Annotated in this window: 56 protein-coding genes, 2 tRNA genes and 1 other RNA gene (2 of these 59 cut by a window edge); 17 read left to right on the top strand and 42 right to left on the bottom strand. The window is 63.8% G+C overall.

Annotated elements, in window-relative coordinates:
• The 3 genes from rnd to WAB17_RS13855 form a co-directional block, all read left to right on the top strand.
• Nucleotides 1-850 carry the 3' portion of a ribonuclease D gene (gene rnd / locus WAB17_RS13845; RefSeq protein ID WP_435417926.1) on the top strand. 347 nt of this gene lie to the left of the window's left edge, so 850 of the gene's 1,197 nt are visible here — the last part of the coding sequence; its start codon lies beyond the left edge, outside the window; the stop codon is at nt 848-850.
• Nucleotides 851-859: 9 nt separating this feature from the next.
• On the top strand, nt 860-1,756 hold the full coding sequence (locus WAB17_RS13850) for a hydrogen peroxide-inducible genes activator (RefSeq protein WP_435417927.1): 897 nt from the start codon (nt 860-862) through the stop codon (nt 1,754-1,756).
• A gap of 100 nt (nt 1,757-1,856) precedes the next feature.
• The gene (locus WAB17_RS13855; protein ID WP_435417928.1) at nt 1,857-2,192 is read left to right on the top strand and encodes a PilZ domain-containing protein; all 336 of its coding nucleotides are present in this window, start codon (nt 1,857-1,859) and stop codon (nt 2,190-2,192) included.
• Nucleotides 2,193-2,196: 4 nt separating this feature from the next.
• On the opposite strand, the gene pgsA is transcribed toward WAB17_RS13855, so the two are convergent.
• Nucleotides 2,197-2,805: a CDP-diacylglycerol--glycerol-3-phosphate 3-phosphatidyltransferase gene (gene pgsA, locus WAB17_RS13860; protein WP_435417929.1), complete on the bottom strand. Its 609-nt coding sequence runs from the start codon at nt 2,803-2,805 to the stop codon at nt 2,197-2,199.
• 119 nt (nt 2,806-2,924) lie between these two features.
• On the opposite strand from pgsA, the gene WAB17_RS13865 reads away from it, so the two are divergent.
• Nucleotides 2,925-4,229, top strand: a complete 1,305-nt coding sequence (locus tag WAB17_RS13865) for an MFS transporter (protein WP_435417930.1) — start codon at nt 2,925-2,927, stop codon at nt 4,227-4,229.
• On the opposite strand, the gene WAB17_RS13870 is transcribed toward WAB17_RS13865, so the two are convergent.
• On the bottom strand, nt 4,226-4,444 hold the full coding sequence (locus tag WAB17_RS13870) for a hypothetical protein (protein WP_435417931.1): 219 nt from the start codon (nt 4,442-4,444) through the stop codon (nt 4,226-4,228). The two genes, WAB17_RS13865 and WAB17_RS13870, sit on opposite strands and share 4 nt — an antisense overlap.
• 149 nt (nt 4,445-4,593) lie before the next feature.
• On the opposite strand from WAB17_RS13870, the gene WAB17_RS13875 reads away from it, so the two are divergent.
• Nucleotides 4,594-6,255: a thiamine pyrophosphate-binding protein gene (locus tag WAB17_RS13875; protein WP_435417932.1), complete on the top strand. Its 1,662-nt coding sequence runs from the start codon at nt 4,594-4,596 to the stop codon at nt 6,253-6,255.
• A 12-nt stretch (nt 6,256-6,267) separates the two neighbouring features.
• On the opposite strand, the gene WAB17_RS13880 is transcribed toward WAB17_RS13875, so the two are convergent.
• A complete protein-coding gene (locus WAB17_RS13880) occupies nt 6,268-6,687 on the bottom strand; it encodes an EVE domain-containing protein (protein WP_435417933.1) in 420 nt (139 codons plus the stop codon).
• A 158-nt stretch (nt 6,688-6,845) separates the two neighbouring features.
• On the opposite strand from WAB17_RS13880, the gene WAB17_RS13885 reads away from it, so the two are divergent.
• The 5 genes from WAB17_RS13885 to WAB17_RS13905 are packed head-to-tail and all read left to right on the top strand — an operon-like array spanning nt 6,846 to nt 12,316.
• Entirely contained in the window at nt 6,846-8,516 is a 1,671-nt protein-coding gene (locus WAB17_RS13885) for a putative bifunctional diguanylate cyclase/phosphodiesterase (protein WP_435417934.1), read from the top strand.
• Nucleotides 8,517-8,569: 53 nt separating this feature from the next.
• A complete protein-coding gene (gene dapF / locus WAB17_RS13890; protein ID WP_435417935.1) occupies nt 8,570-9,379 on the top strand; it encodes a diaminopimelate epimerase in 810 nt (269 codons plus the stop codon).
• Nucleotides 9,376-10,563 carry a MiaB/RimO family radical SAM methylthiotransferase gene (locus tag WAB17_RS13895; protein ID WP_435417936.1) on the top strand — a complete coding sequence of 396 codons (1,188 nt, stop codon included), beginning with the start codon at nt 9,376-9,378 and terminating at the stop codon, nt 10,561-10,563. Before dapF ends, WAB17_RS13895 begins: the two co-directional genes overlap by 4 nt.
• Nucleotides 10,560-11,660, top strand: coding sequence for a signal recognition particle-docking protein FtsY (gene ftsY, locus WAB17_RS13900; protein WP_435417937.1), 1,101 nt, complete (start codon nt 10,560-10,562; stop codon nt 11,658-11,660). Before WAB17_RS13895 ends, ftsY begins: the two co-directional genes overlap by 4 nt.
• Nucleotides 11,657-12,316, top strand: coding sequence for an inner membrane-spanning protein YciB (locus WAB17_RS13905; RefSeq protein ID WP_435417938.1), 660 nt, complete (start codon nt 11,657-11,659; stop codon nt 12,314-12,316). The genes ftsY and WAB17_RS13905 overlap by 4 nt, the downstream gene beginning before the upstream one ends.
• On the opposite strand, the gene WAB17_RS13910 is transcribed toward WAB17_RS13905, so the two are convergent.
• The 10 genes from WAB17_RS13910 to WAB17_RS13955 all read right to left on the bottom strand — a co-directional run bounded on the left by WAB17_RS13910 (nt 12,313) and on the right by WAB17_RS13955 (nt 20,513).
• Nucleotides 12,313-14,250, bottom strand: a complete 1,938-nt coding sequence (locus tag WAB17_RS13910) for a potassium transporter Kup (RefSeq protein ID WP_435417939.1) — start codon at nt 14,248-14,250, stop codon at nt 12,313-12,315. The two genes, WAB17_RS13905 and WAB17_RS13910, sit on opposite strands and share 4 nt — an antisense overlap.
• 117 nt (nt 14,251-14,367) lie before the next feature.
• Nucleotides 14,368-15,042: a tetratricopeptide repeat protein gene (locus tag WAB17_RS13915; RefSeq protein ID WP_435417940.1), complete on the bottom strand. Its 675-nt coding sequence runs from the start codon at nt 15,040-15,042 to the stop codon at nt 14,368-14,370.
• Entirely contained in the window at nt 15,039-15,452 is a 414-nt protein-coding gene (locus WAB17_RS13920; RefSeq protein WP_435417941.1) for a cytochrome c-type biogenesis protein, read from the bottom strand. The genes WAB17_RS13915 and WAB17_RS13920 overlap by 4 nt, the downstream gene beginning before the upstream one ends.
• The gene (locus WAB17_RS13925; RefSeq protein WP_435417942.1) at nt 15,449-15,970 is read right to left on the bottom strand and encodes a DsbE family thiol:disulfide interchange protein; all 522 of its coding nucleotides are present in this window, start codon (nt 15,968-15,970) and stop codon (nt 15,449-15,451) included. The genes WAB17_RS13920 and WAB17_RS13925 overlap by 4 nt, the downstream gene beginning before the upstream one ends.
• On the bottom strand, nt 15,967-17,913 hold the full coding sequence (locus tag WAB17_RS13930) for a heme lyase CcmF/NrfE family subunit (RefSeq protein WP_435417943.1): 1,947 nt from the start codon (nt 17,911-17,913) through the stop codon (nt 15,967-15,969). The genes WAB17_RS13925 and WAB17_RS13930 overlap by 4 nt, the downstream gene beginning before the upstream one ends.
• The gene (ccmE, locus tag WAB17_RS13935) at nt 17,910-18,371 is read right to left on the bottom strand and encodes a cytochrome c maturation protein CcmE (protein ID WP_435417944.1); all 462 of its coding nucleotides are present in this window, start codon (nt 18,369-18,371) and stop codon (nt 17,910-17,912) included. The genes WAB17_RS13930 and ccmE overlap by 4 nt, the downstream gene beginning before the upstream one ends.
• Nucleotides 18,368-18,523, bottom strand: coding sequence for a hypothetical protein (locus WAB17_RS13940; RefSeq protein WP_435417945.1), 156 nt, complete (start codon nt 18,521-18,523; stop codon nt 18,368-18,370). The genes ccmE and WAB17_RS13940 overlap by 4 nt, the downstream gene beginning before the upstream one ends.
• Nucleotides 18,520-19,242 (bottom strand): heme ABC transporter permease CcmC, encoded by a 723-nt coding sequence (ccmC, locus tag WAB17_RS13945; protein ID WP_435417946.1) that lies wholly within the window; start codon nt 19,240-19,242, stop codon nt 18,520-18,522. The genes WAB17_RS13940 and ccmC overlap by 4 nt, the downstream gene beginning before the upstream one ends.
• Before the next feature lie 69 nt (nt 19,243-19,311).
• Nucleotides 19,312-20,376: a Leu/Phe/Val dehydrogenase gene (locus tag WAB17_RS13950; RefSeq protein ID WP_435419396.1), complete on the bottom strand. Its 1,065-nt coding sequence runs from the start codon at nt 20,374-20,376 to the stop codon at nt 19,312-19,314.
• Nucleotides 20,377-20,436: 60 nt separating this feature from the next.
• Nucleotides 20,437-20,513: transfer RNA gene (locus tag WAB17_RS13955), tRNA-His, on the bottom strand.
• 193 nt (nt 20,514-20,706) lie between these two features.
• On the opposite strand from WAB17_RS13955, the gene WAB17_RS13960 reads away from it, so the two are divergent.
• Together WAB17_RS13960 and WAB17_RS13965 are read left to right on the top strand one after the other, a co-directional pair.
• Nucleotides 20,707-21,354: a prolyl hydroxylase family protein gene (locus WAB17_RS13960; protein ID WP_435417947.1), complete on the top strand. Its 648-nt coding sequence runs from the start codon at nt 20,707-20,709 to the stop codon at nt 21,352-21,354.
• A 77-nt stretch (nt 21,355-21,431) separates the two neighbouring features.
• Nucleotides 21,432-21,896 (top strand): MOSC domain-containing protein, encoded by a 465-nt coding sequence (locus WAB17_RS13965; protein ID WP_435417948.1) that lies wholly within the window; start codon nt 21,432-21,434, stop codon nt 21,894-21,896.
• Nucleotides 21,897-21,962: 66 nt separating this feature from the next.
• Here WAB17_RS13965 and rpmE read toward each other — a convergent pair whose 3' ends face one another.
• The 10 genes from rpmE to pyrH form a co-directional block, all read right to left on the bottom strand.
• A complete protein-coding gene (gene rpmE, locus WAB17_RS13970; RefSeq protein ID WP_435417949.1) occupies nt 21,963-22,187 on the bottom strand; it encodes a 50S ribosomal protein L31 in 225 nt (74 codons plus the stop codon).
• 103 nt (nt 22,188-22,290) lie between these two features.
• The gene (gene fabZ, locus WAB17_RS13975; RefSeq protein WP_435417950.1) at nt 22,291-22,746 is read right to left on the bottom strand and encodes a 3-hydroxyacyl-ACP dehydratase FabZ; all 456 of its coding nucleotides are present in this window, start codon (nt 22,744-22,746) and stop codon (nt 22,291-22,293) included.
• A gap of 26 nt (nt 22,747-22,772) precedes the next feature.
• The gene (locus WAB17_RS13980) at nt 22,773-23,462 is read right to left on the bottom strand and encodes an OmpH family outer membrane protein (RefSeq protein WP_435417951.1); all 690 of its coding nucleotides are present in this window, start codon (nt 23,460-23,462) and stop codon (nt 22,773-22,775) included.
• Nucleotides 23,462-26,233: an outer membrane protein assembly factor BamA gene (bamA, locus tag WAB17_RS13985; protein ID WP_435417952.1), complete on the bottom strand. Its 2,772-nt coding sequence runs from the start codon at nt 26,231-26,233 to the stop codon at nt 23,462-23,464. Before bamA ends, WAB17_RS13980 begins: the two co-directional genes overlap by 1 nt.
• A gap of 166 nt (nt 26,234-26,399) precedes the next feature.
• Nucleotides 26,400-27,536: an RIP metalloprotease RseP gene (gene rseP, locus WAB17_RS13990; RefSeq protein WP_435417953.1), complete on the bottom strand. Its 1,137-nt coding sequence runs from the start codon at nt 27,534-27,536 to the stop codon at nt 26,400-26,402.
• A gap of 1 nt (nt 27,537) precedes the next feature.
• Nucleotides 27,538-28,692, bottom strand: coding sequence for a 1-deoxy-D-xylulose-5-phosphate reductoisomerase (gene dxr, locus WAB17_RS13995; protein WP_435417954.1), 1,155 nt, complete (start codon nt 28,690-28,692; stop codon nt 27,538-27,540).
• A gap of 1 nt (nt 28,693) precedes the next feature.
• Entirely contained in the window at nt 28,694-29,440 is a 747-nt protein-coding gene (locus WAB17_RS14000) for a phosphatidate cytidylyltransferase (RefSeq protein WP_435417955.1), read from the bottom strand.
• Nucleotides 29,427-30,068, bottom strand: coding sequence for a polyprenyl diphosphate synthase (uppS, locus tag WAB17_RS14005; protein WP_435419397.1), 642 nt, complete (start codon nt 30,066-30,068; stop codon nt 29,427-29,429). Before uppS ends, WAB17_RS14000 begins: the two co-directional genes overlap by 14 nt.
• 67 nt (nt 30,069-30,135) lie before the next feature.
• Entirely contained in the window at nt 30,136-30,693 is a 558-nt protein-coding gene (gene frr, locus WAB17_RS14010) for a ribosome recycling factor (RefSeq protein WP_435417956.1), read from the bottom strand.
• 3 nt (nt 30,694-30,696) lie between these two features.
• Nucleotides 30,697-31,419: a UMP kinase gene (gene pyrH / locus WAB17_RS14015; RefSeq protein WP_435417957.1), complete on the bottom strand. Its 723-nt coding sequence runs from the start codon at nt 31,417-31,419 to the stop codon at nt 30,697-30,699.
• Between the two features lie 113 nt (nt 31,420-31,532).
• On the opposite strand from pyrH, the gene WAB17_RS14020 reads away from it, so the two are divergent.
• Entirely contained in the window at nt 31,533-32,600 is a 1,068-nt protein-coding gene (locus tag WAB17_RS14020; RefSeq protein ID WP_435417958.1) for an MBL fold metallo-hydrolase, read from the top strand.
• Between the two features lie 73 nt (nt 32,601-32,673).
• Here WAB17_RS14020 and tsf read toward each other — a convergent pair whose 3' ends face one another.
• The 5 genes from tsf to WAB17_RS14045 all read right to left on the bottom strand — a co-directional run bounded on the left by tsf (nt 32,674) and on the right by WAB17_RS14045 (nt 37,726).
• Nucleotides 32,674-33,609: a translation elongation factor Ts gene (gene tsf / locus WAB17_RS14025; RefSeq protein ID WP_435417959.1), complete on the bottom strand. Its 936-nt coding sequence runs from the start codon at nt 33,607-33,609 to the stop codon at nt 32,674-32,676.
• Between the two features lie 107 nt (nt 33,610-33,716).
• Nucleotides 33,717-34,457 (bottom strand): 30S ribosomal protein S2, encoded by a 741-nt coding sequence (gene rpsB, locus WAB17_RS14030; RefSeq protein ID WP_435417960.1) that lies wholly within the window; start codon nt 34,455-34,457, stop codon nt 33,717-33,719.
• Between the two features lie 537 nt (nt 34,458-34,994).
• Nucleotides 34,995-35,810 carry a CDP-alcohol phosphatidyltransferase family protein gene (locus WAB17_RS14035; protein ID WP_435417961.1) on the bottom strand — a complete coding sequence of 272 codons (816 nt, stop codon included), beginning with the start codon at nt 35,808-35,810 and terminating at the stop codon, nt 34,995-34,997.
• Nucleotides 35,807-36,556, bottom strand: a complete 750-nt coding sequence (locus tag WAB17_RS14040; RefSeq protein WP_435417962.1) for a phosphatidylserine decarboxylase — start codon at nt 36,554-36,556, stop codon at nt 35,807-35,809. Before WAB17_RS14040 ends, WAB17_RS14035 begins: the two co-directional genes overlap by 4 nt.
• Nucleotides 36,557-36,595: 39 nt before the next feature.
• Nucleotides 36,596-37,726, bottom strand: coding sequence for a beta-ketoacyl-ACP synthase III (locus WAB17_RS14045; protein WP_435417963.1), 1,131 nt, complete (start codon nt 37,724-37,726; stop codon nt 36,596-36,598).
• Nucleotides 37,727-37,827: 101 nt separating this feature from the next.
• Between WAB17_RS14045 and WAB17_RS14050 the strand changes: the two genes are divergently transcribed.
• Nucleotides 37,828-39,726 carry a beta-galactosidase gene (locus WAB17_RS14050; RefSeq protein WP_435417964.1) on the top strand — a complete coding sequence of 633 codons (1,899 nt, stop codon included), beginning with the start codon at nt 37,828-37,830 and terminating at the stop codon, nt 39,724-39,726.
• An 8-nt stretch (nt 39,727-39,734) separates the two neighbouring features.
• Here WAB17_RS14050 and WAB17_RS14055 read toward each other — a convergent pair.
• Nucleotides 39,735-39,820, bottom strand: a tRNA-Tyr gene (locus WAB17_RS14055).
• A 142-nt stretch (nt 39,821-39,962) separates the two neighbouring features.
• On the opposite strand from WAB17_RS14055, the gene rlmB reads away from it, so the two are divergent.
• Nucleotides 39,963-40,745 carry a 23S rRNA (guanosine(2251)-2'-O)-methyltransferase RlmB gene (gene rlmB / locus WAB17_RS14060; protein ID WP_435417965.1) on the top strand — a complete coding sequence of 261 codons (783 nt, stop codon included), beginning with the start codon at nt 39,963-39,965 and terminating at the stop codon, nt 40,743-40,745.
• 115 nt (nt 40,746-40,860) lie between these two features.
• Here rlmB and WAB17_RS14065 read toward each other — a convergent pair whose 3' ends face one another.
• From WAB17_RS14065 to WAB17_RS14105, 9 genes are all read right to left on the bottom strand, one after another.
• Nucleotides 40,861-41,133 (bottom strand): HU family DNA-binding protein, encoded by a 273-nt coding sequence (locus WAB17_RS14065; protein ID WP_435417966.1) that lies wholly within the window; start codon nt 41,131-41,133, stop codon nt 40,861-40,863.
• A gap of 160 nt (nt 41,134-41,293) precedes the next feature.
• Nucleotides 41,294-43,690, bottom strand: coding sequence for an endopeptidase La (gene lon / locus WAB17_RS14070; RefSeq protein WP_435417967.1), 2,397 nt, complete (start codon nt 43,688-43,690; stop codon nt 41,294-41,296).
• 105 nt (nt 43,691-43,795) lie between these two features.
• The gene (locus WAB17_RS14075) at nt 43,796-44,137 is read right to left on the bottom strand and encodes a YbaB/EbfC family nucleoid-associated protein (RefSeq protein ID WP_435417968.1); all 342 of its coding nucleotides are present in this window, start codon (nt 44,135-44,137) and stop codon (nt 43,796-43,798) included.
• Nucleotides 44,134-45,930: a DNA polymerase III subunit gamma/tau gene (locus WAB17_RS14080; protein WP_435417969.1), complete on the bottom strand. Its 1,797-nt coding sequence runs from the start codon at nt 45,928-45,930 to the stop codon at nt 44,134-44,136. The genes WAB17_RS14075 and WAB17_RS14080 overlap by 4 nt, the downstream gene beginning before the upstream one ends.
• 55 nt (nt 45,931-45,985) lie before the next feature.
• Nucleotides 45,986-46,080: signal recognition particle sRNA small type (gene ffs / locus WAB17_RS14085), an RNA gene on the bottom strand.
• A gap of 46 nt (nt 46,081-46,126) precedes the next feature.
• Nucleotides 46,127-47,272: a hypothetical protein gene (locus WAB17_RS14090; protein WP_435417970.1), complete on the bottom strand. Its 1,146-nt coding sequence runs from the start codon at nt 47,270-47,272 to the stop codon at nt 46,127-46,129.
• Nucleotides 47,273-47,314: 42 nt separating this feature from the next.
• Nucleotides 47,315-47,593 carry an NADH dehydrogenase ubiquinone Fe-S protein 4 gene (locus WAB17_RS14095; protein WP_435417971.1) on the bottom strand — a complete coding sequence of 93 codons (279 nt, stop codon included), beginning with the start codon at nt 47,591-47,593 and terminating at the stop codon, nt 47,315-47,317.
• Between the two features lie 15 nt (nt 47,594-47,608).
• The gene (gene hrpB / locus WAB17_RS14100) at nt 47,609-50,038 is read right to left on the bottom strand and encodes an ATP-dependent helicase HrpB (RefSeq protein ID WP_435417972.1); all 2,430 of its coding nucleotides are present in this window, start codon (nt 50,036-50,038) and stop codon (nt 47,609-47,611) included.
• Nucleotides 50,039-50,049: 11 nt separating this feature from the next.
• On the bottom strand, nt 50,050-51,072 hold the full coding sequence (locus WAB17_RS14105; RefSeq protein ID WP_435417973.1) for a polyprenyl synthetase family protein: 1,023 nt from the start codon (nt 51,070-51,072) through the stop codon (nt 50,050-50,052).
• Between the two features lie 106 nt (nt 51,073-51,178).
• On the opposite strand from WAB17_RS14105, the gene WAB17_RS14110 reads away from it, so the two are divergent.
• Nucleotides 51,179-51,463, top strand: a complete 285-nt coding sequence (locus WAB17_RS14110; RefSeq protein WP_435419398.1) for a chorismate mutase — start codon at nt 51,179-51,181, stop codon at nt 51,461-51,463.
• A gap of 52 nt (nt 51,464-51,515) precedes the next feature.
• Here the strand turns inward: WAB17_RS14110 and WAB17_RS14115 are convergent, their stop codons facing one another.
• The 4 genes from WAB17_RS14115 to WAB17_RS14130 form a co-directional block, all read right to left on the bottom strand.
• Nucleotides 51,516-52,835, bottom strand: coding sequence for an ATP-binding protein (locus WAB17_RS14115; protein ID WP_435419399.1), 1,320 nt, complete (start codon nt 52,833-52,835; stop codon nt 51,516-51,518).
• Between the two features lie 91 nt (nt 52,836-52,926).
• Nucleotides 52,927-53,604 carry a response regulator transcription factor gene (locus WAB17_RS14120; protein WP_435417974.1) on the bottom strand — a complete coding sequence of 226 codons (678 nt, stop codon included), beginning with the start codon at nt 53,602-53,604 and terminating at the stop codon, nt 52,927-52,929.
• 94 nt (nt 53,605-53,698) lie between these two features.
• Nucleotides 53,699-53,998, bottom strand: coding sequence for a PepSY domain-containing protein (locus WAB17_RS14125; RefSeq protein WP_435419400.1), 300 nt, complete (start codon nt 53,996-53,998; stop codon nt 53,699-53,701).
• Nucleotides 53,999-54,078: 80 nt separating this feature from the next.
• A complete protein-coding gene (locus WAB17_RS14130; RefSeq protein WP_435417975.1) occupies nt 54,079-54,819 on the bottom strand; it encodes an SIMPL domain-containing protein in 741 nt (246 codons plus the stop codon).
• Between the two features lie 128 nt (nt 54,820-54,947).
• On the opposite strand from WAB17_RS14130, the gene WAB17_RS14135 reads away from it, so the two are divergent.
• On the top strand, nt 54,948-55,595 hold the beginning of the coding sequence (locus WAB17_RS14135; protein WP_435417976.1) for an amidohydrolase family protein. 918 nt of this gene lie beyond the right edge of the window; 648 of the gene's 1,566 nt are visible here — the first part of the coding sequence; its start codon is at nt 54,948-54,950; the stop codon falls past the right edge of the window.

Genomic DNA, 55,595 nt, shown 5'->3' on the forward strand with positions numbered 1-55,595 from the left:
CGAACAGATCGGCTATGCCAACTTGGTCGAAACCTGGATGGGGCTGACGATCGACAAGGGTGCGCGCTTCACCGACTGGAGCCGCCGCCCGCTGACGGATCGGCAGATCGAATACGCCATCGGCGATGTCACCCACCTCGCCACGATTTTCCCGCGTATCCTCAAGAAGCTCATCAAGACCAAGCGCGGCGGCTGGCTCGATGCCGAAATGGAAAAGCTGGCCGATCCGGCCAATTATGCGAATAATGCCGACCTCGCCTGGCGCCGCATTCGTTCGCCCGGACGCAACCCGCAGGTGCTCGGTCGCCTCAAGGCACTCGCCGCGTGGCGCGAGGCCGAGGCGCAGCACAAGAACATCCCGCGCGGCCGTATCGTGCGCGACGAGACGCTGGCCGACATCGCCAGCCACCCGCCCAAGTCCCAGGCCGATCTCGCCAAGGTCCGCGGGCTCAGCCAGGCTTGGCGCGACAACGACATCGGCAAGCGGCTGATGAAGTGCCTCGAAAAGGCCGAGCCGCTGCCCAAGGAGGAAATGCCGGAGAAGACCGGGCACGGCGCGCCGCTCGGCAAGGAAGGCGCGCTGGTGGCCGACCTCCTGAAGCTGCTGCTCAAGATCCGCGCCCGCGAAATCGACATCGCTGCCCGCCTCCTTACCCGCGCCGACGAGATGGAGGCGCTAGCCGCCGGCGTGCGCGACCTGCCGATCCTGCAAGGCTGGCGCTACGAGATATTCGGCAAGGACGCTCTCGACCTGGTCGAAGGCAAGCTGGCCTTTGCGGTGAAGAATGGCCGGCTGACCATGACCCATGTCGATGATGTCGTCGATGACCTGAAACAGGCAGCGGAATAAGCCGTTACGGTGTCCACCTACCTCCCCACGATCAAGCAGTTGCAGTACCTCGTCGCGTTGCATGAGCATGGGCATTTCGGGCGTGCGGCCGAGGCGAGCTTCGTATCGCAGTCGACCCTCTCGGCGGGCATCCGCGAACTCGAATCCCTTCTTGGCGTAACGCTGGTCGAACGCAGTCGCCGGGTCGTCAGGTTTACGCCGCTGGGCAATCAGGTGGTGGAGAAGGCCCATCGGCTGCTGCGTGAGGCAGAAGAGCTGTCGGACCTGGTCCAGGCCGCGGGCAAGCCGCTTTCGGGTACCGTCCGCATGAGCGTTATTCCGACCATCGCCCCCTTCCTCTTGCCGCGCATTCTGCCGCGGCTGCGCAAGGAGCGGCCGGAACTGAAGCTGTTCCTGCGCGAGGAGACCAGTCACGACGCCGTGGAATCGCTCCATCACGGGCGTGTCGATTGCGTGCTGCTCGCCCTGCCCTTCGCCACCGGCGAGGTCGAGATGGAGCATATTGCCGACGACGCTCTCTTCGTCGCCTTCCCCAAGGATGATCCGCGCGACCCGCCGGAGATCGTCAAACCGAGCATGATCGATGAGGGACGACTTCTGCTCCTCGAGGACGGGCACTGCCTGAAGGAACACGCCCTTGCCGCCTGCAACCGGCCCGAGCTGCGCGGCAGCGCAACGATGATCGGCACCTCGCTCCACACACTGGTGCAGATGGTCGACAACGGGCTCGGCCTGACCATGCTGCCGCAGATGGCGCTGGACGCAGGAATTCTCGCCAATACGGACGTGGTCGCCCGGCCATTGAAATCCAACGCCGCCATGCGCGAGATTGCCCTGATCTGGCGGAGGAATTCCCCGAGGTCGGAGGAGTTTCGCTTGCTCGCGGCTGAGATACGCAAAGGTTGAGGGGTAGTGGCAAGGACCGCCTCATCGCATTCATCAAATATTGGGATTTTTGTAACATTGTTGCCGGGCTTAGGGTCTCAACAATGGAAAGTCGCCAATCATGCGCTCTTTCAATCGTTTCTCGACTGACGAGGAAATCGCCGTCTTCATCGAAGGCGAGCGCGATGTCGCAACACTCTACAACCTGTCATGCGGCGGTTGCATGATCGAATTGCGCAACCCTGCGGCCCGCGAGGGCGCGGCGGTCGAAGTCAATTTGCGCGACATGGTGACCGCGACTGGCCACGTTATGTGGCGGATCGACGACAAGGCAGGCATCAAGTTCGGCACGCCGGTGCATCAGAAGATCGTCCAGATGCTCGGATATACTTCGATGCTCGAAGGGTTTGACGCGGATGATCCGCGCGACCGGTTCGGACTCCCGCTCTACGGTTGACTGGTCAGTCCATGTGCTTGAGGCCGACGCGAAGGTAATCCCAGCCGGTCACAAGCGTAAGGACAGCCGCCGCCCAAAGGCTGGCAAGGCCGACGAGATGGATCCACTGGCTGGAAAGCGTCCCGCAGTCCTGTGCCACCGAATGGCATGGCACGCCATGCACCGCCCCGCCGAGTATCAGGGCGCCGAGGCTGAGCAGCTGGAATGTCGTCTTCCATTTGGCGAGGCGCGACACCGGAACCGAAACGCGCAGCGGGCCGAGAAACTCCCGCAATCCCGAAACGGCGATTTCCCGCACCAGGATGACCAGCCCGGCAATGACGTGCAAGTCCCCTACATAGGGGCCGCGCATGAAGCCCTGGGCCGTCAGCACCAGGATGATCGCCGCGACCATGATCTTGTCTGCGATCGGGTCGAGAAACTGGCCGAGCTTGGATACCGTCCCCTGCGCGCGGGCGAGGTAGCCGTCGAGGTAATCGGTAAACCCGATAAGGCTGTAGAGGACGAAGCCGATCGCATAGCCCACTTGCCAGTCCGGCCACCAGAGGAAGAAGGCGAGCAACGGCACCGCCAGGATGCGCGACAGGGTCAGGAGGTTGGGCAAGGTCAGCATCGGCCCGGCTTTAGCGCAGTGCTTTGCCGGGAAAAAGCGTTCGCAAGATACTATCCCTCGCCGCGAACAGTCTCTAGTGAGTGGCCAGCCGCGGCGTGCCGCGTCGCCAAGGGGTTTCCATGACGTCGCTCGACCTGTTGCGCAGCCGCAAGTTCCTGCCGCTGTTCGTGACCCAGTTGCTGAATGCCTTCAACGACAACCTCTACAAGAACGCGATGGTGCTGTTCGTCGTTTACAGCATCTACAATTCCGAAAGTGCCGAAGGTGCCTTCAGCGGCATCGCATCGGGCGTCTTCATCCTCCCGTTCTTCATCCTTTCGGCGCTCGCGGGACAGCTTGCCGACATGCGCGACAAGGCGAAGATCATTCGCATCATCAAGTTCTGCGAAATACTGATCATGCTGGTCGGGGCCGCGGGGCTTGTCATGGCATGGGAAGGCATCGCTGTCGAAAGCTTCGCCATCCCTCTCCTGCTTGTCGCCTTGCTGGCCATGGGGATCCACTCGACATTCTTCGGCCCCATCAAGTACGCCATTTTGCCGCAACACCTCCCGCGCGAGGCGGTCCTGTCCGGCACCGGATGGGTCGAGGCCGGAACCTATATCGCGATCCTCGCCGGCACGATCATCGCCGGGTGGATTTCGGTGGAGGCTGCCGCTGTCGGCATCGTCCTGACCGCGATCGTCGGCTGGCTGGTAAGCCTCAGCGTGCCCAGCGCTCCACCGCAGGGCGAAGTCGAACCGCTCGACTGGCACATCCTGCGCGCCTCGGTGAAGCTCGTGCGGGAAACGATGAAGATCCGGCAGGTTTTCCTGGCCATCCTGGCAATCAGTTTCTTCTGGTCGATCGGCACCGTGCTGTTCGTGCAGTTCTTCCCGCTGGCGAAAAACGTGATCGTCGCCAGCAAGGAAGTGGCGAGCCTCTTCCTGGTGGTCTTCTCCATCGGGGTGGCGATCGGTTCGATCGTGGTCAACCGGCTGCTGAAAGGCGTCGTTTCGGCACGGTATTCGCCGGTTTCGGTGATCGTCATGGGCGGTTTCGTCGTGGCATTCTACGCCGTGTGCAAGCTGTGGCAACTCGACCCGCCCGCCGAATTGCTGACCGTGGGCGAGTTCATCGCTTGGCCGATGGCAAGCGTGCTGCTGCTGTGCCTGCTCGGGATTGCCATTTCGGGCGGCATGTTCGTGGTGCCGCTCTATGCCTTCCTGACCACACGGGTCGCCCCCGACAAGACGTCGCGGACGATAGCGGCCAACAACATCGTCAATTCAGGCGCGATGGTCCTGGGATCGCTGATCGTGATGGGCATGAGTTTCGCCGGCATACCGGTGACCGAACAGCTGCTTTTCACAGGTTCGATGTGCCTTGTGTCGGCCTGGCTGGGGCGCTTGCTGCACCGTGCCGAGATAGCGGAAAGCGCTTAGATGATGAACACCAGCACGGCTGCGAGACTGGCGAAGTAGGCGCTCGCAAAGCCGCGAATATCCTCTCGCGTCAGGTTCCATGCTGCCCGGAGCGGCGCCGCCGGCTGGCTTGCGCGCACATGCGGCGGCAGGCTGGCGCGAAACGGATGGCGGGCCCCCTCGTCCGTGAGGACGAGCGAACGACGCGATGATCTGGCAGCGGTTATCGTGTTCATGATGCAGGTGTTAACGAATTGCTAACCATCGCGCTCCTGCCGATTTCCCGCTGTTGCAGCGCGGGACATTAAGGGTGATTGTTCACGACGGACGGTGGATAACTACGCTGGCGTTGTCGCCTCGCGGCTTGGTCGCTAGAGGCGCTGGTATGAGCGATACTCCGACACCCGACGCCGCCCGCCTGCTGGTCGAATGCCTTGTCGAACAGGGCTGTGACCGCATCTTCACGGTGCCGGGAGAAAGCTTCCTGCAAGTGCTCGACGGTTTGCACGGCCAGGCCGATATCGACGTGATTACGTGCCGGCAGGAAGGCGGAGTCAGCTTCATGGCCTGCGCCGATGGCGCCATGACCGGTCGGCCTGGCGTGGCCTTCGTCACCCGCGGGCCCGGCGCGACGAATGCGACGATCGGCGTGCACGTGGCGTTCCAGGACTCCCAGCCGATGGTCCTGTTCGTGGGCGATGTCGCGCGCGACATGAAGGATCGCGAGGGGTTCCAGGAAATCGACTTCCCGGCCTTCTTCGGGCCGATCGCCAAATGGGCGGCAAAGATCGACAATGCCGACCGGATTCCCGAATATGTCGCGCGTGCCTGGTCCGTCGCCATGTCCGGGCGTCCCGGACCGGTCGTGCTGGCCTTGCCGGAAGACATGCTGTCGGACACCACTACGGCAAAGGCGCGGCCGCAGGTGGTGCGCCCGGCCCAGCCGCCCTGCCCCGATGCCCTTCAGGCCATGCTGGCATTGTTGGCCGATGCCGCTGCACCGGTTGCGATCATCGGCGGCGCGGGCTGGAACGCCAAGGCACGCGCGCATTTCCAGTCCTTCGCCGAACGGATCGGCCTGCCGGTCGCCACCGCTTTCCGCCGTCAGGATGCTATTTCGCCGCAGTCTCCGGTTTACGCCGGCAATCTGGGTTATGGCCCAAATCCGAAACTGGTCGAGCGGATCAGGCAGGCAGATCTAATCCTTGCAGTCGGTGCGCGTCTCGGCGAAGCGACGACGGACGGTTATTCGATCGTCACCCCCGACCATCCGGCGCAGCTGCTCATTCACGTCCACCCCGATCCCAACGAGCTCGGCCGCGTCTTCCGGACCGACTTGCCGATTTGCGCCGACATGGCCGAGTTCGCCGAAGCCGCCGATTTATTGGAGGACAGCGACATCATCCCGTTCGATGCGGGCGCCGAGGCTCATGCCGATTGGCTCGCATGGTCCACCGCCCAACCCGGTGACTGGTCGCTCGATCTGGCAAGCTGCGTCGCATTCATGAGGGAAACGCTGCCAGCCGACACGATGATCTGCAACGGAGCGGGCAATTTCGGCGGCTGGTGGCATAGGTACTGGCATTACGACGGTTACCCGACCCAGCTCGCCCCGACCTGCGGTGCCATGGGGTACGGTGTTCCCGCCGCCATCGCTGCGGCGCGGCGTTTCCCCGACCGGACCGTGGTCGCCGTCGCGGGAGACGGCGATTTCATGATGAACGGCCAGGAACTTGCGACCGCCGTTCAATATGACGTCGACCTGCTCGTCATCATCGTCGACAACGGGGCCTACGGCACGATCCGCATGCATCAGGAACGCGAATTCCCCGCCCGCATTTCCGCTACGGAGCTCAAGAACCCCGACTTCGCGGCACTGGCGAAGGCCTATGGCGGCTGGTCGGCCCGGGCAGAGACCACCGATCAGTTCAAGGCGGCGCTGTTGGAAGCCAGGGATGCGAAGGGGCTCAGGCTGATACACTGCCTGATCGACGTGGAGCAGCTTGCTGCCAGCGGAGCGACCGTCAGCGGCCTCCGCAACCGCTAGCTTGTCGATCCATCACGCGCGGGCCTCACCCGCCATCTCGAGCACGATCTGCCATTCTTCCGGCCTGATTTCGGCCACCGAAAGGCGCGACAGCTTTATCAGTTCGATCTCGGACAACCGGGGTTCGGCCTTTATCTCTTTCAGGCTCACAGCCCGCTTCAGCAGCCTTACCGGCTTGACCTTGACTGCTGCCCACTTTCCTTCCGGATCGGTCGGGTCGGTAATTCCGGCTACGCTCACCTCGCAGATGCCGACAATCTCCAGCCCCTCGCGCGAGTGATAGAAAAAGGCTTGGTCACCCACCTCCATCGCGGCCAGATTGTTGCGCGCACGGTAATTGCGAACACCGTCCCAGGTGCCTTCCTTTTCCGCCACGAGATCGTCCCAACTGTACTTGAAGGGTTCCGATTTCATCAGCCAATATCGCGCCATCGTGGGCAGTCTCCGTCAATCTATCGCTATGCGGGTCGAGGTGCCGCGGGTGTCATAAGGTAAGCGATAGGTAAACCGGCGATTTACCCATTTTTCAATCAGACCGGTCATAAGCAGGCTGCATATTCCCCTGTCGGGGGCAAGAAGACCGGGGGAACATGACCAGACTTCGGGGCAGGCGCAAGGACGGGCTGGAAAATACCCGTCGCGACATGCTGGCACTTGGCATCGCCATTGCCGCAATCATCCTTTTCGTCGGCACCGGCAGCGCCGTGCTGCCCGATATCGTGCGGCAATGGATCGACGGCACCGCCGACGGGCCCAATGTCGTCCTCACCAATGCGCTTCTGCTCAACATCGCATTGATCGTTTTCGGCTGGCGCCGCTATCGCGAACTTCGTGTCGAAATCGACACAAGGCGTGAAGCGGAAGAGCGGGCCCGCGAACTGGCCGAGATAGACCCGCTCACTGCCTGCCACAACCGCCGCAGTGCCACTCACGAAACGGACCGCGCGATCGCGCGTGCCCAGCGCGAGGGGAAAGCGGTCGCATTCATCATGGTCGACCTCGACAACTTCAAGCAGGTCAACGACCTGAACGGTCACCAGGCGGGGGACGATGTCCTTGTCCGGGCAGCAGAGCGCATGAAAGCCCTGCTGCCGCGCGACGCCCTGCTGGCACGTCTGGGTGGAGACGAGTTTGCGGTGGTCTACCCTTACGATCGCCACTCGCCCGATCATGTCGAACAATTCGTCTCGCGGCTGATCGACAGCGTGTCTGCGCCGATGGCAATCCAGGGCCAGCAGATCGAGACTACGACCTCCGTCGGCGTCGCTTCCGGCCTGTCCGGACGGCATGGCGAACGCAGCGAGATCGATGCGCAGGTGCTGATGCACCAGGCCGACATCGCGATGTATCACGCCAAGCGCCAGGGCAAGAACCGCTTCTACTGGTTCGAGGAAACGATGGAAAACGAACTGCGCTTCCGCAACCAGCTCGAAACGGGTATCCGCCAGGGCGTAGAGCGCGGCGAATTCGTGCCCCATTACGAACAGCAGGTCGATATCGCCACCGGGCGCCTGATGGGCTTCGAGATGCTCGCCCGCTGGCAATCGCCCGACCTCGGCACGGTCGGTCCGGAGATATTCATTCCCGTGGCCGAGGAGATCGGCGTCATCGCCGAACTTTCCGAAGGGTTGATGCGCCAGGCCTTCATCGATGCCCGCGAGTGGGACCCGTCCCTCACCATCTCGGTCAATATCTCGCCGGTGCAGCTGCGCGACCCGTGGTTTTCTCAGAAACTGCTCAAGCTGCTGCTCGAATGCAATTTCCCGCCGCAGCGGCTCGATATCGAAGTCACCGAAAGTTGCCTGCACGAGAATATCGGCGTCGTGCGCTCGATGATAACGAGCCTCAAGAACCAGGGCGTCAAGATCAGCCTCGACGATTTCGGCACAGGCTATTCCTCGCTCGCACAGCTTCGATCGCTGCCGTTCGACCGGATCAAGATCGACCGCAGCTTCGTCAGCGAACTGCGGGACGAGGATGCCAATTCGCAAATCGTCGCGGCCATCATTGCCTTGGGCGCCGGACTCGACATGCCGATCACGGCAGAGGGCATCGAAGACAGCAAGATCCTGGAAACGCTCAAATCCATGGGCGAGATGAAGGGCCAGGGGTATCACTACGGCCGGCCGGAACCCGCATCGGAAGTCCGGAAGCGCCTGGCGAAAGAAGGCCTGCTGGCCCCGGCGCACGAAGCTGGCGGCGTCGATCCGAGCGCCGATGCGCAGGATGTGACACCGGATGAACGTCGCCGCAGCGCCTGAGCTGACGACCCTGCCCCTTTACCCGGGGCGCTCTGCACCATAGATGCGCAGCGATGCGCGTCAGCTTCACCAAGATGCATGGCCTGGGCAACGACTTCATCGTGCTCGATGCCCGGACCGATCGGCTTCCGCCGATGAGCGAGGCCATGGTGCGGGCCTTGGCCGATCGCACGACGGGTATCGGTTGCGACCAGCTTATCCGGCTGGAACCTGCCGACAGTGCGGATTTCCGCATGCGCATCTTCAATGCCGACGGTGGCGAGGTCGAAGCCTGCGGCAATGCCAGCCGCGCCGTCGCCATCCTGCATGGAACGGCCGCGCGGGTCGAGACGACCGGGGGGACCATCGACATCGCTCCTGCCGATGGCGGCGCGCGTGTCGATATGGGCAAGCCGCGCTTCGAGTGGGACGCCATTCCCCTCGCCTACCCGATGGACACGCTGACCATGCCCGTCGGTTGGGGAGAACTCGAAAGCCCGTCAGCGGTAAATGTCGGCAATCCGCACGTGGTGTTCTTCGTGGCCGACACGCAGGCGGTTCCTCTCGACATGATGGGGCCGGGGATCGAGACCGACCCGCTCTTTCCCGAACGGATCAATGTGAATGTCGCGACGGTGACCGGGCCCGATGCCATTGCGCTGCGGGTATGGGAACGCGGTGTGGGCCTGACCCGCGCCTGCGGCACGGGAGCCTGTGCCACGGCCGTTGCAGCGATGCGCAGAAGGCTCACGGGACGCAAAGTGAAGGTCACCTTGCCCGGCGGTACGCTGGGAATCGAATGGGATGCCGGCGACCGCATCATCATGACCGGTCCGGCGACCGAAAGCTTCCGGGGCAGTTTCGACTGGGGCGACTACGCGTGAAGGCACCTCAAGGCGCTGATGTCATTTCCCTTGGGTGTCGGCTGAACATCGCCGAAAGCGAGCAAATTCGCGCCCTTCTGGCGGACGAAAGTGACGTCGTCGTCGTCAACAGCTGCGCCGTTACCAGCGCCGCCGTGCGCCAGACGCGACAGGCGATCCGGCAGGCGCGCAAGGCCAGGCCCGACGCAAGGTTGCTTGTCACAGGTTGCGCGGCCGACATCGAGCGCGATGCATTCGCCGCCATGGCCGAGGTCGATGGCCTGGTGGCAAACATCGCCAAGCTCGATCCGCGCGCCTGGAATGTTCCACCAAAGCCCCTGTCGATACGCAGCGAGAAGCACACCCGCGCCTTTATCGCAGTGCAGAACGGCTGCGACCATGCGTGCACCTTCTGCGTGATCCCGCAAGGTCGCGGAGCCAGCCGGTCGCTCAACGTCGCGCAAGTCCTGCGCAAGGTTGAAGACCATCTCGCCCTCGGAGCGCAGGAAGTGGTCCTGACGGGAGTCGACGTGACCAGCTGGGGGCATGACCTGCCGGGCTCGCCCAAGCTCGGCGAGCTTGTCAGGCGGGTACTCGACACCTTCCCTCATCTTGCCCGCCTGCGGATGTCCTCCCTCGACGGGATCGAGGTCGATGGCGAACTGTTCGATCTATTCGCCCAGCACCCGCGCGTGATGCCGCACATTCACCTGTCGTTGCAGCACGGCGATGATCTGATCTTGAAGCGGATGAAGCGCCGTCACAGCCGCGCGGACGCTGTCGAACTGGTCACCCGCCTCAAAGCATTCCGAGCGGAGATCGCCATCGGAGCCGATCTGATAGCAGGCTTCCCGACCGAAACATGCGAGCACCATGCCGCCAACCTATCGATCATCGAGGATCTCGAGATCGTCCACGGCCACATTTTCCCCTATTCGCCCCGCCCCGGTACGCCTGCAGCACGGATGCCACAGGTGGATGGTGCGACGATCCGCGCCCGCGCGGCCGAATTGCGCGCTTCCGTCGCCTCGGTCCGTAATCGCTGGCTCCAACAACAGGTGAGCAAGCCGCAAGTGATCCTCGCAGAAGCCGACGGTTGCGGCTATTCGGCAAGCTACGCCCGTGTCGCTGCACCTGCGGGCACGCCAACAGGAAGCATTGTGACCGTTATTCCCACAAAACTCGAACAAGGTCTGCTGGCATGAGCTGGAATGAGCGCCTGTTTGGCGGCTTCAAGAAGACCTCGGATCGGCTGAGCGAGAACCTTGCCGCTGCGGTCAAATCTGCCGAGCCGGTTCCCGTAGACGAACCTGCACCCGAGCCTGACCAGCGGGCTGAATTCGCCGGTGAGCCCGATCAGGTTGCCGTCCCACCCGCTCCGGCGCCCGCTCCAACCACGGCTCCGCTCCCGTCGGCAACACCCGAACCCGCACCTTCGATCGTGGCCAAAGTCGCAACCACGATGCGCACCACCCGGCTTGACGATGCCACGCTCGACCATGTCGAGGATGCGCTGATCATGTCGGACCTTGGCCCTGCCGCCGCCGCCCGCATCCGAACGAAGCTCACGGACAAGCGCTTCGGTCTGCAGATCAGCGAGCGCGAATTGAAGGAAGCGGTGGCGGAAGAGATCGCCGCTATCCTGCGCCCAGTGGCGAAGCCGCTGGAAATCACCGCTTTCCCCCGCCCGCAGGTGATCCTGGTCATCGGGGTCAATGGCAGCGGCAAGACGACGACCATCGCCAAGCTGGCGCACTGGTTGAAAGAAGACGACTACGCCGTGATGCTGGCGGCCGGCGATACTTTCCGAGCCGCCGCCATTGCCCAGCTCGCGACATGGGCGGACCGGCTAGACGTGCCGATCGTCAAGGGGCCGCAGGGAGGCGATCCGGCCAGCATCGTGTTCGACGGGGTCAAGGCCGGGACCGATCGCGGCACCGACGCCCTGATCGTGGACACCGCCGGTCGCCTGCAGAACAAGCGCGAGCTGATGGACGAGCTGGCCAAGGTCCGCAAAGTTCTCGGCCGCCTTAACCCCGAGGCACCGCATGATGTAATTTTGGTGCTCGATGCAACCAATGGTCAGAACGCACTGAGCCAGATCGACGTTTTCAAGGAGGTCGCGGGAGTTACCGGGCTGATCATGACCAAGCTCGACGGAACAGCTCGCGGCGGCGTGCTGGTGGCGGCGGCCGAGCAATACGGCCTGCCGATCCATGCCATCGGCGTAGGCGAGAAGATCGACGATCTGCGGCCGTTCGATCCGGACCTCGTCGCCAAAGTTATCGCGGGGATTGCATGAGTACCGAAAGCGAAAGCGAAACCGCCAAGAAACCCTCCGGATGGCTCAATGTAGCGGTCGATTACGGCCCGCTGCTGGTCTTCTTCCTGACTTACAGATACTTCTCGCCGACCGAGAGCGAGGCGATCGGCGAGGTTGCCGCGATCATCAAGAGCACGCTGGCCTTCATGGTGGCCTCTGTGGCCGCGCTGATGTTCTCGAAGTACAAGCTCGGCAAGGTGTCGCCGATGCTGTGGTTCTCTACCGCGCTGATTATCGGCTTCGGAGCCTTGACGGTGTTTTTCGGCGACGAAACCTTCGTGCAGATCAAGCCGACGATCATCTACGCCGTGATGGGTGCGGCGCTGCTCCTCGGTTACTGGCGTGGCAAGTCCCTGCTCAAGCTGTTGCTCGACGCGGCCTTCGAAGGGTTGAGCGATGAAGGCTGGCTCAAGCTCAGCCGCAACTGGGGCGTGTTCTTCTTCGTCCTGGCCGGACTGAACGAGTTCCTGCGCTGGTATCTCGACTTCGGCGACTGGCTTGCGGCCAAGCTCTGGGTGTTCCTGCCGCTCACCTTCCTGTTTACCTTCACGCAAATCCCTATGCTGCTGAAGCACGGCCTTTCGCTCGATAGCACCGACGATGTGGTCAAGGACGAACCGCCGACGGCGGGCTAGATCTTCAGCTGGCTGCCCAGTTCGACAACCCGGTTGGTGGGCAGGTTGAAGAATTCCATCGCCGTCGCCGCGTTGCGCAACATCCAGGCGAACACCTTCTCGCGCCAGATCGGCATGCCGGGCTCGTCGCTCGGCAACAGGGTCTGGCGGCTCAGGAAGAAGCTGGTGTGCATCATGTCGAACTTGCCGCCGCAGCGTTCCATCTGCTTGAGACCTTCGGGCACGTTGGTTTCTTCCATGAAGCCGTAATGCAGCACGGCACGGTAGATACCCTGACCGACCTCGTGGATTTCGCAGCGCTTCTCGGGATCGACATAGGGTATCTCGGCGATATCGACTGTCAGGATCACGACGCGCTCGTGCAGCACCTTGTTGTGCTTGATGTTGTGGAGCAGCGCCGACGGCACCCCGGCCGTGCTCGATGCCATGAAGATCGCCGTTCCGGGCACCCGCACCGCGCTGTTGTTGGCGCTCTTGGCGAAGATCTCGATCGGCAGGGCGACTTCGCTCATCCGCTCGCGCATGAGCTTGCGTCCACGTGCCCATGTCGTCAGCAAGGTGAAGATCACCAGGCCGACCAGCAAGGGGAACCAGCCCCCATCCGGCACCTTGATCAGGTTGGCGCCGAGATAGGCCATGTCGACAATGAAGAAAGCGGCGACCAGCGGCAGCGCCTTCCACAGCGGCCAGCGCCAGAGCGATATCAGCACGGCAGCAAGAAGGATGGTGTCGATGAACATCGCACCCGTCACGGCAATGCCGTAGGCGGCGGCAAGATTGCTGGACGACTGGAACATCAGCACCAGCGCAATAACCATGATCATCAGACCCCAGTTGATGACAGGGATGTAGATCTGGCCGGCAGTCGAGGCGCTGGTGTGCTTTATCCGCATCCGCGGGATGAAGCCGAGCTGGATCGCTTGCTGGGTTAGCGAGAACGCGCCGGAAATGACGGCTTGGCTGGCGATGATCGTCGCCGCTAGCGCCAGGAATACTACCGGGATGCGCACTGCGTCGGGGATCATCAGGAAGAACGGATCCTTGATCAGGGCCGCCGCGTCTGTATCGGGCGCAAGGACCATGGCGCCCTGCCCCATGTAATTGAGCATGAGGCACGGCAACACCAGCGCGACCCAGCTGATGCCGATCGGCTTGCGCCCGAAATGGCCCATATCGGCGTAGAGAGCTTCTGCCCCGGTCACCGCCAGCACCACGCTGCCCATGGCGACGAAAGCGCGGAACCCGTCGGTCATGAAGAAAGTCAGGGCATTGAGCGGATTGAGCGTTTCCAGGATGATGCCCGGCATCTCCACGATGTACATGGTGCCCAGCACGGCAAGGGTGACGAAATACAACAGCATGATCGGCCCAAACAGGCCGCCGACCTTTTCCGTCCCGCGCGATTGCATCGCGAACAAGGCGAACAGGATCGCGACGGCCAGCGGCACGATGTAGGGCTTGATACCCGGGCTGACGTATTGAAGGCCCTCTGTCGCAGACAAGACCGACATGGCGGGGGTAATCATCGAATCGCCATAGAAAAGCGCGGTGGCGAAAACCCCCAGAAGCACGAAGGGCGCAGTCCACTGGGCCCCACGCGAGCGCCGGTTGATCAGCGCCAGCAGTGCCAGGCTGCCACCTTCGCCGCGGTTGTCCGCCCGCATGATGGTCAAGACGTATTTGAACGTCACGACCATCATCATCGACCAGAACACGAGACTCAGCACCCCGTGGATGTGGACCGGATCGACCTGGATCCCAGGGACGTCGCCATGCGAGGCGAAGGTTTCGCGGAAAGCGTATAGCGGGCTTGTGCCGATATCGCCGAAAACCACCCCGATGGCGCCCAGCGCCAGCTTGGCGACGCCGTTCTTGTGATGGGATGCCCCCGCAGAATGCGGCACGTATTCTGCGGTGGGGGAAGCGTCGCTCATGAATTCGGTGGTCCCGACCCTACGGCAGATCGCGCAATCTGCGGCCCTTGTTGCTGGCTGTTGCCTCGCCAGGCGCGACGCGGGCGATTAGCAGGGCCTATGGCCGTGCGCAACACGTCACTCTTGCGGCGCCGGTGCGGATGGAGCTTGCCCTTGCTGCTGCCGCGCCATGGCGGCGAAAAGCTGGTCCAGGGCCAACACCCGCTCGGCCACGAACTCGCGGCCCTCGGCTTCGGGGGTGGACGCTTGCAGGCCGGCGACCCATTGCCTGCGCGCTTCGGGCGCGTTCCCGGCCCGCAAGGCGTTCACGCCGCTAAAGAACGCCGGGCCCGGATTGCCGGGCAGTTTTGCGCGAGCCTGCTCCAGCGCAAACGCGGCAGGCTTGGTGACGACGCCATCGGCATGCTCGACCAGCGCCACGCCCAGCGCCAGCCAGGCTTCGCCATCCTCAGGGTTTTTCGCCACGACGCCTTGGAGGATGCGGGCCGCCCGACCGAAATCGCCCTTCCGGGCAAAGCCGTCGGCGAAGACCACGAAGTTGTCGGGCAGGTCGGACGGCGAGAAGAATTCGCGCCGGGCATCGACAAGGCCGGTATTGCCGCCGCCCGATTGAGCGCTCCGTGCCGCCGGCGCCGATGCATAGCCGGGCGAACCCTGCCACGCATATCCGGCAAGCCCGAAGACGATGACCGCAGCCAACAACGTCCACAGGCTACGCTGGGCGCGTAGCAGCAGGGCGCCGGCTGCCAGCGCACACATGCCGATAATGATAGCTCCGATCCAGCCTGTCATGTCCGGCGCATCCGGTGGAAGAAGAGGCCAAGGGCTGCCAGCAGCAGCAGGGCAGGAACGGCAAAGAGCGGCCACGTCGACGCCGACACGGTCGGTTCGTAACTGATGTAGTCGCCGTAGCGCTCGATCATCCAGGCGCGGATCGCTTCGGGATCTTCACCTGCCGCGATCCGGCTGCGCACCTGGTGCCTCATGTCGCCGGCAATGGCTGCGTTGCTGTCGTGGATGGATTGGGATTGGCAGGTCAGGCAGCGCAGGGTCGCCATCAGATCGAGGGCGGCCGCTTCCTTTGCCGGGTCGTCGAGCTGGACATTGGCGTAAGGCGCCTGCGGCATCTGGTCCTGCGCCAAAACCGGAGCCGCAGCCGGGGCTGCAATCGAAAACAGGAACCACAGGAAGAAGCGCATCATGCCGCCTTCTCCAGTTCCTGCAACAGCACATCGATATCGCGGTCGGTTACCGGCCCGATCAACTGGTAACGGATGACCCCCTGCCCGTCGACAACGAAGGTTTCCGGAACCCCGCTGGCACCGATCGCAACGTGGAGCTGCGAATAATCGTCGCGAACGATGGTGCTGTAGGGATTGCCATGCTGCGCCAGGAAGCGCTCCATGTTCTCCGGCTTGTCCTTCAGCGCGACGCCGACGATCGTCGCACCCCGTGCCTCGAGCATCTCGAGCATGGGCGCCTCTGCAATGCAGGGCGCGCACCAGCTCGCCCAGATGTTGAGCAATTTGGGCTTGCCGTCTTGGAACACCGCCTGGGTCACCGTTTTGCCGTCAGCGCCTTGCAAGGAGAAGGCAGGCACCGGTTTGCCGATCATGGCACTCCGCACGTTCTCGTCGCGGGGCTGCGTCAATTGGTAGGCGGCGATGCCGACAAAGAACAGGAACAGCGCGAGCGGCACCCAGAGCAGCAGCTTCTTCATGCGACGCCTTCCTCTCCGCGCCGGATCGCAATCTGGCGCAGCAGCTCGCGGCGACGCAGGTGACCGGCAATATGGCCAACCATCCCCAGCAGGCCGCCGAGCGCAATCAGCAGGCCACCGTACCAGATCAGGGTAACGAATGGCTTCCACCACAGGCGTAGCTGCCACCGCCCATCGCCGGTCGCATCGCCCAGCACGGCATAAAGCTGTCCGTCCCAGCGCGTTTCGAGCGCACTTTCGGTCGTTTCCTGAACCGGTTGGGTAAAGGTGCGCGCCTGCGGGCGGAGAACATGGGTCGCACCGCCGGACGTGACGGAAAGCCCTGCTTCGAGAGCCGTCCAGTTGGGACCGGCAGTCGGCGTGACGCTGTCCAGCGTGACGATCCAGGGCCCAACCACGGTCTTTTCACCGGGGCTGAGCGCGGCAAGTTTCTCGCGCGTGAAAGCGGCTTCGCTGGCCATGCCGAACAGCGCGACAGCGATGCCGAAGTGGGCGACAACCATTCCCCATGTCGGCAGCGGCACCCGCAGGAGCTTGCGACCCCATAACGGCTGGAGGCTGGCGACGGCCAGCGTCGCAGACAGTGCAAGGCCAAGGGTCGCGAGTATGCCGTGCCCGGCCAGCACGGTCGCCAGCAGCAATGCTGCGGCCAGGACCGCCGCCGACAGGGCCACCGGCCGGCTGATCCGCGCGGCCCGGTCCTGCCGCCAGCGGAGCAGCGGGCCGGCGCAGAGGACAATCAGCAAGGGGATGAAAAACACGGCGCTGACCGGGTTGAAGTATGGCGGACCGACCGACACCCGCGTGCCCATGGCTTCGGTCAGCAAGGGATAGAGGGTACCGAGCAGAACCACCCCGAGGATGGCGGAGAGCATCACGTTGTTGAACACCAGCGCGCTTTCCCGGCTCACCGGGGCGAAGCGTTCCCCTTCGGAGATAGCGCCGGACCGCAGGGCAAACAGCACCAGCGCCCCGCCGATGTATATCCCGAGTAGCACAAGGATGAAGAAACCCCGCTCCGGATCGACGGCAAAGGCATGAACGCTCGTCAGTACGCCTGATCGGACCAGGAACGTGCCCAGCATGCTCATCGAGAAAGCCACCACTCCAAGCATGACGGTCCACGTCCGCAAGGCGTCGCGATTGGCGAGGACGCTGACCGAGTGCAGCAGGGCGGTAGCGGCAAGCCAGGGCATTAGGGATGCATTTTCCACCGGGTCCCAGAACCAGTATCCGCCCCAGCCGAGTTCGTAATAGGCCCAGTACGATCCGGCCGTGATCCCGATGGTCAGGAACACCCAGGCGGCCAATACCCATACCCGCATGGCCCGGGCGAAATCCGGGGTTACCTGCCGCGTCACCAGCGCACCGACGACGAAGCTGAAGGCGACCGAGAGCCCGACGTAACCGATGTAGAGCGTCGGCGGATGGAACGCGAGGCCGATGTCCTGCAGCAGCGGATTCAGCCCCGCCCCGGCCAGCGCCGGCGACGGAAGTCTCTCGAACGGGTTGGACGAAAACAGCAGGAACGCAAAGAAACCGAGCGCAACGAAGCCCTGTGCCGCCAGTGTGGCCTGCATCGTGCGCTCGGGCAGGCGCTTCTCCAGCCATGCGATCGCAGCGCCGGCCAGGGCCATGACAGTGACCCACAACAGCATGGAGCCTTCATGGTTGCCCCATGTTCCGCTGAGCTTGTACACCATCGGCTTGTCGACATGGGAATTGCTGGCGACAAGTTTCACCGACAGGTCGGTGATTGCGAACAGCCACAACAGGCACGCGAAAGCGATTGCCAGCATCAGGCCCTGCAAGATGGCGACCGGTCGCGTCAGCATACCGATATCGGCGCCCTGTTCGCGCAGGGCGAGAGCGCCGCACAAGAGCTGCGCCAGGCTGAGCGCGGCAGCGATCCAGAGAGCGGCAAGGCCGGTTTCGGCTATCACGGGGCCGACGTTTCCTCGAGGGTCGCGGGCGTCTTGTGCCCTTCCATGTCCTGCAACTCGCGCGGTACGTAATTCTCGTCGTGCTTGGCGAGCAGGTTGTCGGCCACGAAAGTGCCGTTGGCCTGGTACTTCCCTTCCGCCACGACACCCGACCCCTCGACAAACAGGTCCGGCAGGATGCCGGCATAGCGCACCGGCACGGTAGCTTCGCCATCCCCGACAACGAAAGCGACGGTGATCCCATCCGGCTCGGTTTTCAGGGAGCCCTGCTGCACCATCCCGCCGAGCCGCACGGCCTGGGAAGGCCCGGGTTTCTCGACGGCGATCTGGCTTGGCGTGTAGAAATAGCTGGCCTGGTTGCGAAGGGCCCAGGCCGCCAACAAGCCGGCGCCAACCAGTGCGACGAGCGCGATCACGATCAGCACGAGCCGCTGGTGCTTGGCCTTGACAGCGGTCATGTTCCCCTCGTCCCGTTACGGGCCGCGTCGCGGCGACTTTCGGCACGGGTCATGGCGATCCAACTCCACGCCACGGTCGCCAAGGTCCCGGCGGTCCCTAGCGCATAGGCGGCAATGACGAAATCCCACTGGTCCAGCGCTTCGCGCATCATGCCGCCTCCATCGCCCGGCGGCGCAGTCGCGCTTCGGTCTGGATATCCGCCAGCAGCGTGCGCATGCGCGCCAGCACGACGCCGCCGAAAATCAGCGAGAAACCGATCGTCGCCGCCAGCAGCGGCCACAGGAACTCGGGCGCGATGGCGCTCTTGCCCATGGTGATCGAAGGCGGCTGGTGAAGCGAGTTCCACCACACCACACTACGGTTGATGATCGGGATGTTTATCGCCCCGACGAGGCCGAAAATCGCCGGAATGCGCTGCGATGCGCCCTCCCGCTCGCTCGCCTGCGCCAGCGCCAGGTAGGCGGCGTAGAGGAACAGGAGCACCAGCATGCTGGTGAGCCGTCCGTCCCACACCCACCACGTTCCCCAGGTCGGCCTGCCCCAGATCGATCCCGTGGCAAGGCAGATCGCGGTAAACACCATTCCCGGCACGGCTGCGGCCCGCGCGGCGAGCGCTGCCAGCGGATGGCGCCAGGCCAGGAAGACAAGGCTGGAGACGGCTATCGCGCTCCACCCCCCCATACCGAGCCAGGCGGCAGGGACATGGATGTAAAGGATGCGCACGGTCTCGCCCATGAGCCTGTCGGGCGGCACCTGGGTCAAGCCCCACCAGAGCGATCCGGCGGTGACGACAAGTCCGCTCGCCAGCAGTAACGGCGTCAGCCAGCTGGCAAGCGACAGGAACCGTTTGGGATTGGCAAATGCGTGCATCGGGTTGGGCCTGACGCGGCCTCTAGCCCGCGTGATGGCTGCCCGCAAGCAGGACCGGAGGCCGTATCGTCAACGACCGATCAGCTTTTGCGCCATGCGGTCCGCAACCACGTCGGACGACACGCCGCTGCGCTCGCTTTCCTGCCAGATCTGCAACAATCGTTCAGGAATCTGGGCGATGCGCTTGCGGACTTCGTTGATGCCGCCGGCACTGCCTGACTGACGGTCGAGATATTCCTGCGCCACGCTGATGATGCCGCCGGCATTGATGACGTAGTCGGGCGCATAGAGGATACCGCGGGCGGCGAGCATTTCGCCATGCTTGGCGCGGGCAAGCTGGTTGTTGGCCCCGCCCGCCACGATAGGGCAGTCGAGCCGTGCAATTCCGTCGTCGTCGAGGATCGCGCCGAGCGCGTTGGGGCTGAAAACGTCGCAAGCGACACTCATGATCGCGTCGGGCGCGACGGACGTGCCACCCAGTTCCTGCGCCAGCATCGCCGCGCGCTCCTGGTTGATGTCCGACAGGGTGAGTTTGGCCCCGTCCTTGGCCAGGAGGCGGGCGACGCCGCTGCCGACGCTTCCGGTGCCTTGCAACGCGACATGCACGCCCGAAACGCTGTCCCTGCCCAGCTTGTGCTGCACGGCTGCCTTGATGCCGAGATAGATGCCCATCGCCGTGAAGGGGCCCGGGTCGCCGCCCGCTGCGCCTTCGCCCTCCACCGGGAGCCCGGAGACATGGCTGGTGCGCTGCGATACCGCCACCATGTCGGCTTCGCTGATGCCGACGTCTTCCGCCGTGACGTAGCGCCCGCCCAGTGCCTCGACAGCATCGCCGAACGCGGCGAGCATTTCGGGCGACTTGGTCTTGTTCGCATCGGCGAGGATTACCGCCTTGCCGCCGCCCATCGGCAGGCCGGCCATGGCATTCTTGTAGCTCATCCCGCGGCTGAGGCGCAGCGCGTCGCGCATCGCAGCCTTGGGGTCCTCGTAATGCCAGAAGCGCGTGCCCCCGGCGCCCGGGCCCAGATGGGTCGAATGCAAGGCGATAATCGCGGTCAGGCCACTGCTGCGGTCGTGCACGAGCTGGACCAGCTCGTGATCGTCATAATCCGCTTCGGTCCAGAAAGCCGTCATCGCGTTCATAGTCCCCTGCCCCTGGTTTCGGGTGGATAAGCAGGACAGGACGGGGAGAAATGGGGCGATCGAGGGGTCTCGAACCCCCGACCTCCGGTACCACAAACCGGCGCTCTAACCAACTGAGCTACGATCGCCACAAGCCCCGAACAAGCCGTGTAAGGCGGGGCTGTTACGCCGATCCGGGCACCCGTCAAGGCCGCCCGAACGCGGGGGCGAGCCTGTTGCACAGAGCGCCTGCCATGTGAAGCGAAAAGTGAATTTGCATGGCAACGGCGCAAGATTGTTACGCAGGCTTGCAGGCAACATCGGACCGGCTACAGAAAACCCATGCTTCCCGCTGGCGAATCCTCGGCTGAACGCCTGGCGCAATATGGCGACGTCCAGCGGCTGCCGTTCGAGAAACTTGAATTGTTCCAGCGAAAGGGCTTCCTGCCGCCCGATCTGTGCGCGCAACTGATCGCGCTGATCGAGGCGGGGCGTCGTCCCTCGACGCTGGCCGATCACAACGGCGACCAGTATTTCCGCACGAGCGAGACCTGCGACCTCGACCCCGCCGAACCGGCCGTGCAGCGGCTGGAGGAGATGCTCTATGCCCTGAACGGGATCGACCCGGCCCATGGCGAGCCGGTCCAAGGCCAGCGCTATGACGTCGGGCAGGAGTTCAAGCCCCATGTCGACTGGTTCAACCCGCAAGGCCAGGATTGGGAGAAGTACTGTGCCGTCGCCGGCCAGCGGACCTGGACCTTCATGATCTACCTCAACGATGTCGAGGCAGGAGGCGCGACGCGGTTCAAGGTGCCGAAGAAGAACTTCCAGCCCGAAACCGGCAAGTTGCTGGGCTGGAACAATCGGCGACCCGACGCGAGCGGCACGCTGGTCGGGAACGTCAGTACCATGCACCACGGAATGAAGGTGCGCAAAGGCATCAAGTACGTGATCACCAAATGGTATCGGGAAAGGCCATGGGGTTGGTGAGCGAGTGCTCCACGGTCCTGGCAGTGTGTCGTTCAGACGCGCACCGTTTCTCCAAGCTGGCGTGCACGGAGATCGAATTGATCGCTGGCCTGGGAGTCGAAGGCGATGCACATGCGGGCGTTACGGTACAGCACCTCTCTCGCGTCCGTGCCGACCCGAGCCAGCCCAACCTTCGCCAGGTGCACCTTATCCATAAGGAACTGTTCGACGAGTTGGCGATCAAGGGTTTCTACATCCGCCCCGGCGACCTGGGCGATAACCTCACGACTGAGCATATCGACCTGCTCGGCCTGTCACGTGACACCTTGCTGCGCATCGGTGAGGATGTCGTGCTGCGCGTGACGGGTTTGCGCAACCCTTGCGCGCAGATCGACGCCTTCGCCCCCGGGCTCCTCAAGGAAGTGGCTGTGAAGACGCCGGGAGGGATCATGCGCAAGGCCGGAATCATGGCAGTGGTGGAACACGGCGGGACTGTGCGCCCGGGCGATCGGATCGAGATCGAAGCGCCCTCGGGCCCGCCTATTCCCCTCGACCGGGTCTGAAACGAAAAAGGCGGCCCCGTCGGACCGCCCTTCCCTCGCAGCTTTCGCTGCAAACTGGTGAAGCGTTTACTTCTTCAGGCTGAGCCCGCCGAAGCGCTTGTTGAAGGCTGCGACGCGGCCGCCCTCGGCAATCTGCTGCTTGCCGCCGGTCCAGGCCGGGTGGCTGGTCGGATCGATTTCGAGCGCCAGCGTGTCGCCTTCCTTGCCCCAGGTCGAACGGGTCTGGAATTCGGTGCCATCGGTCATCTTGACCGTGATGGTGTGATAATCGGGGTGCCCTTCGGCCTTCATGATCTTGGTCCTTCGTAGCTTGTGCCCGGTACCGACCGGGCGCGCTGTGTTCGGAAAGGCGCGCCCTTAGAGGGACGTCGCGGAAATATCAAGCGCCGTGTGCCTAGGCGGGCGGGTCGGCGATCATCGCCGTGAATTCCGCCTCGCTCGTCACGGCGCCTTCGACACTGGCCGTACCCTTGAACTTGTACACCCGGCTGCGCTTCTGGGTGAACTCGACCTCGAGGTCGAGCAGGCAGCCTGGCGTGACCGGCTTGCGGAACTTGGCGTTCTCGATGCCCATGAAGAACACGAGCTTGCCGGTCCCCGCGAGTTCCAGCGTCTCGATACCGAGAATCGCCGCAGCCTGGGCCATGGCTTCGATCTGCAAGACCCCCGGCATGATGGGCGCGCCCGGGAAATGCCCCTGGAAGAACTCTTCATTCATCGTCACGCCCTTCACGGCACGGATGCGTTCCCCCAGGGTCATCGACTTCACCCGGTCGACCAGGAGCAGCGGATAGCGATGCGGCAGCGCCTTCAGTATCCGCTGGATGTCGTAAGCCGTATCGCCGGTCATTCCATGTGCCCCCCGGTACCGAAGACCTAGCGGCCGGAGGGCTGTTCGCCGGCCGGCGCAGGCTGGCCCTGCTGCTGGCGGGCGGCAGCCTGCTGTGCGGCGACCAGGATCAGCTGCTGGATCGTCTGGTGGATTTCCACCGTATCGCGGCGCGGCTGGTATCCGGCCGGCGGCGTGGTGGCGACCGAAGGAACCAGGGTGTTAAGTGCGGTAAGAATATCCTTGGTCACATCGACCTGATCGGCGGCATACTGGAACGCTTCCGGCGTCAGCATGACCTGGATCTTCTTCGACTGGATCACCTGCGACTGTGCTTCGCCATAGCGGGCCAGCAGCTGTTCGATGACATAGTACTGCGAGAGCACGATCGGCAGCGAGAGCTGGTCAAGCTGCTGTTCCTTTGCCTGGTACTGCTGCCACACGGCGGGCTGGGCATCGGCTTCGGCCTGCGTCAGGTTGCGGTCGCCATTGGTATCCATGCCCTGCTGCAGGGTCGTGATCTCGCCCCGCAGCGTGTTGATCTGCTGGATCTGGGTGGCATTGGCGGTGTTGATGGCGTTGTACGCGGCAATCCGCGCCTGCGACTGCAGCAATACGGCTTCCGGGCTGCTGGTGGCGATACCCGCCACCTGGGCCTGCGCCGGTACAGCCACGGGACCGACGGTGGCAGCGGCCAGCGCAACTGCGGCGAGCGAGTTCTTGAGTACGGATTTCATCAGAATTGCGTTCCTACGTTGAAGCTGAAGAGTTTGGTGTCGTCGCCTTCCACTTTCTTGAGGGCATAGGCGAAATCGATCCGGAACGGGCCGAAGGGCGAATTCCAGTCCACCCCGATGCCCACGGAAATGCGCGGCGTCGGCGTATCGCCTAGGAAGACTTCCTGGAACGGTGCGATATTGCTGACCAGCGCATCGTTGTTGGCCGTTCCGAGGCAGGATGGCGGATTGGGGTTGATGGGGTTGGTCACAGTTGAGATATCGCCCGGAGCCGTGCCGGGGGTACACACCGCCGCACCGCCACCCGGTGGCGTGATCAGCGTCGCCACGTTGATCTGGGTAAAGAGCGCATTGCCGCTGGCATCGCGGATCGGGATATCGATCCCGTCGGGGAACGGGCTGTTGTTGAGCACCGGCCGGGTAACGTTGAACAGCGCGCCGACATCCATGAAGATCGAAGGGCGCAGGCCGAGGTCGGCAGCCCCGCTTCCCAGCGGAATCTGCAGTTCGGCCCGTCCGAGATAGTAGGCATTGCCGCCCAGCGCATCGTCGGAAATCCGGTTGCGATCGGTGACGATCTGGGGATTGCCGTTGCCGTCGTCGATGATCGGCTGACGCAGCACACGCGGGCCGACACCGCGGATGTCGAAGCCGCGGATCTGGGGTTCGCCAAGGAAGAACCGGTCGTTCAAGCGGACATCGTCGACGCCGACGCCCCCGCGGTCCGACAGGCCCTTGATGTAGCCACCTTCCGCGGAGACCGAGAAGATGAAGTCGCCGAATACCTGCCAGAACTTGCGCGCGCTCGCCCGGGCCTTGACGTATTTCACGTCCCCGCCCAGTCCGGCGAAGTCCAGGCCAAGGGTGAACTGGTCGCCGCGCGTCGGGCGATAGCGGCTGTTCAGCGTATCGTAGACGAAATTCGCGCCAAGGATCGAGCTGGTGCGCTTGCCGATGACATCGCACAGGTACCGTCCGGCCAGCAACGGCTCGCAGCTGCGTACGCCGTCACCGTCGAAGTCGGCGAAGTAGGTGTTCTCGTCGAGCGTGATGTCGTCAAAATTGAGCGTGTAACTGCCGACGACCGACAGGTATTCGCTGAGCGGCACGCCGAGCCGGATCGAAGCCCCCGTCTGGGTCTGCTCGAAAGTGGTGTTGCGTTCCTGCCCGGTGAAATTGAAGCTGTTGAAGTCGCGCCGGTAGATGTCCGCACCGAGCGAGATGTTCCGATCGAACACATAGGGTTCGACGAAGCTGATGTTGGCGGAACGCGAATAGCGCGACCACTGCACGCTGGCGCCGACAGTCTGCCCGCGACCGCGGAAGTTGCGCTGGCGGATCGATGCGGCGAGCAGGAAGCTTTCGATGGACGAGAAGCCCGCCGAAAGCTGCAGTTCGCCGGTGGGCTGCTCCTCGACGTTCGCTTCGAGGATGATGCGGTCGGGATCGGCCGTTTCCTTCTGCTCGATCTCGAAACCTTCTTGGAAGAAGCCGAGCGAATTGATGCGGTTGGTCGACCGCTTGACCGCCAGGCTGTTGAAGGCGTCGCCTTCGGCGATGCGCATTTCGCGGCGGATCACCTTGTCCTGCGTCAGCGTGTTGCCGTTGACGTCGACCCGCTCGACATAGACGCGCGGCGCCTCGGTCAGGACCAGCGTGACGTTCATCGTCCGGTCTTGCTGGTTGCGCACGAATTGCGGGCGCACCTCGGCGAAGGCGTAGCCGAAGGTGCCGGCCAGTTCGGTCAGCTGCTCGGTAATGTCCTCAATGGTCTTGGCGTTGTACCAGGCGCCCTCTTCGATGGTCAGCTGCGACGTCATGGTCGCACTGTCGAAGTCGCGCAGGTTCGATTCGACCTTCACGTCGCCGAACTTGTAGCGTTCACCTTCCTCGACAACGTAGGTGATGATGAAGTCGCGCTTGTCGGGCGTCAGTTCCGCCACGGCCGAAACGACGCGGAAATCCACATAGCCTTCGGTGAGGTAGAACTCGCGCAGCTTCTGCTGGTCGAAGGCGAGACGGTCGGGGTCGTAGGAGGTATTGCCGCTGAGGAAGTTCTTCAGCCGCGACTCCTTGGTCATCATCTCCCCCTTGAGCTTGCCGTCGGAGAAGACTTCGTTGCCAATGACGTTGATCTGGCGGACCTTGGACTTCGGCCCTTCGTTGATCTCGAACACCAGGTCGACGCGGTTCTGGCTGAGCTGCACCGTCTTGGGCTCGACCGTCGCGGCATAGCGGCCCTGGCGCTTGTACAGCTCGATGATGCGCGCGACGTCAGCACGGACCTTGGAGCGGGTGAAGATCTGGCGCGGCGCGAGTTTGATCTCGGGCGCGATCTTGTCCTCCTTCAGGCGCTTGTTGCCTTCCAGGATGATGCGGTTGATGACCGGGTTCTCGGTTACCTGAATGATGACATTGCCGCCCTGGTTCCGGATGCTGGCGTTGGCGAACAGTTCGGTCGCGTAGAGATCCTTGAGTGCCTGGTCCGCCTCGACCTGGGTATAGACCTGACCCGGACGAAGGCGAATGTAGGTGAGGATCGTGTCGGGCTCGAGCCGCTGGGCGCCTTGCACCGAAATCGTCTGGATGACCTCCTCCGTTGGTGCGGCAGACGGCGCGGCAGGGGCCGACGAGGATGCGGCATCCTGGGCGTAAGCAGGCAGCGGCACACCCGCCAAGATGGTCCCCGAAAGCAAGGCAAGTGCCCACTGCGGCTTGGTGCGCGAGAGAGTGCGCGAAACAGGGGTCGAGCCCAAATCGGTGCCGTTCATTGCGGAAATTTTCCCGTCCAGTGTGTGTGCCGGCCCGGATACTCGCCTGCTGGACTACGCATCGGTGGCCGGATTGATCGATCCGCCGCCCTGTGCCCGATGCGTCGCCCCCAATCAAGCAGGAGAGTGTCCATTGAACCCTCTGATGCCGACCTGTCCCCTACTATCACCCGAATGACGACAGGGAGACCAAGTCATTGAAAGTGACGAACAGCATCAACATGAGCACCAGGGCCATGCCGGTACGATACGCCAGCTCCATTCCGCGAGCGCCCACCGGCTTCCGACGGACCGCTTCCGCCGCGTAAAAAGCCAGGTGACCGCCGTCGAGGCCGGGAATTGGCAGGAGGTTGATGAATGCCAAGTTAAGCGAAATGAGCGCAGCGAAGTTGACGAACGATAGCCAGCCGAGACTGAGTTGCTCGCCCGAATATTTGGCGATCTTGACCGGTCCACCCAGTTCCTCGATCGAGCGCTGGCCGGTGACGATCTGCTTGATCCCGGTCACCATCATCTCGAACATCTTGCCGGTCTCGGTGACGGCCATGACCACGGCATCGACCGGTCCCTGCTTGACGAATTCCGTGTCGGCAGCCGCCGCCTGGATCCCGATCTGGCCGATCCGCGACGGGTTGCCAAAGCGATCCTTGACCTCGACGCTCTTGGTCCGCACCGCGAAATCGAGCAGGCGACCGTCGCGGTCGACGCGCACGTCCAGAACTTCGTCCGGATAAGCCATGACCGCCTGCTGCACGTCGAGCAGCTTTTCGACCCGCTCCCCCTCGATCGCGACGATCCGGTCGCCGATCTCGATCCCCGCCTGCTGCGCGGCCGAACCTTCCGGGAATGCGGCGATGGTAAGCTGCTCGGCGGCATCCTTGGCCACCGGGTGACCAATCGCCATGAAAAAGCCGGCGAAGATCGCCAGTGTCACGAGGATGTTCGCGACCGGGCCCGCCGCCACGATCATGGCGCGCCGGCCAAGGCTGGCGTGGTGGAAGCTGCCTTCCCGCTCCGCCTCGTCGGCGGCGGCGATGGCGTCACCGTCGGGAATGCTCGCGGGGTTCATGTCCCCCTTGAACTGGACATATCCGCCGAGCGGCAGCATCGACAGCCGCCAGCGGGTCCCGCGCCGGTCGGTTACGCCGATGATTTCCTTGCCGAAGCCGACCGAGAAAACGTCCGCCTTCACCCCGCACCAGCGGCCGACAAGGTAGTGGCCCAGCTCGTGCAAGGTAATCAGCGGCCCCAGCAAGAGCAGGAAGCCAAGGATGTACATCCAGAACGGCGGCGATTCGAGCATCTCAGGCAGTCTCCAGCAGCGCTGCGGTGCGCACCCGCGTCTCGCCGTCCAGCGCCAGCACCTCGTCGAGCGAGACCGGTACGGAGGATATGGCGGCTTCGTTGAGGATGCGTTCGACCAGTAGCGCGATGCGGGTGAACGGTATCTGACCGTCGAGGAAGGCTGCCACCGCCACCTCGTTCGCGGCGTTGAGCACGGCCGGGGCCGCGCCGCCCGCGGCTATCGCATCGCGGCATAACCGGGTTGCCGGAAAGACATCCTCGCGCGGAGCCTCAAAGGTTAGCTGGCCGATCGCCGGCAGGTCGAGCGGCGCCATGGGCGTATCCATCCGCCGCGGCCAGGCGAGGCAAGAGGCGATCGGCACCCGCATGTCGCTGGGGCCGAGCTGCGCCAGGATCGAGCCGTCGCGGTATTCGACCATCGAATGGATGATGCTCTGCGGATGGACCACGATCTCGATCCGGTCGAGCCCGACAGGGAAAAGGTGGTGCGCCTCGATAAGCTCCAGACCCTTGTTGAACATGGTCGCGGAATCGATCGTGATCTTCGCCCCCATGTCCCAGTTGGGGTGCTTGAGCGCCTGTTCGCGTGTAACGGTGACAAGCTGCTCGGCCGAATAGGTGCGAAACGGGCCACCACTGGCGGTCAGGATGATGCGGCGCACATCGGCGATATCGTTGCCGGCAAGACACTGGAAGATCGCGTTGTGTTCGGAATCGGTCGGCAGCAAGGTCGCGCCGTGCCTCGCCACCGCCGCCTTGAGAATCTCGCCGGCCGAGACCAGCGCTTCCTTGTTGGCGAGCGCGATCGTACCGCCCTGCTCGATCGCCGCCATGACCGGCCCCAGCCCGGCGCAACCGACGATAGCCGCCAGCGTGACATCGACCGGACGCGAGGCTGCCTCACACAGCGCGGCGCGACCTCCCACAGCTTCGATCCCGCTGCCCGCAAGTGCCTCGCGCAAATCCGGGAGGCAGGATTCGTCAGCGACCACGGCCACCCGCGCGTCGAATTCACGTGCCAGCGCGGCAAGTTCCTTCACATTGCAATTGGCCGTCAATGCCTCGACCCGCCAAGCCCCGCGATCCTGCCGGATCAGGTCGAGAGTCGAACTGCCGACCGAACCCGTGGCGCCGAGGATAGTGATGGACCGCATCTCACGCACCGAAATAGCGGAACAGGACGCCGATGACGATAGCGACCGGAAGCAGGCCGTCCACCCGGTCGAAAACGCCGCCATGGCCGGGAATGAGCTTCGACGAGTCCTTGACCCCGGCCTTTCGCTTGAGCCAGCTCTCGAAGAAGTCCCCGCACTGCGCGACGACCGCCAGTCCTGCCCCGATCGCCGCGATGGTCAGGAACTCGATACGGTTGTCCGACAGGATCTCCGAAACGGTCCCGAAGCCGCCGATGAAATAATAGACCGTCCCCAGTACCACGAGGAAGATGGCCGCCCCGATCATCCCTCCGAACAAGCCCGCCCAAGTCTTGGACGGACTGATCGTAGGCGCGATCTTCGGCCCTCCGATGCTGCGACCGGCGAAATAGGCAAAGACATCGGTGAAGACCACCGTGCCCACTGCCGCCCCGAAGAACAGCAGCGGCAATTGCAGCAGCATCCACACTGCAAGCCCAACGTAGAGCCCCCCGGCAAGAATCGCGGCCAGGCGGTACGGCACATTGGGCGTCGCCTTGACCACCAGGACGACGAATTCGGCCATGCACAGCAGACCGACGACCATCACCAGCCAATCGAGGTAAGGGTCGCTGAACCAGATTGCCGCCCCGAGGATTGCCAACATGACGATCGCCGAAGCCACGCGCACCGGCAGGTCGGACGTCCCTTTCGCCAGGCGGCCGACGGGCACGGCATTGCCGGTGTCGACACTCTCAACGTCCGCCAAAGCGTCTCTCCCGGTTGGCAAATTCATCGAGCGCCTGCGCCAGGTGCGCGGGCGTGAAATCGGGCCACAGAATATCGACGAACATCATCTCCGCATAGGCCGCCTGCCACAGCAGGAAATTCGACAGCCGCACTTCGCCGCTGGTGCGGATCAGCAGGTCAAGCGGCGGCAGGCCGGCCGAGAACAGGTTGGCCTCAATACTCTCCTGCGTGATCTCGCCGGCCACAGCGGCGGCCCTCGCCGCATGGACGATTTCCGCTTGCCCGCCGTAATTGAGCGCCACTGCGAGCGTGCGCGACCCCTTGGCGGTCTGCTCCAGCGCATCTTCAAGCATGGCGACGATATCGGGCGCCAGCGCGTGCCAGTCGCCCAGGATATGCAGCTTGATGTCGTTGGCGATGAATTCGGGCAGGTCGGATTTGATGAACTTGCGCATCAGATCCATCAGATCATCGACCTCTTCCTCGGGCCGTTTCCAGTTTTCCGAGCTGAAGGCATAAAGCGTGAGGCACTCGACCGGAGTATCCTTGAGCCCGCGCACCAGCTCGCGCACGGCCTCCACACCCTTGCGATGCCCCATCGCCCGCGGCAGGTGCTTGCGCTTGGCCCAGCGGCCGTTGCCATCCATGATGATGGCGACATGGCGGGCCTGTTGAGCGCCCTCGGTCACTGTCTTCCCCCGAATATCACGACGCTCACTGCGTCATGATTTCCTTTTCCTTAGCTTCGGCGGCGCTGTCGGTTTCGGCAACATACTTGTCCGTCAGCTTCTGGACCTCGTCCTCGGCACGCTTACGCTCGTCCTCGGAAATGTCCTTCTTCTTCTCGTCGTCCTTGAGCGCCTCGTTGGCGTCGCGGCGCACGTTGCGGATCGCGATCTTGGCCTTTTCGGCATATTGCCCGGCGAGCTTGGCCAGCTCCTTGCGGCGCTCCTCGGTCAGGTCGGGCAGCGGCAGGCGGATGGTTTGGCCGTCGATCATCGGGTTGAGGCCCAGGTTCGCCTTGGCGATCCCCTTCTCGACCGCGATCAGGTTCGACTTGTCCCACACCTGCACGCTCAGCATACGGGGCTCCGGGGCGGAGACGGTCGCGACCTGGTTGAGCGGCATCATCGAGCCATAGACCTCGCACACCACCGGATCGAGCAGGCTGGTGTTGGCGCGGCCCGTGCGCAGGCCGCCAAGGTCGCTCTTGAGCGCTTCGACCGCGCCCTTCATGCGGCGCTCGACGTCCGCCTTGTCATACTTCGGCATTGCTCAACCTTCCTTCTGCACTATCGTCTGGACGCCCTCGCCCGCCAGCACCCGCGCGAGGTTCCCCTTCTCGCGGATCGAGAATACCACGATGGGAATCTCGTTATCGCGGCACAGCGCCACGGCGGAGGCATCCATAACCCTGAGATTGTCAGCCAAGACCTTGTCGTAACTGACCGTATCGTAACGCTTTGCATTCGAGTTCTTCTTGGGATCGCTGTCATAGACCCCGTCGACGCTGGTACCTTTGAGTAGCGCGTCGCAGCGCATTTCCGCCGCGCGCAGGGCCGCGCCGCTATCGGTTGTGAAGTACGGCGCACCGACCCCTGCGGCAAAGATCACCACGCGGCCTTTTTCCAAGTGCCGCTCCGCCCGGCGGCGGATCACCGGCTCGCACACCTGGTCCATCTGCACCGCGCTCTGCACCCGGGTCTGGACGCCGATCTGTTCCAGCGCATTCTGCATCGCCAGCGCGTTCATCACCGTCGCCAGCATGCCCATGTAGTCGGCCTGTGCCCGGTCCATCCCCTGCGCCGCGCCCGCCATTCCGCGAAAAATATTCCCGCCGCCGATGACGAGGCAGATCTGCAAGCCGCGATCCTTCGCCGCCTTCACTTCCTTTGCCAGTTCCATGACGAAGGAAGGATCGATGCCAAACTGCTGATCCCCCATCAGGACTTCGCCCGAAAGCTTCAGGAGGATGCGTTTGGCGGACGAGAGCGGCATGGGCTGCGAGAATCCTTGCGATTGCTGGGTGGCGGTTCCCTTAGCGAGCAAGCTACAAGGGCGCAAAGGGAAAGGGTCTGCACGACCTGTGAACGAACGGGGGAGGCGGCGGGATGATACGCAAGCTGTTGTGGAGCGTGCTGGTGCTGTTGGTGCTGGCAGCCGGAACGGTAATGCTGTTCCAGCGCCAGATTGGCGAGACGCTGTTCGCACAGGTGGCGGCGAACCGTGTCGGCAGCGGCGGATTGCAGCTCGCCGAAGGGTTGCACCTAGTGCTGTGCGGCACCGGGTCGCCCCTGCCCAATCCCGACCGCGCCGGGCCGTGCAATCTCGTCATCGCGGGCGGGCAGTCTTTCGTCGTCGATATCGGCGAAGGCGGGGCGCGCAATCTCAACCGGATCGGGTTCGATATCGGATCGCTGGACGGGGTGCTGCTGACGCATTTCCATTCGGACCATATCGACGGCATGGGGCCGCTGGCGCTGTTCCACTGGACGCAAGGGAGCGCCAAGGCCCCGTTGCCGCTCCATGGTCCGCATGGCGTCGAACGCGTCGCCGAAGGGTTCAACGCGGCCTATGCCTTGGACCACGCCTATCGCGTCGCCCACCATGGTCCCAAGGTCGTCCCGCCGACAGGTGGCGGATTGCAGGCCATTCCCTTCACCATTGACGAAAATCCGGTGGTGGTGCTGGAACGTGACGGACTGAAAATCACCGCTTTCCTCGTCGATCACGATCCTGTGCGCCCGACAGTCGGATACCGGTTCGACTACAAGGGACGTTCGATCGTCATCAGCGGCGACACCGCCCGCACCGCATCGATGGAACGGGCCGCCAAAGGCGCCGACATCCTCGTCCACGATGCCCTGCAGCCGAAGCTGGTCGCCACACTGACCGATGCGCTGGCCAAGGGCGGGCAGGCGAACACGGCACAGATCACCCGTGACATCCTCGACTACCACGCCTCCCCCGAAGACGCGGCCATGAGCGCGCAAGTAGCGGGTGTGAAGCGACTGGTGCTGTCCCACCTCGTTCCGCCGATACCCAACGCTTTCTTCTACCCGGCCTTCCTTGGTGATGCGGGCAAGAACTTCGACGGCAAGATCACTGTAGGCGAAGACGGGATGGTGTTCTCGCTAGTGCCAAAGTCGGACGCAATCGAACTCGATTATCGTCTGTGACACACGAAAATGGCCGCCGAACCCCTGTCTTAACAGGAGCCCGGCGGCCCAATCCTGCGAAGCGATAACTCGCTTAGCCGGCGACCGCGGCGGCCACTTCGGCAGCGAAGTCGCTTTCTTCCTTCTCGATGCCTTCGCCGAGCTGGAAGCGGACATAGTCCTTGAGCACGATCGAGGTGCCCGCATCTTTGCCAGCCTTGGCGACGACTTCGGCGATCGGGGTCTTGTTATCCATCACGAAGACCTGGCTGAGGAGAGCGTTCTCCTTGGCGAACTTGCTGATCGCGCCGTCGACCATCTTGGCCTGCACTTCGGCGGGTTTGCCGCTTTCGGCAGCCTTTTCGGCGGCGATCTTGCGCTCGCGCTCGATCACTTCGGGGTCGAGGCCTTCCGCGTCGAGCGCCATCGGGAAAGCGGCGGCGATGTGCATCGCGAGCTGCTTGCCGAGCGGTTCCAGGACGTCGGCGCCGGCTTCGCTTTCGAGCGCGACGAGCACGCCGATCTTGCCAAGGTTCGGGGCTGCGGCGTTGTGCATGTAGGGCACGACGACGCCGTTCGAGACGGTGACGGTCTTCATGCGGCGGACCTGCTGGTTCTCGCCGATGGTGGCGACGTTGTCGGTCAGCTTTTCGACCACCGTGCCGCCATCGGGGTAGGCAGCGGCCTTGAGCGCGTCGACGTCATCGCCGTCGATGCCCATGGCAACGGCAGTGGTCTTGCGGACGAAATCCTGGAACTTGTCGTTCTTGGCGACAAAGTCGGTTTCCGAGTTGACTTCGACGGCCACGCCCCGAGCGCCCGAACCCGTGCCTTCGACGGCAACGCCGACGAGGCCTTCGGCCGCAGTACGGCTCGACTTCTTCTGTGCGGTCGCGAGGCCCTTGGCGCGCAGCGCGTCGATCGCGGCTTCGATGTCGCCATTGGTCGATTCGAGCGCCTTCTTGGCATCCATCATGCCCGCGCCGGTCTTCTCGCGGAGCTTCTTCACGTCAGCGGCGGTGAAAGCCATGATACAATTCCTTGGTGGTCCCCGGAGGGGATAATCTTGGGGGGAAAGCGCCCGGACCGAGCTTCGATCCGGGCCGCTGGAGCGGGTCTGTGTCGCTGCGGTGACGCTTACGCGTCAACAGCGTCCTCAACCGGCGGGTTTTCCATTTCGCCGACGTCGGCGCCGCGACCGCCGCTGCGCTTGGCAGCTTGGGCGAAAGCGTCGCAGTACAGGCGAACAGCACGAGCCGCGTCGTCATTGCCCGGAACCGGGAAGGCGATGCCGCTGGGATCCACGTTGCTGTCGAGGATGCCGACCACGGGAATGCCGAGGACGTTGGCTTCCTTGATCGCGAGGTCTTCCTTGTTGGCGTCGATCACGATCATCACGTCGGGCACGCCGCCCATGTCGCGGATGCCGCCGAGCGACAGCGTCAGCTTGTCACGTTCGCGGGTGAGGTTCAGGACTTCCTTCTTGGTCAAGCCCGAGGTGTCGCCCGAAAGCTGCTCTTCGAGCGTCTTGAGACGCTTGATCGAGCCCGAAATGGTCTTCCAGTTGGTGAGCATGCCGCCCAGCCAGCGGTGGTTGACGAAGTGCTGGCCCGAAGCGCGCGCGGCGTCGGCGATCGGCTCCTGCGCCTGACGCTTGGTACCGACGAACAGGACCTTGCCGCCAGCAGCAGCGGTCGAAGCGACGAAGTCGAGCGCACGCGCCATCAGCGGCACGGTCTGCGACAGGTCGATGATGTGGACACCGTTGCGCGCGCCGAAGATGTACGGCTTCATACGCGGGTTCCAGCGGTGGGTCTGGTGGCCGAAGTGAGCGCCGGCCTCGATCAGTTGCTGCATCGTGACGGTAGGAGCCGCCATAGTCATATTCCTTTCCGGTTGTGCCTCTGGAAAGCTGGAACCGTGCGGGTCGCCCGCTGCGGCACCGGTATGTGTGCTTTCCATGTGGATTTCCGCTGTCGGAAAGCGCGGAATGCCCTCGCCGACCAGTGGATGCGCGGCCCCTTAGAGGCGATCGTCAGAAAAATCCAGTACCAATTTGGCGCAGGAACACGACAACTCGTCGCGTTTCACGCTTGACAGGAGAGAACAAATAGAGAACACTCGGATTGTTCAGGACCCGGACAGCGTTTCGGTAGTTATCCCTGACATATCCACAGCCTGTCAACAGGGTTGCGGACAGTTCGAGAGACCATACCATGCTGACCATTGCGCTTGCTGTCACCTTTGCCGTTGCCGCCCTCGCTGCCATTTTGGTGCTGGCCGATTCATGGGTGCGCGCAACTTCGGTGTACCGTTCTCTCGTTTCCCAGCGTGCTAGCATCGCATCTGCCTCTACTGGCGGACGGGTGGTGAGCTTTTCGGTCTGGACCGCCGAACACGCGCCACGTCGGCGTTCTAGTCAGCAGGCCTTGCCGCTGCACGCTGCTGCTTGATGCGGCGATACCGCAGAAGGGAAAACGGTAGCAGCGAAAGATAGACGAGGCAGATCGCGGCGAGAGTCCACCACGGCTCTACCAGGAGGGCAGCAAAGACCAGCCCGAACACGAAGATCACTTCGAGCCGTATCGACCGGCGCGCCCGCATGGAATTCCAGCTGAACGTTGCCATGTTCGATATCATCAGGACGGCAATCAGTACCATCCACGGCCCGACCAGCAGGGGTTCGCGAAATATCTCCTCCCCCGTAGCCAGCCAGAGATAGACGGGAGTGAAGGCCAGGCCGGCGCCAGCCGGTGCCGGAACACCGGTCAGGAACCCTGCCGATTTGTGCGGCTGTTCGTCGACATCGATCTGGGCATTGAAACGGGCCAGCCGCAACGCGCAAGCGACTGCGAATGCGAGCGAAGCGAACCAGCCCAGCCGGGGCAAGTCCTGTAGCGACCACAGATACAGCATGATGGCAGGCGCCATCCCGAACGAAAGCGAATCCGCCAAGCTATCGAGTTCGGCGCCGAACCTGCTCTGCGCCTTCAACAGGCGCGCGATCCGGCCATCGATCCCGTCGAGCATACCGGCAATGACTATGGCCATCACGGCCGAGGCCCACTCGCCGGCAATCGCGAAACGGATGCCCGTGAGGCCGGCACACAAGGCGGCAACGGTAATTGCATTGGGAACCACTGCCCGCAACGCCAAGCCTCTGCCGTGTCCACGGACCGGAAGCTCGTCTTCGGCCGACTTGGGGCCAAGCCGGTCGCCCGCATCATTCACTGCGCGCAGCCTTCGAGAAGTTTCTGCTCGCCGACGCGTGCGAGGATCGTCTCTCCCGCTATGACCTTCTGCCCCAGGATCACGTTCGCCGAGGTTCCAGCCGGCAGGTAGACATCGACCCGGCTACCGAAGCGGATCAGCCCGACCCGCTGTCCGACGGCAAGGATGTCACCCTGCTTGACGAAGGGAACGATCCGGCGGGCGATGAGCCCGGCGATCTGGGTGAACCCTATCTGCAGCCCATCAGCCCGGGTCACGAGCAGGTACTGCCGCTCGTTCTCCTCGCTCGCCTTGTCGAGATCGGCGTTGAGGAACTTGCCCGGAACATAGACCAGTCGGCTGACCTGCCCGGGAATCGGCGAACGATTGATGTGGACGTCGAACACGCTCATGAAAATCGATACGCGCGTAACCGGAGCTGTTCCCAGCCCCGGATTTCCGGCAGCGTCAGGCGCAGCCAGCTCCGGCGGAGGGACAACTTCGCTGATCAGCGAAACAAGCCCGTCTGCCGGTGAAACTATGGCACCTTCTTCCTGCGGCACCACGCGTTCGGGATCGCGGAAGAATGCCAGCACCCCTAGCGTCAGGAAAGCCAGCGGCCAGGCGATGGTCTCCCATGCGAAAAGCGCCGTTAGAAGCGAGACGACCGCAACCACCAGGCCATATTTGCGGCCTTCAGGATGGATAGTGGGCCAGCTCCAGCCCGCCTCGCCGCGACCCTTGTTGTCGAGCAGTTCATTTGCCATGGCATGTCACCTAGGGACGGGAGTTGTAACCAGCAAGCCCTAGGCGGACTTGCGCACGAATACCGCACCTGCCGAATAGCCGGCACCGAAGCTGCAGATCAGTCCCGTATCGCCACCGGCCAGGTCTTGCGAATGCTTGTGGAAAGCGATGATCGACCCCGCGCTCGACGTATTGGCATAGGTGTCGAGGACAGTCGGACTTTCGTCTTCGGTCGCCTCGTGGCCCAGCACACGCTGTGCAATGAGCCGGTTCATTGCGGCATTGGCCTGATGCAGCCACAACCGCCGCAGCGACTGCGGGTCGATACCGAGCCTGGCCGATTCCTCGACGATCATCTGCGCCACCATCGGCACCACTTCCTTGAACACCTTGCGTCCTTCCTGGACGAAAAGCTTGTCGGGCGCGCCGATCGTCTCGGGCGTAGCGCGGTTCAGGAAACCGAAGTTGTTGCGGATATTGTTGGAGAACACGGTTTTAAGTTTGGTGCCGAGGATGTCCCAGTGACACGCCGGCGCGATGGAGGAGTCCTCCACCAGTACCGCCGTCGCGACGTCGCCGAAAATGAAATGACTGTCCCGGTCGCGCCAGTTGAGATGGCCCGAAGTTATCTCCGGGCTCACCACCAGCACCCTCCGCGCGTTACCGGCCCTGATATAGTCGGCGGCGGTCTGGATTCCAAACGTGGCGGAGGAACAGGCCACATTCATGTCGAAACCGAAGCCATCGATCCCCAGGGCTTGCTGGATCTCGATCGCCATGGCCGGATAGGGCCGCTCCATGTTGGACGCGGCGCACAGGACGGCATCGACATCAGCCGCATCGCGACCGGCCCGTTCCAGCGCCTCGCGGCAGGCCGCCACGCCGATTTCAGCCATCAGCGACAATTCGTCGTTGCTCCGTGGCCGATGCCGGGGCTCCATGATGGCGGGGTCGACAATCGGCGTCTTGCCCATCACGAAGCGCGACTTGATACCGCTCGCCTTCTCGATGAACTCGACCGAGCTATGGGCCAGCGGCTCCATGGCACCTTCCGCGATCGCGTCGGCGTGCTGTGCATTGTGCCGGTCGACATAAGCATTGAATGCCGCGACAAGCTCTTCATTGGTGATCGTTTCCGCCGGCGTATAAAGGCCGGTAGCGGAGATCACAGGACGACCTGTTGTTTCCATGCGCGCCTGACTAGTTGCGAGGGTTGCTGCCGACAAGCGATTCTCTCGCCGCGGCGGCGAGCATGGCGTGCGGGATGCAGCAGCGTGGGGGACCTAGACCGATGAAGCTTGGCGTTTGCTACTATCCCGAACACTGGCCCGAGGAGCGCTGGGAGGTCGACGCCCGCATGATGCGGGAAACGGGGCTGCAACGCGTGCGGATCGGCGAGTTCGCCTGGAGCCGCATCGAACCCGAACCCGGCCGTTTCGACTGGGGCTGGCTCGATCGCGCAATCGATACGCTGGCGTCGGCGGGACTGGAAATCATCCTGGGGACACCCACCGCGACCCCGCCGAAATGGCTCGTCGACCGGATGCCCGACATGGTCGCCATCGATTTGAACGGACGCCCGCGAAAGTTCGGATCGCGGCGCCACTATTGCTTCAGCCACCAGGGTTATCGCGACGAGTCAGCCCGGATTACCCGCGCGGTCGCGGAACGATACGGCCGGCATCCCGCTGTCGTTAGTTGGCAGACCGACAATGAATACGGGTGTCACGATACCGTTCAGAGCTTTTCCCCGTCCGCGCGCGATGCCTTCCGTGTCTGGCTGGCCCAGCGATACGGTACCATCGAGGCGCTCAATAGGGCTTGGGGGAACGTCTTCTGGAGCATGGAGTACCGAACCTTCGACGAGATAGATTTGCCCAACCTGACTGTGACCGAAGCCAATCCCTCGCACTGGCTGGCATTCCGGCGGTTCTCATCAGACCAGGTGCTTGCATTCAATGCCCTCCAGGTTTCGATCCTGCGCGAGTTGTCGCCGGGAAGAGACATCACCCACAATGCCATGGGGTTCTACACCGGCTACGATCATTTTGCTCTCGGCGCGCAGATCGATGTTCTGGGCTGGGACAGCTATCCGCTCGGCTTTCTGGAGCAGTTCCGTTTTTCGGACGCGGACAAGATCGCCTACGCCCGCACCGGTCATCCCGATATCGCCGCATTCCACCATGACCTATATCGCGGCTGCGCCGGGAACGAGCGGTGGAGCGTGCTGGAACAGCAGCCCGGCCCGGTCAACTGGGCGAGCCACAATCCTGCCCCGCTCGACGGCATGGTGGAACTGTGGACGATGGAGGCCGCAGCGCACGGGGCCGAAATGCTGTGCTATTTCCGTTGGCGACAGGCTCCCTTTGCTCAGGAGCAGATGCACGCAGGGCTATTACGCCCCGATGCTGCGCCTGCGCCGGCACTGGCCGAGGCGCGCAGAGCCGCCGCTGCCATCCAGTCGCTCGGCGATACCGGCACCCTGATCAAACAGGCCGCCATCGTGTTCGCCTATGATGCTGAATGGATCACGCAGATCCAGCCGCAAGGCGATGGGCTGAGCGCGCTGTGGGCGGCGTTCGAATGCTATCGGGCATTGCGGGCGCGCGGGCTGAATGTCGATTTCGTGGCGCCGGGCGATTCGCTGGAGGGTTACGGGCTTGTCGCCCTTCCCTGCCTTCCCTTCGTTCCGGACGACGCGCTCGCCGCCCTTGAAGGCTGCACTGCCGAGATCATCATCGGCCCCCGAACCGGCAGCAAGACCGCCGATCTGACGATTCCCGACAGGCTCGCACCCGGAGTGCTGCGTGATCTTGCGGGCGTGACGGTCGTTCGTAGCGAGAGCCTGCGTCCGGGTTTGCACCACGCCGGTCCGGAATTCTCGCTCACCCGCTGGCTGGATCATGTCGAGGGACCTGCTTCGGCCGACCTGTTGTGCGGTGACGGAACAGTCGCGTGCTGGAAGCACGGGCGGGTTCGCTACCTCGCCGGTTGGCCCGTAGGTTCGCTGATCGACAAGGTCGTAGAAAGGGCGCTGACGGATGCCGGTCGGTGCGAGCCGCGCCTGGAACCGGGACTGCGGCGGGTAGCGACCACCAAGGGTGACTTCTGGTTCAATTACGGCCCGGATACTGCGGTCGTTCACGGAATCAGGCTGGCACGCGCGCAGTGGACTTTCGTCGAACACTAGGGATGCGGTGGTGGACAGGGACGGATTCGAACCATCGTACGCTTGCGCGGGCAGATTTACAGTCTGCTGCCTTTAACCACTCGGCCACCTGTCCACATCGCATCGTTTTCGCGAGGAAATCGGGGACCTGTGAGGGGCCCCGCTTGCCGAGAGGCGCCCCTTTGGCGAAGCGGCGCTTGCCTGTCAATGGGGCCACTGGCAGGGCGAGACAAAGAATCGCGCAGCAGGAAACGACAATGAGCAAGCTTGAACGAAAGAAGGCCATGCGCGGGCGCGCGGGCAGAATGCAGGGCGGACGCGGGAGCGGGCGCCATGCCGCAAATACGGTGCGGCTGTGGGGCCGTCACGCCGTCGAAGCGGCGCTGATGAACCCTGCCCGCTCACACCGCAAGCTGTGGGCCACGCGTGAAGGCATTGCTTCACTCGACGGCGATCTGCCAGCAGATTTCCCCGTCGAATACGCCGATGTCGCCGACCTCGCACGGCTGGTAGCGCGCGACGCGCCCCACCAGGGGCTCGTGCTGGAATGCGAGCCGCTCGCAGATGTCTATCTCGACGACGTGCTGGATGAAGAGCGGCCCGTCGTTATCCTCGACCAGGTGACCGACCCCCATAATGTGGGCGCCATTCTCCGCTCGGCCGCGGCCTTCGATGCAGCGGCAATCGTCACACAGGATCGCCATGCACCGCCGGAATCGGGTGTCGTCGCGAAGTCGGCGTCCGGCGCGCTCGAACGAGTCCCCTGGGTCCGTGTCGTCAACCTGGCCCGCACACTGGAGGCACTGGCAGAGCGTGGCTACTGGCGAATCGGCCTCACCGGGCACGCCGATGCGACCCTGGCCGAGGCACTTCCCACGGGACCGGTGGCGCTCGTGCTTGGTGCCGAGGGTGAAGGCATGCGGCACAATATCGAGGCGCATTGCGATGCCCTCGCCCGTCTCCCGATCAGCGATGCGATCGAAAGCCTGAACGTCTCCAACGCCGCAGCGATTGCTCTCTACGCCGTCGCGACACGCTGAGGGTGCCCGCGCCCGCCGGACACCGAGCCGCACCGGTAGCCGCAAACGAAAGCCCCGCCGAAAACGGATCGGCGGGGCCTTGCTCTCTACCGGAAGTTGATACCCGGGACTGGGCCTAGTTGACGGAGTCCTTGAGGACCTTGCCCGCCTTGAACTTGGGCTGGTTCGACGACTTGATCGGCATCGGTTCGCCCGTTCGCGGGTTCCGCCCCATGGAGGCCTTGCGCTTCGCAACCGAGAATGTCCCGAACCCGACCAGCCGCACCTCATCCCCGTTGGACAAGGCCCGGGTGATGGAATCGAAAACGCCTTCTACGGCGCTCGAGGCGTCGCTCTTGGAAAGCCCACTGGCTTCAGCGACAGCGCTGATCAGGTCATTCTTGTTCATTGTTGGACAACCCCCTCGATCGAATTTCGGTTTTGGGCGTGAATCGCCTCGTGCAAGGTGCGATACTTCACAGGTTTTTGCGGGGGCTGTCCAGCCGCTTGTGTGCCGAACAGGCCCGGTTCGCCGCAAATGCGCAAAGCGGACCTGTTACGGGACAGTTTCAATGTGCCGTTGGCGTCGGTGATCCTCCTGCTTCGTTCGCTGCGGGCTGGCTGGCAAGGTCATCGGTGTCGCTCCACTCGATCTCTTCCAGCGGCTGCACCAGTGCCCGTTCAAGCACCTGGTCCACATGCGCAACCGGCACGATTTCCAGCCCTTCCTTGATGTTGGTCGGCAGCTCGGCAAGGTCCTTCACGTTCTCCTCGGGGATCAGCACGGTCTTGATGCCCCCGCGCAGGGCGGCGAGCAGCTTTTCCTTCAGGCCGCCGATCGCCAGCACCCGCCCGCGCAAGGTAACCTCTCCGGTCATCGCCACATCGGGGCGCACAGCGATCCCGGTGAGGGTTGAGACGATCGAGGTGACCATGCCGATCCCCGCGCTCGGACCGTCCTTGGGCACCGCACCTTCGGGCAGGTGGATGTGCACGTTCTTGCGGCCGATCAGGCTCGGCTTAATGCCATAGGCCGGCGCCCTCGCCTTGACGAAGCTGAAAGCCGCCTGCACGCTCTCGTTCATCACCTGGCCCAGTTTGCCGGTGGTCTTGATCTCGCCCTTGCCCGGCGTCGTCACGCTTTCGATGGTGAGCAGCTCGCCGCCGACCGAAGTCCAGGCGAGCCCCGTCACCGCGCCGACCTGCGCTTCCAATTCGCTGACGCCGTGCTTGAACTTCCGCACTCCGGCGAAATCGACGAGGTTTTCCGGCGTGATGGTGACGCTGTCGACCTGCTTCTCGAGAATCTTGCGCAGGCTCTTGCGCGCCAGGCGGGCGATCTCGCGCTCCAGCGTGCGGACCCCGGCCTCACGGGTATAGTAGCGGATAAGGTCGCGCAGGCCCTCTTCCGTCAATTCGAATTCGCCCTTCTTGAGGCCATGCGCCTTGACCTGCTTTTCGATCAGGTGGCGCTGGGCGATTTCGACTTTCTCGTCCTCGGTATAGCCTTCGAGCCGGATGATCTCCATCCGGTCCAGCAGCGGCTGCGGCAGGTTGAGGCTGTTCGCCGTGCAGACGAACATCACGTCAGACAGGTCGAAATCAAGCTCGAGATAGTGGTCCTGGAACTTGGCGTTCTGTTCCGGGTCGAGCACTTCGAGCAGGGCCGATGCCGGATCGCCGCGGAAGTCCTGGCCGAGCTTGTCGATCTCGTCGAGCAGGAATAGCGGGTTGCTGGTTCCGGCCTTCTTGAGGTTGGTAACGATCTTGCCCGGTAGCGAGCCGATATAGGTGCGCCGGTGGCCGCGGATTTCGGCTTCGTCGCGCACGCCGCCGAGCGACTGGCGAATGAACTCGCGCCCAGTCGCCTTGGCAATCGACTTGCCGAGCGAAGTCTTGCCCACGCCAGGAGGGCCAACGAGGCACAGGATCGGCCCCTTCAGTTTGTTGGTGCGCGCCTGCACCGCGAGATATTCGACGATGCGGTCCTTGACCTTTTCCAGCGCATAGTGATCCGCGTCGAGCACTTCCTGCGCCTTGGCGATATCGCGCTTCAGCTTCGACTTCTTGCCCCACGGCAGGCCAAGCAGCACATCGAGGTAGTTGCGGATGACGGTCGCTTCCGCACTCATCGGCTGCATGCTGCGCAGCTTCTTGAGTTCGCTGGTCGCTTTCGCCCTCGCCTCGTTCGACAGCTTGGTCTTTTCGATCTTCTCGGCAAGTTCGGCGAGCTCGTCGCCATCCTCGCCGTCGGCTCCGCCCAGTTCGGACTGGATCGCCTTCAGTTGCTCGTTGAGGTAATATTCCCGCTGGGTCTTCTCCATCTGCCGCTTCACGCGGCCGCGGATCTTCTTTTCGACCTGCAAGACCGACAATTCGCCGTCCATGTAGGACAGGACCATCTCCAACCGCTTGCGCGGATCGCTTTCCGCCAGCAGCGCCTGCTTGTCCGAGACCTTCACGCTGATGGCCGCAGCAATGGCATCCGCCAGCTGGCCCGCATCGTCGATCTCCTGAAGATCGTCGCCGGCCCCGTCGCCAAGCCGCTTGTTGAGTTTGGCGTAATCGGTAAACTGTTCCAGCACAGATCGCATCAGCGCCGTGATCTCGCTGCCCGAAACCGTCTCGGTAACGATCGCTTCGACCTCGGCGGTTACGAACTGCCCTTCGTTGCGTAGCGCCTCGAGCTTGGCGCGCCGAGCACCTTCGACAAGCACCCGAACCGTTCCGTCGGGCAGCTTCAGCATCTGCAACACCTGCGCCACAACGCCGATCTCGTGCAGCTCGTCCCGGTCAGGGTCATCGGTCCCGGGATCCCGCTGGGCGAGCAGGAAAATGTCCTTGTCGGACTCCATGGCTGCCTCGAGCGCCGCGACAGATTTATCGCGACCGACGAACAGCGGCACGACCATGCCGGGGAACACGACGATATCGCGCAAGGGAAGGAGAGGGTAAAGCTGGGTCATATCAATTCCGGGGCGGCCATTGGGGCCGCGCTTGTCCGGAATATGGGAAGGGCATCACCGGCCCGCAATGCCCGGCCCCATGCCAGCTGTGCAAAGCTTGGCGTGTTATCCCATGCCGGGCAGGTTGAATCCCGGGGGGAGGCCGATGCCGCTCTGGATCCGCTGCATCTCCTCGGACGAGGCATGATCGGCCTTGCCCCGTGCATCGTTGAAAGCGGCGGCAACCAGGTCCTCCACCATCTGCTTTTCTTCCGGCTTCATAAGGCTTTCGTCGATGGTAACACCAAGGATGCGCCCCTTGGCCGTGCAGCGAACCTTGACCAATCCGCCGCCCGCAACGCCCTCGACCTCGATCGCATCGAGCTTGACCTGTGCCTCGTTCATCTGAGTCTGGATCGTTTCCGCGGCCTTCTGGGCGGCGGCGATCATTTCTTCCATCGACTTCATGCGCTCTTGCTCCATTGCGGACGGGGGTGGCCCGCTTCGTCTTCATTGATGATTTCTGCGCCGGGAAAAGCGGTGCGGACAGCCTGCACCATGGGATGGCCTTCCATCCGCGCCTGCAATGCGGCGGCCTGCGCCTCGGCCTGTTCCACCAGGCTCGGCGGCGCATCGGGATCGGTGCGCTGTTCGAGCTGCCAGCGCTGTCCGGTCGCGGCCATCAGGCCGTCGCGGATCTGCGGTGCGATATCCTCGCGGTACTGCGCGTCGCGGGCATAGACCAGCCGGCCCGGCGCGCATTCTATGACGCGCATCTGCAAACGCATGATGCTGGCAGCGAGCGCGTGACCTGAATTCTCGACCTGTTCGACCAGGCCGCCGAAGTCGAAACCTGCCCCTGCAACCGGCTCGCTCGACGGTTCGGCGCCGCCCGGCGTTGCGGGAGCCGGAACGGCTGCAGGCGGACTGGCGGCGAGGCCCTCCAGCTTCTTCGCCAGCTTGCCGGGATCGGGCAGTTCGGCGGCATGCAGCAGGCGCAGCAGGCCCATCTGGGCGGACACCAGCGGATCGGGCGCGGACCTGACCTCGTCATAGGCCTTAAGCAGCAATTGCCAAAGCCGGTGCAACTGCCCGGCCGTAAGCCGCCCGGCCCAATCGGTGAGCATCAAGCGCTCTTCCTCGCTCACGGCCCCGGGAAGGTCGGCGCCCAGCTGCGCCAGCGTGATGCGGTGGACGATCTCCATCTGCGAGCGCATCAACGCCAGCGGCTCGACCCCGAGCGAGTACTGGTCGGCAATCGCCGCCAGCAGGGCCTTGGCATCGCCGTTGAGGATGGTCCCGAGCAAGCGGCGCTGCGCGCCCTTGTCGGCGAGCCCGAGCATGTCGCGCACCCGCTCGGCCGTGACCTTGCCCTCACCGTCGAGGTCGCTGTGGGCAATGGCCTGGTCGAGGATGGAGAGGCCGTCGCGCACCGAGCCTTCCGCCGCCGAAGCGATCATGGCGAGTGCCTCCGGCTCGGCTTCGACGCCTTCTTCGCCGCATACCCAGCCGAACTGCTGCTGCAACAGCCCGGCGGGGATACGGCGCAGGTCGAAGCGCTGGGTACGGCTGAGCACGGTGACCGGCAGCTTGTCGACTTCGGTGGTGGCGAACAGGAACTTCACATGCGCCGGCGGTTCCTCAAGTGTCTTCAGCAAGGCATTGAAAGCATTGCGCGACAGCATGTGGACTTCGTCGATGATGTAGATCTTGTAGCGCGCCGAGACGGCGGCATAGCGGACCGCCTCGATGATCTCGCGCACATCGTCGACGCCGGTGTGACTGGCCGCATCCATCTCGATCACGTCGATATGGCGGCCTTCAGCGATGGCTATGCAAGGTTCGCACTGGCCGCAGGGATCGATCGTCGGCCCGCCCTGCCCGTCGGGACCGATGCAGTTGAGCGCCTTGGCGATCAGGCGCGCGGTCGAGGTCTTGCCGACCCCGCGCACGCCCGTCATCAGGAAGGCATGCGCCAGCCGGTCGCGCGCTATCGCATTGGCGAGCGTGCGCACCATCGGTTCCTGCCCGATCAGCTGGCTGAAGGTCTGCGGGCGATACTTGCGAGCGAGGACGCGGTAAGGCTGGCTGGCGGCAGGCGTTGCCGATATTGCCGATGCAGGAGCGGGTGCCGCTACCTGAGCGGGATCGCCGAACATCGAATTCTGCCCGGCAGCCTCGAGCTCGGCCGCGCTCGGCGCGGGCTCGTCGCCCTCCACTTCCCATGGCGGCGTGTCGGTGCTGTCCGGTGAATCACCCATGCAAGGCTAGGTAGGCGTTCAAACGCCCAATGTCATGCCGATGGATGTGGGAAAATGAAGAGGAGCCGGCCGACCCGTCGCAATCCACCTGGGCTGCTTCCTTCCGGACCTGACCCGGTGAGCGAACGCAAACGTCCGACCGACTCCCGGCGGCGCATATGGCTGCGTCGCGACCGATTTGCAAGAAGGGCGCGCGCTAGTCGACGCGAAAGCCGCGCTTGGTACCCTCAGCGATCAGGGCAGCGTTGATTGCCGCAAGGCGGGATGCTTTCGCGCTTGCGATGACCCGGTCGCCCTCGAACATATCCTTCACCGCCTGGCATACTTTCGTGGCGTTTTCAGGCCCTGACTCCTCCTTGATCGTAGCGACCGCGACAAATTGATCGAGCAATGCCTCGAACGAGACGCCATCTTCGTCCGGAGTAGCGCTGGCTTCGACATCCCACAGCTCGTCTTCGGTCAGGATCGCGTCCGCGACGAGTTTCCATCGGAGCCAGGTGTTCAGCCGCTGCTGGTAGGTCGATACTGTCGAAACATCCGGGACGTCTCCATAGCGCTCCACGATGATGGGACCGACCTGCCCCACATCGTCGGTCGCGCCCAGCCGATCACGCAATTGCGGATCGGTACAATCGATCGAAGCGAGCCAGGTGGCAATGTCCCTGTCGCCATCCGAGTCTGGTTTGCCCGGTTGGAGGGATCCTGCCGCGAGGCGCCCCTCCTTCTCCTCGCTATCGAGAGTCAGCAGGGAGGCTTCGCCGCAACGAAGCGTATAGCCCCGGATCAGGCCGAAGGTATCGATCTCGATCGCGAGACGGCGTAGCCCCCCGGCGATTGTGAAATCTTTCTCGAACCGGCTTCCGTTCATGGAGAAGAGCGACATCTCTTCTTCAGGACGCGGTTCCCAACCACCTGCAAAAAGCAATGTGCCGATGTGCTCGCGCCAATCGTCGAGCGTTACGTTTTCGGGCACCACACTGCCGTAATCGACCGCCATGAGCAGCCCGGACCAGTCTGTTGGCTGGAGGCGTGCTTCCTCGAAGCCGGCAGCTTTGCCCAAGCCTTCAACAATTGCCAGTCGGGCCTCGATATCGTCGGAAAGGTATTTTCGCGATTGTCCCACATCGGCTTCGCCAAACGCGAGCGGATTTCCGCCGACGCCAGGGCACAGCCCTTCGATCTGCTCGAGACTGGGAAGGGGCGCCGCCCACTCGAGAGCAGGCTGCGCTGCCAGAGAGGTCGAGGAGACGAGACTTGCCCACGCGGCAACAGCAATCTTCATCGTGAAACCCTTTCGCCGGCGAGGATTCGGCATGCTGGCTAGATGCTTGGCCCCAACCAAATCAAATCCGGCCCGCGATGCAATCCGGAAATAGCGTCCGGTTCACCGGAAATTGTCGGAGTAGGCCTGGATCTTGAGTGCCTTGGGCGGTGTCGCATGCACGCGCGCCGGGATGCCGTATTTGTCGGCATAGGCCTTGGCCGCGGCGATGGTCGGGAAGGTCAGCACGACCTGCGCCTGGGTGTCGCCGCTGCCGGTCCAGCCCATCAGCGGATCGGGTGTGCGCGCCTCGCTCTGCTCGAACTCGAGCACCCACTCATCTGTACGGGCCTTGCCCGATTGCATCGCGCTCTTGGGACGCTGGAAGATACGTGCAGCCATGGCGGTGCCCCTAATTCACGAATCGCCGCGTGAAAAGGCGTTCTTGGTCTTGAGGCTGGGCTTTTCCGCCCATGGCTCGTCGGGCCAGCGGTGCTTGGGATAGCGGCCCTTACCGTCCTTCCGGACGTCGCGCCACGACCCGCGCCAGAACCCCGGCAGATCGCGGGTGGCCTGCATCGGCTTGCCGCCGGGGTCGGTCAGCTTGAGCAGCAGGGGCGTGCTCCCGATCATCGGGTGCCGGTCGAGCCCGAACAGCGCCTGCACACGAACCTCGACGCTCGGCGCATCGTCCCCGGCGTAGTCGATGGCGTGCGACGTCCCCGCGGGCGAGGTGAAATGACGCGGGGCGAGGCTGTCGAGCCGCTGCCGATCATTCCAGTCGAGCTGGCCGATGATTGCTTCGACCACCCTGCCCCGGTCGAGATCGAGCGAGCGCTTGCCTTCGAGCAAGGGGGCAAGCCACGCCGGTGCCGTATCCTTGAGGCCATCGGCCGAAAGACCCTCAATCCCGGCGAAGCGCCCGCGCGCCAGCAGGTCTGCCGGAACAAATTCCCCCAGCTTCTCGACACACTTGTCCACAAGCATGTCCACAACCGCCTGCGGGTCCGGCGAAGGGTCGGGGCCGCTGCTCAGGACGATCTGCCCGAGCCGCCGTTCGCGCCGCGCTTCGACGCGTTTTTCGGCCGCATTCCAGCGCAGTATCGTCGATTGCTCGATCTTCTCGGCGAGGGAAGCTTCGATATCGGCGGCAGACAATTCCGCCGCCGCCGTGATCCGCGCGCCCTTGGCCTGCCCCTGCGCATCGGCGATCACCAGCCACTCGGCCCGCGCCAGCGAGGACGCCGGATCGAGCCGGTACCCGCGCCCGCCCGCCGATAGCCAATCCTGGCCCGAAGAATCGCGCCGCTTCGCCACCATTTCCGGCATGGCCCGCGCCAGATGCAGCGCGGGGGCGCTCTTTGCTTCACCCGCGCTTGCGGCCAGTTGCTCGGCCTTGCGCGCCCAGCGCATTGCCAGCTTGCGACTTGCCTCGGCGCGAGACGAGCGGTCGGCGTTCCAGCGCGCCAGCCGCGCCAGCAGATCCTCGCCTCGCCCGCCCAGACCACGCTCCTGCACCAGCAGCGCCAGCCGGGCGACGTCTTCGGCCTGACCAGCCTCGGCCCCTGACAGCACTGCAGCCGCAACGCCGGGATCGAGTGGCAGCGATGCAATCTTGCGGCCAAGGTATGTTATTCGCCCGGCAGGGTCTATCGCCTCTATCCCGAGCAATCGCGCCTTCGCCGTGGCCAGCGACGCCTCTGGCGGCGCATCGAGCCAAGCCAAGGAGCGCGCGTCCTGCGTCCCCCACTGCGCCAGCGCCAAAAGCAGCGGCGCGAGGTCGGAGGTCACGATCTCGGGCGGGTCGAACTCCGGCCTGCCGGCGTGGCCGCCTTCCTCCCACAGGCGATAGACGACGCCCGGCCCCTGCCGCGCCGCACGCCCCGCGCGCTGAGTGGCCGAAGCCTGGCTGGCGCGACGGGTGACGAGGTGCGTGCCAGCCGCCGCCCGGTCATACTCGGCGCGACGGGTAAGGCCGCTATCGACCACCACCGATATGCCGTCGAGCGTCAGAGAGGTTTCGGCAATCGCCGTCGCCAGCACGATCCGCCGCCGCCCATCCCGGTCGCGCCGGATGGCCAGCCGCTGGCCCTGCGGCTCGACCTGGCCATGAAGCGGCAGGATCGGCACTTGCGGCAGGCGTGCCTCCAGCCGTTCGCGCACCCGCTCGATCTCCCGCACGCCGGGCAAGAAAGCCAAGATATCGCCATCTTCCTCGCGCCACGCAGCCATGACGGCATCCGCGACATGATCTTCGACCGGCAGGGCAGGATTGCTGCCGTACCATTCGATCCGCAGCGGATAGCTCTTGCCTTCGCTCTCTATCACCGGCGTGCCTTCGCCCAGCAAACGGGCGAAACGCGACCCGTCGATGGTGGCCGACATGACCACCAGCCGCAGGTCTTCGCGCAGCACCTGCTGGCTCTCGATCGCGAGCGCGAGACCGAGATCGATGTCGAGATGGCGCTCGTGCGCTTCGTCGAACAGCACGGCGGAAACGCCCGCCAATTCCGGATCCTCGACGATGCGGTTGACGAAAATCGCCTCCGTCATCACCAGCACCCGCGTTTTTGCCGAGGTCTTGCTGTCGAGCCGGGTGAGATAGCCGATCGTCTCGCCCGCCTGCTCGCCCAGCATCTCCGCCATGCGCTCCGCCGCGGCGCGGGCGGCGACGCGGCGCGGGCTGAGCAGGATGATCTGCCAGTCGCACCAGTCTTCCGACAGAAGCGCCGGGGCCACCGCAGTCGTCTTGCCGGCGCCGGGCGGCGCGATCAGGACAGCGCCGACAGATACCCCCAGCGCCTGCCGCAGTCGCGGAAGGACGGCTTCAACCGGCAGGCCTGCCATGGATGGAGCGCTCAATAGCCCCGCGCGACCGCGAACAGGGCCGCTTCCGCCATGGCTTGCCGAGCCTTGCTGTCGGGGAAAATCGATATCGCATCGATGGCCCGCTGCGCGAAATGCCGCGCGCGGGCCCGCGTATCTTCGACCGCGTTGTGGCGCCCGATGAGCTCAACGGCATGGGCGAGGTCTTTATCAGATGTGCGATGGCCCATGATCGCAGCCTTCCAGAAGGTGCGCTCTTCCTCCGATCCACGCGCATAGGCAAGGATCACCGGCAAGGTCATCTTGCCTTCGCGGAAATCGTCGCCTTGGTCCTTGCCCATCTGCGCCGCGTTGGAATCGTAATCGAGCGCATCGTCTACGAGCTGGAATGCAACGCCAAGGTTCCGGCCGTAGTCATCCAGCGCGCGTTCCTGTGCGTCGTCGCATTCGGCTACCACGGCCGAAATCCTGCTCGCCGCAGCGAACAGGGCAGCCGTCTTGGCGCCGATGATGTCCAGATAGCGCGCCTCGCTGGTCTCGATCTTGCGCTGGGCGCTGAGCTGCGCGACCTCGCCCTCAGCAATCACCGCGCTCGCATTCGACAGGATCTTGAGCACCTTGAGGCTGCCGTCCTCGGTCATCAGTTCGAAGGCGCGGCTGAAGAGGAAGTCGCCGACGAGGACCGTCGCCGGATTGCCGTAGATGATGTTCGCCGCGGCTTTGCCGCGCCGCATCTCGGATCCGTCGACCACATCGTCGTGGAGCAAGGTCGCGGTATGGATGAACTCGACCGCGGCGGCCAGCTTGTGATGGCGCGTGCCTTGGTAGCCGACCAGTTCCGCCCCAGCGAGCGTCAGCATCGGGCGCAGCCGCTTGCCGCCCCCCGAGATGAGGTGCCCCGCAAGCGCCGGGATGAGCGGAATTTCGCTCTGCATCCGGTCGAGGATGACCGAATTCACGGAATTCATCCCCGAGGCGGTCAATTGCAGCATCGGCTCGAGGGTCGGCGCGGGATCCTCGTCCTGCCGCTTCAAAGGGATAATATCGGCACTCATAGCAGCAATCCCTTGGCCCTCGCCCATGCGCTTGGCAAGACGGCATTTGGTGCTAGCCTCGGTACCTGACGTAGGCGGAACAGGGACGGACGTGACCGACAATTCCATCGAAGACCCTGTGCTGGCGGCCTATCGCCGCTCGATTGACAATATCGATGCGGCGTTGATCCACATGCTGGCGGAACGGTTCCGCATCACCCAAGCCGTCGGCGCCTACAAGGCCACGGCCGCTCTGCCCCCCGCCGATCCGGAGCGGGAGAGCCGCCAAATCGCCCGCTTGCGCGCGCTGGCCGAAGAAGCCGAACTCGATCCGGAGTTCTCCGAGAAATTCCTGCGCTTCATCATCGACGAGGTGATCCGTCACCACGAACAGGCACGCGGGGAAAGCTAGGGCCGGACCAGTGCCGCTTCACTTTGGGGAGACTTTGTCGGCCCCGGAGGATTTACTGGACGCCGTAGCGCGGGAGGATCAGGCGGACCAGTAATCCGCCGAGATCCTCGCTCTCGTCGAGTTCGACTCTGCCGCCATAGATTTCGGCCACATCCCTGACGATGGCGAGGCCCAGGCCGGTCCCGGGCTTCCCCGTATCGAGCCGCGCACCGCGATCAAAAATACGGCCGCGCTCCTCCTCCGGGATGCCCATTCCGTCGTCCTCGATCCAGATAAGGCATTCGAGTGATTCCGGGTCGGTATCGATCGTCACAAACACGCTTCCACCACCGTATTTGGCCGCGTTCTCGATGAGATTGCCAAGGATTTCGTCGAGATCCTGGCGTTCGATGGCAACAACGGCATCCTTGTTTCCGTCGACGTCGAACCGCGTGGAACCGTAGATCCGCGTCACCGCTCTCAAGACGGACTCGGCGCTCGGCCAGACTTCCGCCCGCGCGAGGCCAGTCGAACGCCTGCCGACGGCCCTCGCCCTCGCCAGATGGTGCTCGACGTGTCGCTGCATGGACTTGGTTTCCCGGAACACAAGTTCCGCGAGCTTGGGATCCTTGGCGGTCGCTGCATTGGTCAGCACGGTCAACGGCGTCTTGAGGGCATGGGCCAGGTTCCCGGCATGAGTCCTTGCCTCCTCCGCCTGGCGTTCCGAATGCTCCAGCAGCGAGTTCAGCTCTTCGACCAGCGGCCGAACCTCAAGCGGCAGGGGGTCCGTCACGCGGTTGGTACCCGTAGTCCTTATCTTCTGGATCGCCATACGCACCCGGCGCAGGGGCCGCAGGCCATAGTAGCTTTGCAGTGCCGCCAGCATCAGGAGGCCGAGCGCCAGGACCACGAAGCTCCAGAAAAGGATCGACTGGATGCGGTTGATCTGTGCATCCAGTTCACCCCGCGCGGATGCGACCGTGAATGTCCAGCGGGTGTCACTGCCGGGCAGGATGACGGTGCGTTCCACCACCCGCAAAGGTTCGTCTTCGAACTGGTCGCTATCGTAGAAATGCGGTTCGTCGTCGATATGCTCGCCCTGCACCTCGAGGGTGCGATCCCACAGGCTGCGACTGGGGAAGGTATCGCGGCCGGGTCCGCTTATCTGCCAGTAGACACCGCTGTTGGGCTCCAGGAATCGCTGGTCGCCGAGGGGCCTGTAAAGCTGCACATCCCCCCAGTTGTCGATTTCGGCCGAGGAGAGGAGCGCGGTCTGCACATATTCCAGCTGCTCGTCGAAATTGTTCTCGACCAGCCTGGCGAGCGTCCGGTTGAGCGCGATGCCGCCACCTAGCAGCAGGACGAAGATCCACGCTGCGGAGATCAGCATCATCCGCCGCGACAGGCTGCCGGTATGGGGCGCAACCGCGCCTGCCGCAGCCGCATGAACCGGTTCCGCCGCGAAACCGGCGGTTGGCCGACCGTCAGGCGCGGGGGACGTCGGCGGGGTCGTCGAGGCTGTAACCGAGGCCACGGATAGTCGTTATCACATCGGCACCCAGCTTCTTGCGGATGCGCGTTACGAAGACCTCGATCGTGTTGGAATCGCGGTCGAAATCCTGATCGTAAATATGTTCGATCAGTTCGGTGCGGCTGACCACCTTGCCCTTGTGGTGCATCAGGTAGCTGAGCAACTTGTATTCTTGCGCGGTCAGCTTGACGGGCTCCCCGCCCAGTGAAACCCGGCCCGAACGCGTGTCGAGCCGTACGTCCCCTGCGGTCAGCTCGCTGGAGGTGTTGCCCGATGCACGGCGGATCAGGGCACGGAGGCGAGCGATCAGTTCCTCGGTCTGGAACGGTTTGGCAAGGTAGTCATCGGCACCCGCATCGAGCCCGGCCACTTTGTCGCTCCAGCTGTCGCGCGCCGTCAGCACCAGCACGGGGAAGGTCCGCCCCTCTTTGCGCCACATGCCAAGCACCGTCAGTCCGTCGATCTCGGGCAAGCCGAGGTCAAGGATGACCGCGTCGTAATCCTCGCTCGACCCCATGTAATGCCCGTCTTCGCCATCGGTCGACAGGTCCACCGCATAGCCGTTCTGTTCGAGCGTGTTCTTGAGTTGCTGGCCGAGGGTAGGTTCGTCCTCGACAATCAGGATGCGCATCGTGTTCGGGTCCCCTGGAATACTTTGGCGAAGCGTATTGGCGGCAAAGGCGTTCCCGCGTCAACACGCACGCATCCGCTACACCCGATTGCGGTCAGCCGGTCTTTCGCAGAATCCGCCCCGTCCTCGCATCCACGTCAATAAAAACGACGCGGCCCTTGCGGATGAATTTGAGCCGGTAGGCCATCGCCGCCGAGTCATACGCGGGGCCGAGATACTCGGCGTCACCCATAGTCGGCAGGACGCGCCGTTCGATTTCCCGCAGGGACAGCACATTACCGGCGCGCATTTCCTTGCGCGCTTCGCCCTGGGGGTTGTCCTGCGCCAGCGCAGGTGCGCACGGCAGTGTGAACAGCAGGCCGGCAATGGCCGGAGCGAGGATGGCCCTGTGCATCATGCCGCCATGCCTATTCCCGGGCCATTGAACAAGCCGTGAATGCCGCCAACGCCCCGGGTTAAGGCACGTCGGCCGACCTACCGCACCATTTCATAAGTCAGCTGGACATTGACCCCGGTGCCGACGAGGCCGGGCTCGATCGGGGGCGGCGGCGCAGTGGATTGGAGCCGCGACGCGGTGACCACAATGGCAGAGCTATCGTACATTCGCGGCGAAGTCTGGATCGTTTCGGCGACCTGCAAGAGGCGTACGCCGGAATAGCCGGCGGCGAGCGCATATTCCTGCGCCTGTGCCTGACCGCGGGCGAGCCCACGCTTGCGGGCATCCGCCTTTGCAGCCGTATCGTCCTCGATCGAGAAATTGGGTCCGAACACGTTGTTCGCGCCAGCCGAAACCAACGCGTCGAGAACTTCGCCGCTGCGCTTGATGTCGCGCAATTTGACACTGACCTGGTTAGAGGCCGTGTAGCCGAGGAACACCGGGCGTCGACGGGCCTGGTCGTAATCGTAACGGGCATTGAGGGTGACGCGCGTAGTCTGGATGTCGCGCGGCGCGATGCCAAGCGCCTTGATGAGATCGATCACCCGCTGCATGTCGGCCGAATTCTTGCGCAACGCCTCCACCGCAGTCGGCGCCTCGGTGTCGACACCGGCGCTGATGGTCGCGATATCCGGCTCCACCTCGACCTGCTCGAAGATGTTGAGCTCCACCACCGGGTTGGTGGCCGCAATGGTGACTTCCGCCGCATGGGCTTGCGGCATGGCGACTGCCATCGAAGCGGCCGCCGCGGCGAGAGGTGCGAGAAACTTGGCTTTCACTGATAATCCTCCTGTACTGCAACACTGACTGCGGTCGGTGCGATGAAGCCGGGTTGAACGGCGACAGCGCTCTTCCCTTGTACCTCCGTCCGGTTTACGCCGGTCCTACGCGATAAAGGGGGTTCGGCATGAAATGGTTCCGCAAGACGCTGATTTTGCTCGCCACTATGGGCCTTTCCGCACAGCCGGTTGGTGCGCAGATGGAACGCGTTCCCGACAGGCCAGCCGGCGAAGGCGAAGGCCCCTACCCCACCTTGCTGATCAGGGGCGCAAGCCTGATCGACGGTTCGGGCGCACCGCCGGAAGGGCCGGTTGACATTCTCGTCAGGGGCAAAACGATTGCAACCATCGCCCGCGGGGGGAGCAATCTTTCCGCCGACCGGGTGATCGACGCAAACGGCATGTGGGTGCTGCCCGGATTCGTCGATGTCCACGGGCATAACGGCGACCCGGACAAGGCTCCGCAGCCGTCCTATGGCTTCAAACTGTGGCTCGCCCACGGCGTTACCACGGTGCGCGGCGTCGGCTTCGGCTGGGGGCCGGACGATCCCTCGCTCGACATGAAGAGGCGCAGCGAGGCCAACACGATCACCGCGCCGCGCCTCTTCGCCTATGCCGTCCCCGGCGATGTCTGGCCGAACGGCGACGTGACGACGCCCGAGCAGGGCCGCGCCTGGGCGCGCTGGGCCAAGGCGCGCGGGTATGACGGGATCAAGTTCTTCAACAGCGAGGATCCGGCCACACTCGCCGCGATCCTCGACGAAGCCGACAAGATC

Origin of the sequence: Parerythrobacter aurantius (assembly GCF_045291475.1) — a bacterium.
GTDB lineage: Bacteria > Pseudomonadota > Alphaproteobacteria > Sphingomonadales > Sphingomonadaceae > Parerythrobacter > Parerythrobacter aurantius.

Coding starts and splice junctions, on each gene's coding strand:
- WAB17_RS14125 (WP_435419400.1), bottom strand. CDS start 53,998: ATGCACAGGGCCATCCTCGCTCCGGCCATTGCCGGCCTGCTGTTCACA.
- WAB17_RS13915 (WP_435417940.1), bottom strand. CDS start 15,042: ATGACAGGCTGGATCGGAGCTATCATTATCGGCATGTGTGCGCTGGCA.
- WAB17_RS13980 (WP_435417951.1), bottom strand. CDS start 23,462: ATGAAATCCGTACTCAAGAACTCGCTCGCCGCAGTTGCGCTGGCCGCT.
- WAB17_RS13880 (WP_435417933.1), bottom strand. CDS start 6,687: ATGGCGCGATATTGGCTGATGAAATCGGAACCCTTCAAGTACAGTTGG.
- WAB17_RS14120 (WP_435417974.1), bottom strand. CDS start 53,604: ATGCGCATCCTGATTGTCGAGGACGAACCTACCCTCGGCCAGCAACTC.
- dxr (WP_435417954.1), bottom strand. CDS start 28,692: ATGCGGTCCATCACTATCCTCGGCGCCACGGGTTCGGTCGGCAGTTCG.
- bamA (WP_435417952.1), bottom strand. CDS start 26,233: ATGAACGGCACCGATTTGGGCTCGACCCCTGTTTCGCGCACTCTCTCG.
- tsf (WP_435417959.1), bottom strand. CDS start 33,609: ATGGCTTTCACCGCCGCTGACGTGAAGAAGCTCCGCGAGAAGACCGGC.
- WAB17_RS14050 (WP_435417964.1), top strand. CDS start 37,828: ATGAAGCTTGGCGTTTGCTACTATCCCGAACACTGGCCCGAGGAGCGC.
- WAB17_RS13950 (WP_435419396.1), bottom strand. CDS start 20,376: ATGACGGCTTTCTGGACCGAAGCGGATTATGACGATCACGAGCTGGTC.
- WAB17_RS13910 (WP_435417939.1), bottom strand. CDS start 14,250: ATGAGCGACGCTTCCCCCACCGCAGAATACGTGCCGCATTCTGCGGGG.
- frr (WP_435417956.1), bottom strand. CDS start 30,693: ATGCCGAAGTATGACAAGGCGGACGTCGAGCGCCGCATGAAGGGCGCG.
- WAB17_RS13870 (WP_435417931.1), bottom strand. CDS start 4,444: ATGAACACGATAACCGCTGCCAGATCATCGCGTCGTTCGCTCGTCCTC.
- WAB17_RS14040 (WP_435417962.1), bottom strand. CDS start 36,556: ATGGCAAATGAACTGCTCGACAACAAGGGTCGCGGCGAGGCGGGCTGG.
- WAB17_RS13905 (WP_435417938.1), top strand. CDS start 11,657: ATGAGTACCGAAAGCGAAAGCGAAACCGCCAAGAAACCCTCCGGATGG.
- pgsA (WP_435417929.1), bottom strand. CDS start 2,805: ATGCTGACCTTGCCCAACCTCCTGACCCTGTCGCGCATCCTGGCGGTG.
- rseP (WP_435417953.1), bottom strand. CDS start 27,536: ATGCTCGAATCGCCGCCGTTCTGGATGTACATCCTTGGCTTCCTGCTC.
- hrpB (WP_435417972.1), bottom strand. CDS start 50,038: ATGGCAGGCCTGCCGGTTGAAGCCGTCCTTCCGCGACTGCGGCAGGCG.
- ftsY (WP_435417937.1), top strand. CDS start 10,560: ATGAGCTGGAATGAGCGCCTGTTTGGCGGCTTCAAGAAGACCTCGGAT.
- lon (WP_435417967.1), bottom strand. CDS start 43,690: ATGACCCAGCTTTACCCTCTCCTTCCCTTGCGCGATATCGTCGTGTTC.
- WAB17_RS14080 (WP_435417969.1), bottom strand. CDS start 45,930: ATGGGTGATTCACCGGACAGCACCGACACGCCGCCATGGGAAGTGGAG.
- WAB17_RS14045 (WP_435417963.1), bottom strand. CDS start 37,726: ATGGAAACAACAGGTCGTCCTGTGATCTCCGCTACCGGCCTTTATACG.
- WAB17_RS13875 (WP_435417932.1), top strand. CDS start 4,594: ATGAGCGATACTCCGACACCCGACGCCGCCCGCCTGCTGGTCGAATGC.
- fabZ (WP_435417950.1), bottom strand. CDS start 22,746: ATGACCGGCGATACGGCTTACGACATCCAGCGGATACTGAAGGCGCTG.
- WAB17_RS13885 (WP_435417934.1), top strand. CDS start 6,846: ATGACCAGACTTCGGGGCAGGCGCAAGGACGGGCTGGAAAATACCCGT.
- WAB17_RS14115 (WP_435419399.1), bottom strand. CDS start 52,835: ATGATGCTGATCTCCGCAGCGTGGATCTTCGTCCTGCTGCTAGGTGGC.
- pyrH (WP_435417957.1), bottom strand. CDS start 31,419: ATGCCGCTCTCGTCCGCCAAACGCATCCTCCTGAAGCTTTCGGGCGAA.
- ccmC (WP_435417946.1), bottom strand. CDS start 19,242: ATGCACGCATTTGCCAATCCCAAACGGTTCCTGTCGCTTGCCAGCTGG.
- dapF (WP_435417935.1), top strand. CDS start 8,570: ATGCGCGTCAGCTTCACCAAGATGCATGGCCTGGGCAACGACTTCATC.
- ccmE (WP_435417944.1), bottom strand. CDS start 18,371: ATGACCGCTGTCAAGGCCAAGCACCAGCGGCTCGTGCTGATCGTGATC.
- rpmE (WP_435417949.1), bottom strand. CDS start 22,187: ATGAAGGCCGAAGGGCACCCCGATTATCACACCATCACGGTCAAGATG.
- WAB17_RS13960 (WP_435417947.1), top strand. CDS start 20,707: ATGCTTCCCGCTGGCGAATCCTCGGCTGAACGCCTGGCGCAATATGGC.
- WAB17_RS13855 (WP_435417928.1), top strand. CDS start 1,857: ATGCGCTCTTTCAATCGTTTCTCGACTGACGAGGAAATCGCCGTCTTC.
- rpsB (WP_435417960.1), bottom strand. CDS start 34,457: ATGGCGGCTCCTACCGTCACGATGCAGCAACTGATCGAGGCCGGCGCT.
- WAB17_RS13920 (WP_435417941.1), bottom strand. CDS start 15,452: ATGATGCGCTTCTTCCTGTGGTTCCTGTTTTCGATTGCAGCCCCGGCT.
- WAB17_RS13940 (WP_435417945.1), bottom strand. CDS start 18,523: ATGATGCGCGAAGCGCTGGACCAGTGGGATTTCGTCATTGCCGCCTAT.
- rlmB (WP_435417965.1), top strand. CDS start 39,963: ATGAGCAAGCTTGAACGAAAGAAGGCCATGCGCGGGCGCGCGGGCAGA.
- uppS (WP_435419397.1), bottom strand. CDS start 30,068: ATGGATGGCAACGGCCGCTGGGCCAAGCGCAAGCACCTGCCGCGGGCG.
- WAB17_RS13925 (WP_435417942.1), bottom strand. CDS start 15,970: ATGAAGAAGCTGCTGCTCTGGGTGCCGCTCGCGCTGTTCCTGTTCTTT.
- WAB17_RS14065 (WP_435417966.1), bottom strand. CDS start 41,133: ATGAACAAGAATGACCTGATCAGCGCTGTCGCTGAAGCCAGTGGGCTT.
- WAB17_RS14095 (WP_435417971.1), bottom strand. CDS start 47,593: ATGGCTGCACGTATCTTCCAGCGTCCCAAGAGCGCGATGCAATCGGGC.
- WAB17_RS14105 (WP_435417973.1), bottom strand. CDS start 51,072: ATGAGTGCCGATATTATCCCTTTGAAGCGGCAGGACGAGGATCCCGCG.
- WAB17_RS14020 (WP_435417958.1), top strand. CDS start 31,533: ATGATACGCAAGCTGTTGTGGAGCGTGCTGGTGCTGTTGGTGCTGGCA.
- WAB17_RS14075 (WP_435417968.1), bottom strand. CDS start 44,137: ATGAAGTCGATGGAAGAAATGATCGCCGCCGCCCAGAAGGCCGCGGAA.
- WAB17_RS13865 (WP_435417930.1), top strand. CDS start 2,925: ATGACGTCGCTCGACCTGTTGCGCAGCCGCAAGTTCCTGCCGCTGTTC.